Origin of the sequence: Pelagibacterium nitratireducens, from assembly GCF_037044555.1 — a bacterium.
In the GTDB taxonomy this organism is placed as follows: Bacteria; Pseudomonadota; Alphaproteobacteria; order Rhizobiales; family Devosiaceae; genus Pelagibacterium; species Pelagibacterium nitratireducens.
Map to the genome: position 1 here is coordinate 3,548,160 of NZ_CP146275.1, position 56,830 is coordinate 3,604,989.

The 56,830-nt window shown below is 60.7% G+C and carries 54 protein-coding genes (2 of these 54 only partly in view); 35 read left to right on the plus strand and 19 right to left on the minus strand.

The window, feature by feature from the left end; all coding sequences use genetic code 11:
- On the minus strand, window positions 1-868 hold the beginning of the coding sequence (lepA, locus tag V6617_RS17400) for a translation elongation factor 4 (RefSeq protein WP_338608179.1). 947 nt of this gene lie to the left of the window's left edge; the window shows 868 of its 1,815 coding nt (coding positions 1-868); it begins with the start codon at window positions 866-868; its stop codon lies off the left edge, out of view.
- 126 nt (window positions 869-994) lie between these two features.
- On the opposite strand from lepA, the gene V6617_RS17405 reads away from it, so the two are divergent.
- On the plus strand, window positions 995-1,759 hold the full coding sequence (locus V6617_RS17405) for an extensin family protein (protein WP_338608180.1): 765 nt from the start codon (window positions 995-997) through the stop codon (window positions 1,757-1,759).
- A 2-nt stretch (window positions 1,760-1,761) separates the two neighbouring features.
- Here the strand turns inward: V6617_RS17405 and V6617_RS17410 are convergent, their stop codons facing one another.
- Window positions 1,762-2,631 carry an ATP/GTP-binding protein gene (locus V6617_RS17410; RefSeq protein ID WP_338608181.1) on the minus strand — a complete coding sequence of 290 codons (870 nt, stop codon included), beginning with the start codon at window positions 2,629-2,631 and terminating at the stop codon, window positions 1,762-1,764.
- Between the two features lie 50 nt (window positions 2,632-2,681).
- Window positions 2,682-2,864: a hypothetical protein gene (locus V6617_RS17415; RefSeq protein WP_338608182.1), complete on the minus strand. Its 183-nt coding sequence runs from the start codon at window positions 2,862-2,864 to the stop codon at window positions 2,682-2,684.
- Window positions 2,865-2,957: 93 nt separating this feature from the next.
- Between V6617_RS17415 and V6617_RS17420 the strand changes: the two genes are divergently transcribed.
- The 3 genes from V6617_RS17420 (at window position 2,958) to V6617_RS17430 (ending at window position 5,848) form a co-directional block, all read left to right on the plus strand.
- Entirely contained in the window at window positions 2,958-3,881 is a 924-nt protein-coding gene (locus V6617_RS17420) for a LysR substrate-binding domain-containing protein (RefSeq protein ID WP_338608184.1), read from the plus strand.
- Window positions 3,882-3,920: 39 nt separating this feature from the next.
- Window positions 3,921-4,901, plus strand: a complete 981-nt coding sequence (gene mbfA, locus V6617_RS17425; RefSeq protein ID WP_338608185.1) for an iron exporter MbfA — start codon at window positions 3,921-3,923, stop codon at window positions 4,899-4,901.
- A gap of 89 nt (window positions 4,902-4,990) precedes the next feature.
- Window positions 4,991-5,848, plus strand: a complete 858-nt coding sequence (locus tag V6617_RS17430) for a LysR family transcriptional regulator (RefSeq protein ID WP_338608186.1) — start codon at window positions 4,991-4,993, stop codon at window positions 5,846-5,848.
- Here V6617_RS17430 and V6617_RS17435 read toward each other — a convergent pair.
- The gene (locus tag V6617_RS17435) at window positions 5,843-6,325 is read right to left on the minus strand and encodes a DUF2306 domain-containing protein (RefSeq protein ID WP_338608187.1); all 483 of its coding nucleotides are present in this window, start codon (window positions 6,323-6,325) and stop codon (window positions 5,843-5,845) included. The genes V6617_RS17430 and V6617_RS17435 overlap by 6 nt on opposite strands.
- A 104-nt stretch (window positions 6,326-6,429) precedes the next feature.
- Here V6617_RS17435 and V6617_RS17440 point away from each other — a divergent pair, with 104 nt between their 5' ends.
- Window positions 6,430-7,227 (plus strand): LytTR family DNA-binding domain-containing protein, encoded by a 798-nt coding sequence (locus V6617_RS17440; protein ID WP_338608188.1) that lies wholly within the window; start codon window positions 6,430-6,432, stop codon window positions 7,225-7,227.
- Between the two features lie 33 nt (window positions 7,228-7,260).
- Here the strand turns inward: V6617_RS17440 and infB are convergent, their stop codons facing one another.
- The 9 genes from infB to V6617_RS17485 all read right to left on the minus strand — a co-directional run bounded on the left by infB (window position 7,261) and on the right by V6617_RS17485 (window position 21,176).
- The gene (infB, locus tag V6617_RS17445; protein WP_338608189.1) at window positions 7,261-9,861 is read right to left on the minus strand and encodes a translation initiation factor IF-2; all 2,601 of its coding nucleotides are present in this window, start codon (window positions 9,859-9,861) and stop codon (window positions 7,261-7,263) included.
- A complete protein-coding gene (locus V6617_RS17450) occupies window positions 9,858-10,448 on the minus strand; it encodes an RNA-binding protein (protein ID WP_338608190.1) in 591 nt (196 codons plus the stop codon). The genes infB and V6617_RS17450 overlap by 4 nt, the downstream gene beginning before the upstream one ends.
- Window positions 10,449-10,530: 82 nt before the next feature.
- The gene (gene nusA / locus V6617_RS17455; RefSeq protein WP_338608191.1) at window positions 10,531-12,147 is read right to left on the minus strand and encodes a transcription termination factor NusA; all 1,617 of its coding nucleotides are present in this window, start codon (window positions 12,145-12,147) and stop codon (window positions 10,531-10,533) included.
- A gap of 4 nt (window positions 12,148-12,151) precedes the next feature.
- Window positions 12,152-12,781 carry a ribosome maturation factor RimP gene (gene rimP / locus V6617_RS17460; protein WP_338608192.1) on the minus strand — a complete coding sequence of 210 codons (630 nt, stop codon included), beginning with the start codon at window positions 12,779-12,781 and terminating at the stop codon, window positions 12,152-12,154.
- Between the two features lie 95 nt (window positions 12,782-12,876).
- A complete protein-coding gene (gene trmB, locus V6617_RS17465; protein ID WP_338608193.1) occupies window positions 12,877-13,578 on the minus strand; it encodes a tRNA (guanosine(46)-N7)-methyltransferase TrmB in 702 nt (233 codons plus the stop codon).
- Window positions 13,579-13,656: 78 nt separating this feature from the next.
- Window positions 13,657-14,826, minus strand: a complete 1,170-nt coding sequence (metK, locus tag V6617_RS17470) for a methionine adenosyltransferase (RefSeq protein WP_338608194.1) — start codon at window positions 14,824-14,826, stop codon at window positions 13,657-13,659.
- A 141-nt stretch (window positions 14,827-14,967) separates the two neighbouring features.
- Complete coding sequence (lnt, locus tag V6617_RS17475; protein WP_338608195.1) at window positions 14,968-16,587, minus strand: apolipoprotein N-acyltransferase; 1,620 nt, start codon at window positions 16,585-16,587, stop codon at window positions 14,968-14,970.
- A 301-nt stretch (window positions 16,588-16,888) separates the two neighbouring features.
- Window positions 16,889-17,818: a DNA-binding response regulator gene (locus V6617_RS17480; RefSeq protein ID WP_338608196.1), complete on the minus strand. Its 930-nt coding sequence runs from the start codon at window positions 17,816-17,818 to the stop codon at window positions 16,889-16,891.
- Entirely contained in the window at window positions 17,805-21,176 is a 3,372-nt protein-coding gene (locus tag V6617_RS17485) for a hybrid sensor histidine kinase/response regulator (protein WP_338608197.1), read from the minus strand. Before V6617_RS17485 ends, V6617_RS17480 begins: the two co-directional genes overlap by 14 nt.
- 235 nt (window positions 21,177-21,411) lie before the next feature.
- Here V6617_RS17485 and urtA point away from each other — a divergent pair, with 235 nt between their 5' ends.
- The 9 genes from urtA (at window position 21,412) to V6617_RS17530 (ending at window position 29,317) form a co-directional block, all read left to right on the plus strand.
- On the plus strand, window positions 21,412-22,716 hold the full coding sequence (urtA, locus tag V6617_RS17490) for an urea ABC transporter substrate-binding protein (RefSeq protein WP_422394793.1): 1,305 nt from the start codon (window positions 21,412-21,414) through the stop codon (window positions 22,714-22,716).
- Between the two features lie 109 nt (window positions 22,717-22,825).
- Window positions 22,826-24,439: an urea ABC transporter permease subunit UrtB gene (gene urtB, locus V6617_RS17495; RefSeq protein ID WP_338608198.1), complete on the plus strand. Its 1,614-nt coding sequence runs from the start codon at window positions 22,826-22,828 to the stop codon at window positions 24,437-24,439.
- A gap of 115 nt (window positions 24,440-24,554) precedes the next feature.
- On the plus strand, window positions 24,555-25,778 hold the full coding sequence (gene urtC / locus V6617_RS17500) for an urea ABC transporter permease subunit UrtC (protein ID WP_338608199.1): 1,224 nt from the start codon (window positions 24,555-24,557) through the stop codon (window positions 25,776-25,778).
- A gap of 4 nt (window positions 25,779-25,782) precedes the next feature.
- Window positions 25,783-26,538, plus strand: coding sequence for an urea ABC transporter ATP-binding protein UrtD (gene urtD / locus V6617_RS17505; protein WP_338608200.1), 756 nt, complete (start codon window positions 25,783-25,785; stop codon window positions 26,536-26,538).
- Window position 26,539: 1 nt separating this feature from the next.
- Window positions 26,540-27,241, plus strand: a complete 702-nt coding sequence (gene urtE / locus V6617_RS17510) for an urea ABC transporter ATP-binding subunit UrtE (RefSeq protein ID WP_338608201.1) — start codon at window positions 26,540-26,542, stop codon at window positions 27,239-27,241.
- Complete coding sequence (locus V6617_RS17515) at window positions 27,241-28,077, plus strand: urease accessory protein UreD (RefSeq protein ID WP_338608202.1); 837 nt, start codon at window positions 27,241-27,243, stop codon at window positions 28,075-28,077. Before urtE ends, V6617_RS17515 begins: the two co-directional genes overlap by 1 nt.
- A gap of 13 nt (window positions 28,078-28,090) precedes the next feature.
- On the plus strand, window positions 28,091-28,393 hold the full coding sequence (locus tag V6617_RS17520) for an urease subunit gamma (protein WP_338608203.1): 303 nt from the start codon (window positions 28,091-28,093) through the stop codon (window positions 28,391-28,393).
- Window positions 28,394-28,404: 11 nt separating this feature from the next.
- Entirely contained in the window at window positions 28,405-28,995 is a 591-nt protein-coding gene (locus tag V6617_RS17525; RefSeq protein WP_338608204.1) for a HupE/UreJ family protein, read from the plus strand.
- Window positions 28,996-29,005: 10 nt separating this feature from the next.
- On the plus strand, window positions 29,006-29,317 hold the full coding sequence (locus tag V6617_RS17530; RefSeq protein WP_338608205.1) for an urease subunit beta: 312 nt from the start codon (window positions 29,006-29,008) through the stop codon (window positions 29,315-29,317).
- A gap of 88 nt (window positions 29,318-29,405) precedes the next feature.
- On the opposite strand, the gene V6617_RS17535 is transcribed toward V6617_RS17530, so the two are convergent.
- Window positions 29,406-30,083 (minus strand): hypothetical protein, encoded by a 678-nt coding sequence (locus V6617_RS17535; RefSeq protein WP_338608206.1) that lies wholly within the window; start codon window positions 30,081-30,083, stop codon window positions 29,406-29,408.
- Between the two features lie 158 nt (window positions 30,084-30,241).
- Between V6617_RS17535 and ureC the strand changes: the two genes are divergently transcribed.
- From ureC to V6617_RS17575, 8 genes are all read left to right on the plus strand, one after another.
- On the plus strand, window positions 30,242-31,954 hold the full coding sequence (gene ureC, locus V6617_RS17540) for an urease subunit alpha (RefSeq protein ID WP_338608207.1): 1,713 nt from the start codon (window positions 30,242-30,244) through the stop codon (window positions 31,952-31,954).
- A gap of 49 nt (window positions 31,955-32,003) precedes the next feature.
- On the plus strand, window positions 32,004-32,729 hold the full coding sequence (locus V6617_RS17545; protein ID WP_338608208.1) for an AzlC family ABC transporter permease: 726 nt from the start codon (window positions 32,004-32,006) through the stop codon (window positions 32,727-32,729).
- Complete coding sequence (locus V6617_RS17550) at window positions 32,726-33,046, plus strand: AzlD domain-containing protein (protein WP_338608209.1); 321 nt, start codon at window positions 32,726-32,728, stop codon at window positions 33,044-33,046. The genes V6617_RS17545 and V6617_RS17550 overlap by 4 nt, the downstream gene beginning before the upstream one ends.
- A 71-nt stretch (window positions 33,047-33,117) precedes the next feature.
- Window positions 33,118-33,495, plus strand: a complete 378-nt coding sequence (locus V6617_RS17555) for an MliC family protein (protein ID WP_338608210.1) — start codon at window positions 33,118-33,120, stop codon at window positions 33,493-33,495.
- 60 nt (window positions 33,496-33,555) lie between these two features.
- Window positions 33,556-34,032 carry an urease accessory protein UreE gene (locus tag V6617_RS17560; RefSeq protein ID WP_338608211.1) on the plus strand — a complete coding sequence of 159 codons (477 nt, stop codon included), beginning with the start codon at window positions 33,556-33,558 and terminating at the stop codon, window positions 34,030-34,032.
- Window positions 33,998-34,705: an urease accessory protein UreF gene (locus V6617_RS17565; protein WP_338608212.1), complete on the plus strand. Its 708-nt coding sequence runs from the start codon at window positions 33,998-34,000 to the stop codon at window positions 34,703-34,705. The genes V6617_RS17560 and V6617_RS17565 overlap by 35 nt, the downstream gene beginning before the upstream one ends.
- The gene (gene ureG, locus V6617_RS17570; protein ID WP_338608213.1) at window positions 34,702-35,334 is read left to right on the plus strand and encodes an urease accessory protein UreG; all 633 of its coding nucleotides are present in this window, start codon (window positions 34,702-34,704) and stop codon (window positions 35,332-35,334) included. Before V6617_RS17565 ends, ureG begins: the two co-directional genes overlap by 4 nt.
- A gap of 426 nt (window positions 35,335-35,760) precedes the next feature.
- The gene (locus tag V6617_RS17575) at window positions 35,761-36,252 is read left to right on the plus strand and encodes an MmcB family DNA repair protein (RefSeq protein WP_338608214.1); all 492 of its coding nucleotides are present in this window, start codon (window positions 35,761-35,763) and stop codon (window positions 36,250-36,252) included.
- Here V6617_RS17575 and V6617_RS17580 read toward each other — a convergent pair.
- Together V6617_RS17580 and V6617_RS17585 are read right to left on the minus strand one after the other, a co-directional pair.
- Complete coding sequence (locus tag V6617_RS17580; RefSeq protein ID WP_338608215.1) at window positions 36,244-37,047, minus strand: YbaY family lipoprotein; 804 nt, start codon at window positions 37,045-37,047, stop codon at window positions 36,244-36,246. The genes V6617_RS17575 and V6617_RS17580 overlap by 9 nt on opposite strands.
- A 134-nt stretch (window positions 37,048-37,181) precedes the next feature.
- Window positions 37,182-37,760: a helix-turn-helix transcriptional regulator gene (locus V6617_RS17585; RefSeq protein WP_338608216.1), complete on the minus strand. Its 579-nt coding sequence runs from the start codon at window positions 37,758-37,760 to the stop codon at window positions 37,182-37,184.
- A gap of 219 nt (window positions 37,761-37,979) precedes the next feature.
- On the opposite strand from V6617_RS17585, the gene V6617_RS17590 reads away from it, so the two are divergent.
- The 8 genes from V6617_RS17590 (at window position 37,980) to V6617_RS17625 (ending at window position 46,284) form a co-directional block, all read left to right on the plus strand.
- Window positions 37,980-38,900 carry a ribokinase gene (locus V6617_RS17590; protein WP_338608217.1) on the plus strand — a complete coding sequence of 307 codons (921 nt, stop codon included), beginning with the start codon at window positions 37,980-37,982 and terminating at the stop codon, window positions 38,898-38,900.
- Window positions 38,897-40,099, plus strand: coding sequence for an RNA methyltransferase (locus V6617_RS17595; RefSeq protein WP_338608218.1), 1,203 nt, complete (start codon window positions 38,897-38,899; stop codon window positions 40,097-40,099). The genes V6617_RS17590 and V6617_RS17595 overlap by 4 nt, the downstream gene beginning before the upstream one ends.
- Window positions 40,100-40,319: 220 nt before the next feature.
- On the plus strand, window positions 40,320-41,648 hold the full coding sequence (gene ugpB, locus V6617_RS17600; RefSeq protein WP_338608219.1) for a sn-glycerol-3-phosphate ABC transporter substrate-binding protein UgpB: 1,329 nt from the start codon (window positions 40,320-40,322) through the stop codon (window positions 41,646-41,648).
- A 111-nt stretch (window positions 41,649-41,759) separates the two neighbouring features.
- Window positions 41,760-42,644, plus strand: a complete 885-nt coding sequence (ugpA, locus tag V6617_RS17605; RefSeq protein WP_338608220.1) for a sn-glycerol-3-phosphate ABC transporter permease UgpA — start codon at window positions 41,760-41,762, stop codon at window positions 42,642-42,644.
- Between the two features lie 13 nt (window positions 42,645-42,657).
- Window positions 42,658-43,506, plus strand: a complete 849-nt coding sequence (ugpE, locus tag V6617_RS17610) for a sn-glycerol-3-phosphate ABC transporter permease UgpE (RefSeq protein ID WP_338608221.1) — start codon at window positions 42,658-42,660, stop codon at window positions 43,504-43,506.
- A 5-nt stretch (window positions 43,507-43,511) separates the two neighbouring features.
- Window positions 43,512-44,564 carry a sn-glycerol-3-phosphate import ATP-binding protein UgpC gene (locus V6617_RS17615; protein ID WP_338608222.1) on the plus strand — a complete coding sequence of 351 codons (1,053 nt, stop codon included), beginning with the start codon at window positions 43,512-43,514 and terminating at the stop codon, window positions 44,562-44,564.
- A gap of 86 nt (window positions 44,565-44,650) precedes the next feature.
- Window positions 44,651-45,277 carry a DUF4893 domain-containing protein gene (locus V6617_RS17620; RefSeq protein ID WP_338608223.1) on the plus strand — a complete coding sequence of 209 codons (627 nt, stop codon included), beginning with the start codon at window positions 44,651-44,653 and terminating at the stop codon, window positions 45,275-45,277.
- Window positions 45,278-45,480: 203 nt separating this feature from the next.
- A complete protein-coding gene (locus tag V6617_RS17625; RefSeq protein ID WP_338608224.1) occupies window positions 45,481-46,284 on the plus strand; it encodes a hypothetical protein in 804 nt (267 codons plus the stop codon).
- Here V6617_RS17625 and V6617_RS17630 read toward each other — a convergent pair.
- Entirely contained in the window at window positions 46,281-46,712 is a 432-nt protein-coding gene (locus V6617_RS17630; RefSeq protein ID WP_338608225.1) for an Lrp/AsnC family transcriptional regulator, read from the minus strand. The genes V6617_RS17625 and V6617_RS17630 overlap by 4 nt on opposite strands.
- Before the next feature lie 171 nt (window positions 46,713-46,883).
- On the opposite strand from V6617_RS17630, the gene V6617_RS17635 reads away from it, so the two are divergent.
- A complete protein-coding gene (locus tag V6617_RS17635; protein ID WP_338608226.1) occupies window positions 46,884-47,984 on the plus strand; it encodes a saccharopine dehydrogenase family protein in 1,101 nt (366 codons plus the stop codon).
- A 2-nt stretch (window positions 47,985-47,986) separates the two neighbouring features.
- Here V6617_RS17635 and V6617_RS17640 read toward each other — a convergent pair whose 3' ends face one another.
- Window positions 47,987-48,664 carry a class I SAM-dependent methyltransferase gene (locus V6617_RS17640; RefSeq protein WP_338608227.1) on the minus strand — a complete coding sequence of 226 codons (678 nt, stop codon included), beginning with the start codon at window positions 48,662-48,664 and terminating at the stop codon, window positions 47,987-47,989.
- 394 nt (window positions 48,665-49,058) lie between these two features.
- On the opposite strand from V6617_RS17640, the gene V6617_RS17645 reads away from it, so the two are divergent.
- The 3 genes from V6617_RS17645 to V6617_RS17655 all read left to right on the plus strand — a co-directional run bounded on the left by V6617_RS17645 (window position 49,059) and on the right by V6617_RS17655 (window position 53,498).
- Entirely contained in the window at window positions 49,059-50,669 is a 1,611-nt protein-coding gene (locus V6617_RS17645) for a methyl-accepting chemotaxis protein (protein WP_338608228.1), read from the plus strand.
- A gap of 417 nt (window positions 50,670-51,086) precedes the next feature.
- Window positions 51,087-51,929, plus strand: a complete 843-nt coding sequence (locus V6617_RS17650; protein ID WP_338608229.1) for a GIY-YIG nuclease family protein — start codon at window positions 51,087-51,089, stop codon at window positions 51,927-51,929.
- A 309-nt stretch (window positions 51,930-52,238) separates the two neighbouring features.
- Window positions 52,239-53,498: an Hsp70 family protein gene (locus tag V6617_RS17655; protein WP_338608230.1), complete on the plus strand. Its 1,260-nt coding sequence runs from the start codon at window positions 52,239-52,241 to the stop codon at window positions 53,496-53,498.
- 16 nt (window positions 53,499-53,514) lie between these two features.
- Here V6617_RS17655 and V6617_RS17660 read toward each other — a convergent pair whose 3' ends face one another.
- Complete coding sequence (locus V6617_RS17660; protein WP_338608231.1) at window positions 53,515-54,321, minus strand: DUF72 domain-containing protein; 807 nt, start codon at window positions 54,319-54,321, stop codon at window positions 53,515-53,517.
- Between the two features lie 182 nt (window positions 54,322-54,503).
- On the opposite strand from V6617_RS17660, the gene V6617_RS17665 reads away from it, so the two are divergent.
- Window positions 54,504-56,830, plus strand: the 5' portion of a protein-coding gene (locus V6617_RS17665) for a mechanosensitive ion channel domain-containing protein (RefSeq protein WP_338608232.1). 22 nt of this gene lie beyond the right edge of the window; 2,327 of the gene's 2,349 nt are visible here — the first part of the coding sequence; its start codon is at window positions 54,504-54,506; the stop codon falls past the right edge of the window.

A 56,830-nucleotide genomic window follows, 5' to 3' on the forward strand; every position in this document is an offset into this window, starting at 1 on the left:
CCGTCGGCTTTCTGTCGTCGGTAATGGTGTCGCCGACATTGGTATCGGCCACTTCCTTGATCGAGGCGGTGAAGAACCCGATTTCGCCTGGCCCCAGTTCGCCCACTTCGACAAGCTTGGGGGTAAACACACCCACCCGGTCGAGTTCATAAGAGGCGCCCGCCTGCATCATGCGGATCTTCTGGCCCTTCCTGATACGTCCGTCGATCACCCGGATCAGTACCACCACGCCCAGATAGAGGTCGTACCAGCTGTCGACAAGCATGGCCTTGAGCGGAGCATTCTCATCGCCTTTCGGCGCTGGCAGACGCTCGACGATTGCGGCTAATACCTTGTCGATCCCCAGCCCGGTCTTGGCGGAAATTTCCACCGCCTCGGAGGCATCGATGCCGATCACGTCCTCGATCTGCTGCTTGACGCGCTCGGGTTCGGCGGCCGGCAGATCGATCTTGTTTAATACCGGCACGATCTCGTGGTTCACCTCGATGGCGTGATAGACATTGGCCAATGTCTGCGCCTCGACGCCCTGGGCGGCATCGACAACAAGGAGCGAGCCTTCGCACGCGGCAAGCGAGCGGTTGACCTCATATGCAAAATCGACATGGCCCGGGGTATCGATCAGGTTGAGCACGTAGTGCTCGCCATCGGTGTGCTCATATTCGAGCCGCACGGTCTGGGCCTTGATGGTGATGCCCCGCTCGCGCTCGATATCCATGGAATCGAGAACCTGCTCTTTCATCTCGCGCAGATCGAGCCCGCCAGTGAGCTGGATCAGGCGGTCGGCAAGCGTCGATTTCCCGTGGTCGATGTGGGCCACGATGGAAAAATTGCGGATCCGGGAAAGCGGGGTCTTCTGCGGTGTTTTCATGGGGCCGCTGATAGCAGCAAACCCGGCGTTTCGGGAAGATGGTTTGTGCGCGGTTAACGCGAGTTTTGGCAACATGTCGCGGCTTTGCGCGTTGGAGATGGGTCTGATCGCCTTTCGGAGCCGCAAATGACCCGCATCGCCGTGCTGTTTTCTCTGGTCCTGTTCACAGCAATGCCGACCATCGGCCAGGAAATCCAGGCCGAGCCCCCGCTGCCCCAACCGCGCCCCGAAGAGTTGGGCGGCGACAATGGGGTTGAGGAGGTGCCTCTCGCCGGGCCCGAGACCACGCAAGTGGATAAGCCCGAGCCGCAAACCGGCGAACTCGAACGCGTCTATCAGGCCGCCTGTCCGCCCCTGCTCACCGGATCGATTATCGGACAAATGGTGTCGCCTCTATCGGAAGGCAGTTGCGGGTTGCAAAGCCCGATCGCGGTGTCAGGTATTGTCGTCAATGGAAGGGAAATCCCGCTCTCGGGCGTGCCGGTCACCAATTGCACGATGGCCACCGCGTTGGCCGATTGGGCCGGCGAGGTCGATGCCTATGCCGTCGCGGTGCTCGATACAGAAATTGAAAGCCTCGTCACCGGGCCGGGCTACACCTGCCGCCTGCGCAATGGGGCCGATACGGGGTTCGTATCCGAACACGGCCTGGGCAACGCGATCGACATCACCGCCGTCGATTTGGTCGATGGGAGCACCATTTCGGTGCTTGACGATTGGCGTGCCCTGCCGGCCCAGCCGGAAGCCAAATTCTTAGGCTTTGCCCATTCGGCGGCGTGTGGGCGGTTCACAACGGTCCTCGGCCCCGAAGCCAATTCCGAACACGAGGACCATTTCCACTTCGATCTGGGCTGTCACGGCCAAAGCTGCACAGCCCAGATCTGTGAATAGACCTACTGGGTAAGGCTCATTGCGATCAGCGCACCCTGTTGCATCTGGGGCACCAGAACCATCGACTCGTGGGCAGAAATATCGGCAGCGCCGGCGCCCACAGTGGCGAGTTCGACAGTGTCCCCATCGCGCCAGCCATAGATGGTGCCGGTCGGGTTGTCATTAAAGACGATGATATCGCCGATGGCCGCCACCCCGTCGATAGCGCCGATTTCAGTGGCACCATCCAGCGGGGTTACACCGGTGGCGTTCCCGTCGACGCCATAGAGTCCTCCCGGTGTCCCGAAGGTGAAATTTTCGCCCATATCGGCACCCATCGAGCCGACGATGATCTGCCCGTCATGGGCAAAAAGCCCATTGGGGAAGGTCATCCCGTCATCGGGGCCGAACCAGATCGACGCCTCGCCATCGGCATAGCGCCAGATGGTCTGGCCGAACATGTCGGAAATGTAGACATTGCCATCATCATCGGCGGTGACATCATTGGGAAACGCTGCACCTTGCATGGTGACGGTTTCCACAAGCGTCCCGTCGTCCAACGAGACAATATGGAAGCCCATATTGTCGGCGACAAACAACTGGCCGTCGACGATGGCCATGCCGCGCGGGTCCTGCAGGCCGGTCACCCATTGCTCCTCGACCATCTCGCCATCGGGCGAAACGAGCGAGAGATAACCGTTTTCGCCGGCCTCGGCGCCCATGGCGACCATGTTGCCGATGATAATGCGCTCGTTGGCGGTGTCGTAAATCACCGATTCTGGCATCTGGAACCCTTCCAGGCGCCAGGATTCGGTCAGTTCCATGCCCAGGGCCGGCAGTGCAAGGGTCGATGCGGCACAAGCCGCCAGAAGGGCGAGCGTCAGATTTTTCATGGGTCTTCTCCTCATCTGGGCGCCATCCACCCGGCGCCCGAGGTCAAACTTTAGCAATCTGACTGCGGCCTGTCATGTGCGACCATGGGGCAATGGACTTCCTGGTGCGGGTGATAGGCTGGCAGGTCGGCCAGAGTGTGCAAATCGAGATGGTCCAGCGCTTCGAAATTGTGCGGGCGGGTTCCGATCTGGGGATCGGGCTCAGTGAGAAACCGGAAGAATGCTTTTAACATTTGTCGTGGCCTTGGATAAACTTTCCGTCAGTATCGACCAGCAGGACAGATGCGACCATCGACATCTTCTGCACCCGCGTTTAGAAAAACTATATGAATGAAGCGACCGCCATTCCCTTCAATGCCCTCCATGCTCTCGCTCTCGTGGCGCGGCACGGGGCGCTTGGCCCAGCCGCCGGGGCGCTCGGCGTGACGCCGGGCGCTGTCAGTCAGCAGATTCGCCGCGCGGAGGACCGGTGTGGGCTGGCTCTGTTTGAGCGCACGACCAAAGGGCTGGTGCCCACCCGTGCCCTCTTGGCGGTTCTGGCCGATCTCGAGGCCGGGTTTGCCGCCCTTGGCCGCGCGCAGGCAGGTCTCATGGCGCCCTCACAGGACCGTAACCTTCTGACCGTCACCGTGGGCAATGTTTTTGCTTCGCGCTGGCTCATCTGGCGGTTGGCCGATCTGGGTGCCGTCCATCCCGAGATCGAGCTGAAACTCCTGACCACCGGCGCACTTGTCGATCTCGGACGACCGGACGTCGATTGCGCCATCCGGTTCGGGGCCGGTGACTGGCCGGGCGTTATGGCAGAGCCCATCGGCACCCATGCGGTGTTTCCAGTCTGCGCGCCCGGACTGGCCGAGCGGCTCAAAACGCCGGCTGATCTGGCCAATGTTCCCGTCATCATGGATCAGGCGTCTATGCTTTCATGGCCCGACTGGCTGGCGGCCGTGGGCCAGACGGGTCTGAAACTTTCGGGCCCCGCGATTTCCGATCCTGCCCTGGCTTTCGACGCGGCCATTGCCGGCCAGGGCGTGCTGTTGGCGCTTGGCATCATGGCCGAATATGGACTGGAGCGCGGGCAGGTGGTCGCTCCGTTCCCCACCATTACGCATTCGAAATTCGGCTACTGGTTTGCGACTGCCAGGGGTCGTGAGTTGCCTGCCCGCACGCGGAAATTCCGCTCATGGCTGGTGAGCCAGATGGAAGCGTGCGAAACCGCGACGCAAAAGGTGGTTGCCAGCAACGCCCTATAGTTTAGAATAGTTCTAAACTATTTGATCGAGTGCCCTTCAATGCTGACCACCTTCCGCCCCGCCCGGCGCGATTTTTCATCCCTGTCCGAAAGGGAAATCCTTGCGCTGGCCATATCGTCCGAAGAAGAAGATGGGCGCATCTATGCGGCCTATGCCGAGCGGTTGCGCGAGGACTATCCATCGAGCGCCGCAATTTTCGATGGCATGGCCGCCGAAGAGGACCAGCACCGTCGCCTGCTGATCGACCGCTATGTATCGCGTTTCGGGTCCTCGATTGTGCCGATCCGGCGCGAGCATGTCCGCGGCTTTTATACCCGCAAGCCGGTTTGGCTGATGGCCGAGCTCGATCTGGACACGGTGCGCAACCAGGCCCGCGACATGGAGCAGGACGCGGCGCGGTTTTATGCTGAGGCGATCAAGCAGACCGAGGATGCCGAGACCCGCAAGCTTTTGGGCGATCTCGAACGCGCCGAACGCGGGCACGAACACAAGGCCGAAGCCCTCCATGACGCCCATCTCGATCCTGAAACCCGCGACAGCGAAAAAACCACGGCGCACCGCAATTTCGTTCTGACCTATATCCAGCCCGGACTTGCCGGGCTGATGGATGGTTCGGTCTCCACCCTGGCGCCGATCTTTGCTGCCGCCTTTGCCACGGGCGACACGTGGTCGACATTTCTGATCGGTCTTGCCGCATCGGTGGGCGCTGGCATTTCCATGGGCTTTACCGAAGCGGCCAGCGACGATGGGCGTTTGACCGGGCGGGGCTCGCCCATCAAGCGCGGCTTTGCCTCGGGCATCATGACGGCCGTGGGCGGCCTGGGCCACGCCCTGCCCTATCTCATCCCTCATTTCTGGACCGCTACCACCATCGCCATGGCCGTCGTCGTCGTTGAGCTCTGGACCATCGCCTGGATTCAGAAGCGGTTCATGGACACCCCTTTCTGGCGCGCCGTCATGCAGGTGGTGCTCGGCGGCTCACTGGTCTTTGCCGCAGGTATCATCATCGGCAATGCATAATTGAACCGTCTAACCCCAAAGACCGGGGGCAAAGGCACGCACCCTCCCTTGTTCGAGCGACACTATCGTTTCATAATTGAAACATGGATGTGTCCTGGGATGATCTTCGGCTGTTTCTCGACGTTGCCCGGCTTGGCGGGCTGTCGGCAGCGCGCGCCACGACAGGGTTGAGCGCGGCGACCTTGGGGCGACGGGTCACTGCGCTCGAACGCCAGATCGGCGAAACGCTTTTTGTGCGCGCTCAGAGCGGGTTTACCCTCACCAGCGTCGGCGAAGCGCTGCTCAAGCGCGCCGAGGATGTCGAAGCCGCAATGCGGGCGGTTACCCATTGGCGCGACGGGGCGATCGGCGCGCGGGTGGTGCGGGTGTCGGCAGGAGGTTGGACCACCGATTTTCTGTCCCGGCATATCGAAGAGCTCTGGTCACCCGATGACGGTTTCCGGGTCGAGTTTGTCACCGCCTATGACAAGGTCGATATCGGGCGCCGCGCCGCCGATATCGGAATCCGCAATTCGGCGCCGACCGAGCAGAGCCTTGCCGGCCGCAAGCTGACCCCGGTCGCCTATGCGCTCTATTGCGCGCCACGTCTGGATGCGGGCGTACGCGATGGATTGTTCGTCGGGGTCTCCGGCCCCGCGGCAGCGACGGGCTCGGCGCGCTGGTTGCAGGCCCATCACGGCGATCGCATCGTGGTCAGCGGCAATGATGCCCACTCGGTGCGTGAACTGGTGGCAGCGGGCACGGGTATCACCGTACTGCCCTGCTTTATCGGCGACGTCGATCCGCGCCTGTCGCGCATCAGAGGTCCCATTCCCGACCTTGCGTCGCATCAATGGTTGATACTGCATCATGAGGAGCGCCACAGTCCACCCGTCAGGACGCTCGCCAACCGGATCACGCGCCTGATGAAGGGTCATGTAAACCTGTTCGCTGGCGATATCTCATAGCTTGGCGCGCCGTCGCTGGTAGTAGAGCGCTCCCAGAATGGCCGCGATACCCAGCGCTGCAAGAAAAGCCGTGGTTCCGCCATCGGCAAACACCACAGCGTGCATGCGGCGTCCGGGCAGGAGCGTGAACGCTCCGGCAAGAATGAGCGAACCGGAATAAAGAGCTATCATATGGCTTCGATGGGCGCGGACATTGCCGCGCCGGATGGCGAGCACCGCCTGGACCAGACCCAGGAGTGTATAGAGCGAAAGGGCATGGATAAGGCTATAGGGCCCGAACATCCTGATCTCGGCGATCAGAAAGGATGAAAGCGCGACCACTATCATGAACCCGATCCAGATGCGGCCCATCGCCTTGTGAAGTCCTGTTCCCTTGCGCATCAGCAGAACGATGGTTCCCAGGGCAAGGGCCGCTATGGCGCTGACGGCATGAATCTGGATGGCGAGGGGCGACGCGATAAGGGCTGTTGCATCCATTGGACGGCTCCGGCATGTAGTTTGGGCGTGAGGCGGATGTGCACCGAGTGTCCAATGGGCGTCACAGCCGCAAGTCCGGATACGTGAACCAGGAATTTGTCTTCGTGAACGACAGCCCCATTCATTTCACGCTTCGCCAACTGCACGGCGTTTTTTCCAGTCCGCTGGCGTGGGGGATAATGGTGGGGGTGGGGGTAATCGCCGGGATTACCGGGCCCTTTTCAACATTTGCGCTTCTGGCGCCGACGCGGCGCATCGTCTATTGGCTGCTCATCGTTGTGGGCAGTTATGGAGCGGGCACAGTCGGGGCGGCGCTTGCCCGGGCGCTGATCCTGCCCCGTGGCGGCCCGCTTTTGGCGCGCATCGCCGTGCTAGGCATCGGGTCCTCGATTCCCGTTACGGCCGCTGTCGCGATGATCAGCTGGCTGTTCTTTCCCGACCTCAGCTACACCGGACTAAGTCTTTTCGAACTCTATATCTATTGCCTTTTAATCAGCCTGGCGCTGATGGGTGTTATGGAAGGGGTGGTTGAGCCCCAACTCGAAAGGCGCAGGGATCAAACGACACCGGAAGCGGCAAAGATACCGAAAATTCTCGACCGCCTGCCTAATCATATGCGCGGGCCGCTCAGCCACATGTCGATGGCCGATCACTACGTGGAAGTTCATACGGACAAGGGTAGGTCATTGCTCTTAATGCGCCTTTCCGACGCGATCGCCGAAACCGAAGGGATTGACGGCCTTCGGATTCATCGCAGCCATTGGGTCGCCAAGCAGGCAATTTCATCGGTCAGGCGCGTTGACAGCCGCGTGGTCGTCCAGCTTGCGACAGGGGAAATGCTCCCAGTATCGCGCAGCTATCTCGCCGCGATACGCGCCCATGAAAAAGGCGCCGCCCAATGAGCAGCGCCTTTTGAAATCGTTAGGCGGGCAGGCCTAAAGCGTGCGCTGAACCTTTTCGACCCGATAGCATTCGATAACATCGCCGGGGCGCATGTCTTCGTATTTTTCGAATGCCATGCCGCATTCCTGACCGGACTGGACTTCCTTGACCTCGTCCTTGAAACGCTTGAGCGTCGAGAGCTTGCCCTCGTGGATAACCACGTTGTCGCGAATGAGGCGCACGCCGGCACCACGCTCGACCATGCCATCGGTAACCCGGCAGCCGGCGACCTTGCCGACCTTGGAGATGTTGAACACCTCGAGGATCTCGGCATTGCCCAGGAACGTCTCGCGCACTTCAGGCGCCAGCATCCCGCTCATCACGCCCTTAACGTCGTCGATCAGGTCGTAGATGATGTTGTAGTAGCGGACTTCGATGCCTTCGCGCTGGGCCAGATCGGCTGCCTGCTTGTTGGCACGCACGTTGAAGCCGATGATCACCGCGCTGGACGCCGTTGCCAGCGTCACGTCGGACTCGGTGATCCCACCCACACCCGAATACAGGATCTGCGCCGACACTTCGTCGGTCGAGAGCTTGTTGAGCGCAGTAACGATCGCTTCGACCGAACCCTGCACGTCGCCCTTGATGAGCAACGGGAATTTGGCGATGCCCGAAGCCTTGAGCTGATTCATCATCTGCTCGAGCGAGGTCGCACCGCCACCGGCGGTCTTTTCACGAATGACGCGCTGGCGGTATTCGGTGATCTCACGAGCGCGAGCTTCGCTTTCGACCACCGCGAAACGGTCGCCCGCGTCGGGAACACCGGAGAAGCCAAGCACTTCGACCGGCGTCGAAGGACCGGCGGATTTCACCTGCTCGCCCTTGTCGTCGATCAGCGCACGAACCTTTGCCCATTCATTACCGGCCACGACGATGTCGCCAACGCTGAGCGTGCCGCGCTGCACCAGTACGGTGGCAACGGCACCACGGCCCTTGTCGAGCTTGGATTCGATGACCAGACCCTGAGCGGCGCCCTTTTCAGGCGATTTGAGCTCGAGCACCTCGGACTGTAGCAACACCGCTTCCAGCAGGCCGTCGAGATTGGTCTTCTTGAGCGCGGACACTTCCACGTCGAGCACTTCACCGCCCATCGATTCCACGAAAACTTCATGCTGAAGCAGTTCGGTGCGCACGCGGGTGGAATCGGCTCCCTGCTTGTCGATCTTGTTGATCGCCACGATGATCGGGACGCCCGCCGCCTTGGCGTGCTTGATCGATTCAATGGTCTGGGGCATCACGCCATCGTCGGCAGCCACCACCAGAATGGCGATATCTGTAGCCTGCGCACCGCGGGCGCGCATGGCGGTGAACGCCTCGTGGCCCGGCGTGTCCAGGAAGGTGATCTTCTGGCCGTTCTTTTCGACCTGATAGGCGCCGATGTGCTGAGTGATGCCACCGGCTTCGGTCGAGACAACATTGGCCTCACGGATCGCATCGAGCAGCGAGGTCTTGCCGTGGTCGACGTGGCCCATGATGGTCACGACCGGCGGCCGGTTGACCAGATCGCCGGCGTCATCACCACCAACGTCGTCAAACAGACCGCCTTCAACGTCGCTTTCAGCAACGCGCTTGACGCTATGACCCATTTCGGTGGCGACCAGTTCGGCAGTGTCGGCATCGATGATGTCGTTGATCTTGAGCATCTGGCCCTGGGCCATCAAGAGCTTGATGACGTCCACGGCACGCTCGGCCATGCGGTTGGCCAGTTCGGCCACGGTGATTGCCTCGGGGATCGTGACTTCACGGGCCAGCTTGGGCTGGGCAACCTTGGTGTTGCGACCCATCTTCTTGTTCTGGCGCCGGCGCATGGCAGCCAGAGACGGTCCGCGCCGATCGCTATCGTCGAGCGCCGAATTTACGTTCAGGCGCCCACGCGAGTTGGAATCGCGGCGAGCAGGGGTTGCGCTGGGACGCGGTGCGGCATTGCGCTTGGCGCGTTCAAGCTCGTCCTTGTCGACAAGCGCTTTTGGACCGGGCGCAGCGCGGCGGCGCACGCGGTCATCCTCGCCTTCACCCGGAGGCGGCGGGGGCGGCATATCGGGCTGAGCTGCGCGCGGACTGGGCTTGGCAACGGGTTTGGGCCGGGCCTGTCCGGCCTTGACCGGCACGATGCCGTCTAGCTCGTCATTAACGGCTTCCTGGGCCTTGGCGGCTTCAACCGCGGCCGCACGGCGCTCGGCCTCTTCGCGCTCGGCCTTGCGGCGGGCATCGATCTCGGCGTGGCGCTGGGCCTCTTCCTCGGCCTTGGCACGATCTTCCTCGGCACGAGCCGCCGCTTCTCGCAGGGCGCGCTCGCGGGCCTGGTTCTCGTTTTGGGTGAGGCTGGCCGAATTTGCATTCTGTCGCGGGCTCGCCGACTGCGGGCGGCCGCCCGGACGGGAAGGCTGAGGCCTGCCGCCACCTGATGCATTGCCACCCGACTGTTGAGGCGCGCCCGTACCGGGCCCACCCACGCGGCGGGTGCGCTTTTCAACCACGACGGTGCGTGAGGACCGCGACATGCCGGGCCGTGCGCCAAGATTGGGCGCGCCCTTGAGGGTCAGGGTCTTTTTCCCCGAGCCCGAATTGTCGCTGGTCTTATCCTTATCGGTCATATGTTGCCGTCTTCTTCTCTGTCTGTGGCGTTGAAAAGGGCAAGCCGATTTGCCCGTTCAATCACCGAATTTGCTGCCGCGCCGGGAGTCAGCGCAGCGTGTATCACATTTTCGAGCCCCAATGCCAAACCCAATTGGGTCGACGAGAGAGATTCAATATGGACCAACCTGTCAGCGACCTCGCCGCGCCGGGCCCATTGCAGCATCTTGCGGCGTCCGTCGGGGGCTGCATCGCTGGCGGTAATCAGCGCGCCCACCCGTCCCGATTGAAGAACCGAAGCGACTTTGGCGGCGCCCGTCACCAGGATGCCGGCCTTGCGCGCCAACCCCAGAGTGCCTGTCAGGCGTTGTTCTAACCGGGTCCGTACCAGTTCTGCAAGGTCGGGCGGCACGGACACATTTTCCTTGAGGCTCCGCGCAAAAACCTTTTTGCGCACCGCCTCATCCACTGCAGGGGCAGAAAGGGTGATCCAGACGCCGCGGCCAGGGGCCTTGGCATCGACATCGGGCGCCAGAACCCCGTCGGGGGAAACCGCGAAGCGGATGAGCGCGGATGCGGGCTTTTCGGCCCGCGTGAGCGCGCACATCCTCTCTACATCTTTTTCGCGGCCCAATTGCGGCGCCCTTTTGTCCTTGTTCTGCCAAACGCCCCGATGAGGAGCAATGTCGCTATTGTGCGACCTCGCCCTCGGCGGGGACTCCGTCTTCACCTTCAACGAGTTCTGCCTGAGGCAGGTCGTCCTCAGTGATCCAGCCAGCCTTGAGGCGCGCGGCCATGATCATGTCCTCGGCCTCTTCCCTGGACAACGGGAAGGCCGAAAGCGTGCCTTCGAAGCGCTTGGTTTCACCGTCTTTGCGCTCGGTCCAGCCGATCAGATCGTCGGCAATATTGCCGGCGAAATCTTCGACAGTCTTGATTTCATCCTTGCCCAAGGCAACCAGCATTGCTGCCGAAAGACCCGGAATATCGTAAAGTGCGTCCTCGACGCCGAGCTTTTTACGCTCCTCATCAAGCTCGCGTTCCTGCGCATCGAGGAATTCGGTGGCACGGTTCTGGATCTCTCCAGCCGTTTCCTCGTCAAAGCCGCCGATCGAGGCGATTTCCGCCAGATCGACATAGGCCAGTTCCTCGATCGAGGAGAAGCCTTCCGATGCGAGCAACTGGGCAACCATCTCGTCCACGTCGAGCGCGTTCATAAAGAGCGCCGTCCGCTCGGTGAATTCCTTCTGGCGGCGTTCGGATTCTTCCTGCTCGGTCAGGATGTCGATGTCCCAGCCGATCAACTGGCTGGCCAGTCGCACGTTCTGGCCACGGCGACCGATGGCAAGCGAAAGCTGTTCGTCGGGAACCACCACTTCGATGCGCTCTGCCTGTTCGTCGAGCACCACCTTGGCGACATCGGCAGGCTGGAGCGCGGATACGACTAGATCTGCTATATTGTTCGTCCAGGGGATAATATCAATCTTTTCACCCTGCAATTCTCCGACAACCGCCTGAACACGCGAACCGCGCATACCCACGCAGGCACCGACCGGATCGATCGAAGAATCCGAGGAGGTCACGGCGATCTTTGCGCGTGAGCCCGGGTCACGGGCGATCGAGCGGATGGTGATGATGCCGTCGTAGATTTCCGGCACTTCCTGGGCGAAGAGCTTGGCCATGAACTGGGGATGGGTGCGCGAGAGGAAAATCTGCGGCCCGCGCTGCTCACGGCGCACGTCATAAATGTAGGCACGGACGCGGTCTCCATAGCGGAACTGTTCACGCGGGATCAGCTCGTCGCGGCGGATAATGGCTTCACCGCGGCCGAGATCGACGATCACATTGCCATATTCGACGCGCTTGACCGAACCGTTGACGATTTCGCCGACACGGTCCGCATATTCTTCGTACATCCTGTCGCGTTCGGCATCACGCACCTTCTGGACGATGACCTGCTTTGCCGACTGGGCTGCGATACGGCCGAATTCGATCGGGGGGAGCGGCTCGGTCACGTAATCGCCGAGTTTGGCGGCGTCGTTTTTGGCAAGCGCTTCCTTGAGGGAAATCTGGCGGCCATATTCTTCGACACGCTCGACGATTTCGAGCAGGCGCCACAGGCGCAATTCGCCGGTGCGGGGATTGATCTCGGCCTTGACCTCGGTTTCGGCACCGTAGCGAGCCTTGGCGGCGCGCTGAATGGCCTCTTCCATAGCTTCGATGACGATCATGCGGTCGATGGACTTTTCGCGCGCCACGGCATCGGCGATCTGCAAAAGCTCCAACCTGTTCGCTGAAACGGCCATTGGATCAATTCTCCTGGGTTCGCTCGTCGGCGTCGCCGCCGTCGGTTTCTTCAATGATGGTCTCGACGTCCTCATCGGCTTCGTCGTAATCGGGATTTTCTGCCTGACGCTTGCGCGCCTCATCGAGCAGCTTGTCGGTCATCAGCAGCTTTGCTTCGGCCAAGAGTGCCAGCGGCAGCACATGAACGGGATCGGTTCCAACCGGTGCGTCGGGCAGGCGGATCGAAAACGTGTCATCGTCAGCGCCGACGATATCGCCGCGGAAGCGCTTGCGGCCCTCGATCATTTCGCCGAGCTCAACCTTGGCTTCGTGTCCGACCCAGGCCTGGAAATCGCGGGCCCGAACCAGCGGCCGATCGACGCCGGGTGAGGATATCTCGAGGTGATATTCGCGGTCGATGGGATCTTCGATATCCAGTACCGGGTTGAGATCGTGGTGGAGCTTTTCGCAATCGGTGATGGCGAAATGCCCATTTTCGTCCTCGCACATGATCTGCAGCGTGCAGCCATTGTCATTGCTGATGCGCACGCGAACCAGATCATAGCCCAGCGATTGGGCCACCGGCTCGACGATTGCCGCAACACGCGCCTCGAGTGCGGATTCGCGGATGTAGCGTTTTGTATTGGCAGTCATGCTTACCCTGATTGAGGTAATAAAAAAGAGCGGGGCCGGTCGGCACCCACTCTCTCATTTTCCGAGATTGTTAGGCATCATATAGCGCCGCATCGTCACGAACGCAAGAACTCGAAGTAAAAGCTCTTCATGCGTCCCTGCCGCCGGGCCTTCTGCTCGTACCGCGTGGACTGCCAGCCGGGATAGGGCAGATGCCAGGCGCCGGGTTCGGCGATGGGCCATGCAAATCTTTCGGTCTTTAAAATATGGGCCAAGGTCCAGTTGGCGTAGTCCTCGATGTCGGTGGCAAACCGAAATGTGCCGCCGGGTTTGAGCACGCGGGCGAACTCGGCAAGCATGTTGAACTGGATCAGGCGTCGCTTGTGATGGCGCGGCTTGGGCCATGGATCGGGATAGAGAACGTAGAGACAATCGATACAGGCGGCGGGCATCACGCCGAGAAGCTTGATGACGTCGTCAGGGAACAGCGCGATATTATCGATGCCTTCGATGTCGATTGTTTCGAGCAGCTTGCCGATGCCGCCGGTAAACACTTCGCAGCCGATAAAGCCGTCGTTGGGATTTTCGCGCGCCATGCGGGCGAGATGCTCGCCGCCGCCATAGCCGATTTCGAGATGAATGCGCCCTGCCTGCGGGAACAGCGTCCCGGGGTCGACAGGCGCGGAAATATCGACAGTCAGCTCGGGAAGCAGCGTTTCGAACAGCGCCTGCTGGCCCTTATGGAGTTTTTTGCCCGAACGGCGTCCGAAAAAGGCGCGCGGTCCTTTGGGGTCCTGCGGGATGGATTTGGACGTCATGGTTTCACTATCGAAAACAAAAGCGCGGCGTGTTGCGCCGCGCTTTACAATCAATGGATCGGACGAGCAAGGATCAGGTCAGGTCAGCTCGGCCCGGATCGCTTCGGCCAGATCGGTTCTCTCCCATGAGAACCCGCCATCGGCCTCCGGCTCACGCCCGAAATGGCCATAGGCGGCCGTGCGTTCATAGATTGGCTTATTGAGCCCCAGATGCTCGCGGATACCGCGCGGGGAAAGGTTCATGACTTTTTGCAGCACTGCGCCCAACCGGTCCTCATCGACGGTGCCGGTGCCGTAGGTATCGACAAAGATCGAGAGCGGTTTGGACACGCCGATGGCGTAGGAGAGCTGGATGACGCATTTTTCCGCCAGGCCCGCCGCCACAACATTTTTCGCCAGATAGCGGGCCGCGTATGCTGCCGAGCGGTCGACCTTGGTGGGATCCTTACCCGAGAACGCGCCGCCACCATGAGGCGCCGCGCCGCCATAGGTATCCACGATGATCTTGCGGCCTGTCAGCCCCGCGTCACCATCGGGCCCACCAATGACGAAAGCGCCAGTGGGATTGACGTAGAATTCGTCCTCAGGGGGCATCCAGCCCTTGGGCAGGACGTCTTCGACAAAGGGGCGCACGAGGTCCCGGACGCACTGTTGGGATACATTCTCGATATGCTGGGTCGAAACGACGACGGCGGAAACACCGACCGGCTTGCCGTTCTCGTATTTCAGGGTCACCTGACTCTTGGCATCGGGGCCGAACTCGGAAACGGCACCGGAATGGCGGGCCGCCGCCATGTTCTTTAGGATCTTGTGAGCGTAAGTGAGCGGGGCCGGCATCAGCTCGGGCGTCTCGTTGACGGCAAAGCCGAACATGATGCCCTGATCGCCGGCGCCTTCATCCTTGTTGCCCGAGGCATCGACGCCCTGGGCGATGTGGGCGGACTGCTCGTGCACATGGCACGACACATCAAGGGTCCGCCAATTGAACCCCTCCTGCTCGTAGCCGATCCGTTTGACAACGCCGCGCGCGATATCTTCCATACGACCGGCATCTATGGATGCAGGGCCGCGCACCTCACCCGCCAGAACGACGCGATTGGTGGTCGCCAAGGTTTCAAGGGCAACGCGCGAATAGGGATCTTGCGCGAAAAATGCGTCCACTATGGCGTCGGAGACCTGGTCGCAAATCTTGTCGGGATGACCCTCGGAAACCGATTCCGAGGTGAAGAGATAAGAAGAACTGGCCACGTTAAACCTCATTTCAACTGGCGAGGGCGCACGCGGAAGTGCGCGTGTCCAGGCTCAATCCCGGGCACTTTCGAACTTGCTTTTCGCAGGTTGGGACGCAGAAAGCAAGGGCCATATAAAGAAAGCTTTATATGGACAGGGTCAGTCGAGACGCCTGAGGCGGCGGCGCCGGCCCGGCAAGGACAACAGCACCCCCAAAATCAGCATGCCGACCAGTGGCCAATGGCGATATTGGGCAAAAAAAGTCGGAGACAGCGGTTGAGCGGGCGTGCCCTTGATGGCACCCACCATACCTTCTGCCATCATTGCGTCGATGCGCCCCATGGGGTCGACAATGGCCGAAATGCCGGAATTTGCCGCCCGAACCACCGACTTTCCCTCTTCGACCGCCCTGACCCGTGCATGGTGAAAATGCTGGGCCAACCCCATTGATCCATCGAACCATGCGTCATTGGTGAGGACAAGGATGAAGCCCGCTTCATCGACCGATGCACCAAGACTGCCGGGAAACACGATCTCGTAGCAAATGAGCGGCAGGATGGCGGGCGAGCCAGGCAGGTGAAACAATCTGCGCTCGGCGCCGGCGGCCCAACCCTGCGACCCTTCGGCCAGCTGGGTGATGCCGAACTGACGCAAAAAGTCGCCAAACGGCAAATATTCGCCGAACGGAACGAGATGGGTCTTGTCGTAGGAAGTGACGACCTCGCCCTCCCCGTTGAAGGCAAGCACCGAATTGAACGGCTTTGCGCCAGGCACGATCTCACCATTGGCCCCATAGGGCTGGCGGGGCGCGCCGGTCAGAAGCCAGATGTCGTCGGGCAGGGTGCGGGCGATTCGGGCGAGCAGCTCGGGCTCATCGGACAAAAAGAAGGGAATGGCGGCCTCGGGCCAGATTAGATGGGTGACGTCGCCAAGTGCCTGATCGTCAGGATTGGTCTGCATGGTGGACAAATCGAGCAGGCGGTTAACTGTCTCCTCGCGCGCAAAGGTCTGCCATTTGACGTCTTGGGGGATGACCGGCTGGACGATTCGAAGAACGACGTCCTCGAAGGGTTCGGTCTGCGTCTCATTGAGTCGAAAATTGCCCCAGGCGATCTGGCCGGCGAGCAACCCGAACGCGGCGAACAGGGGAAGGATGCGGGCAATCAGCGAACGCTCCGCGGCCGGCCACACCAGCGCCGGCGTTGCTGAAATAAGGACGGCCACAAATGTCAGCCCGTAAACACCGACAAGGCTGGTTGCCTGCATCATTTCGAGGTTGGCGGTCAGCGCGTAACCCAAGAGATCGAAAGGAAAGCCGGTGAAAAGATAGCCGCGCGCCAGTTCGGCCAGGGTCAGCGCCGTAGCAAGGGCAAATATCCGTCCCGGCCCGGCCGACCAGAAGAAATGCGCCAGGGCCGTGCCCAGCCCCCAGAACACCGCAAGCAGCAGAGCAAGCCCGGCCACGGCAAACGGCATGACGACAAGGAGCCACCCGCCGTCGACAAAGAAAGCTGCGCCGATCCAGTGCAGGGCGACGAGGAAATAGCCAAAGCCGAAGGCAAGCCCGATGCGAAATGCAGGCCCCACCACCATGGAACGGATCGAGCGCTTGCGTTCCGCACCATCAAGGGCCCAGACCAGCACCGGCATTGCGACAAACAGAGCAACAAGAAAAAAGATCGGAGGAGCCGACAGCCCTGCCAACGCACCTGCGAGGACCAGCATCAGGATGCGCCGCCACCCATGGGCGAGCATTGCAAACTCGGCAAGAGCGGTCATGGCGGTCCTTGCGCATCGAATCACTGGCCAGAACCGTGACCGTACCGCCCAAGGCGGTCAACTCTGTTGCCATTTATCTGGGTGCGCGCACGGTTTTGATAATGCCCCGTACGCCTCGCGAACGTACGGGGCGCTGAGATTGTGGTGCAAACAACCTCTGCCGGAGGATATCCGGCGCAATTGTCTTAGCGCACTATGACGGGTTTGTCATTTAACAAATGCCCGAAAAATGTGCATATCGCAGGAGCAACCATAATCGTTGCGGTCAGTTTTTAATCACCTACCGGCTGCGCAATCGCTGCTAGAATTCCGCAACAACCTGAAGCGCTTGCACGGCCTTGATCGCGGCCGAAGCCCGGTTCTCAACGCCGAGTTTGGTGTAAACCTGTTCGAGATGCTTGTTTACGGTCCGGGGGCTGAGCCCGAGAATATCGCCGATGTCCTTGTTTGACTTGCCGCGGGCAATCCAGAGCAGCACTTCGCTTTCGCGCTGAGTCAATCCAAAAGCCTGGCGTAGGGCATCCTCGGTGCCTTCCGTCCGGGCGCTCGACAGACGGAACAGATATTCTTTGCCGGCAACAAGACCCAGAAACGATAACTGCAAACCGGGCGATCCGGCAGCGGCGACATCAAAACCCCCGCCGGCATCGGGGGAACCACCGGCGCTCTTCAACCACTCCAGAAAGCGCTCCGACATGGGGCCCTCCTGTTCGGCATCAATGCCCGAGCGCGTCAAGAGGCGGCTGGCCTGCGGCGTCGACCAGAGCAGCGGCCCCTCGGCGGCAAAGGCCACAAGGTGGCGCCCGGCGGCATCAAGCGCAATGTGTGCGCTTTGCGCGCGTCGGGCATTGGCCAGATGGACGCGGATGCGAGCCCTCAATTCATCGACGTTTATGGGCTTTGAGAGATAATCGACCCCACCGCTATCGAGGGCATGGACGATATGCTCGGTCTCGGTCAAACCAGTCATGAAGATGATCGGGATGTGGCCGAGGGCAGGCACAGTTTTGAGCCGGCGACAGGTCTCAAAGCCGTCAAGGCCCGGCATGACCGCGTCCATGAGCACCACGTCCGGCGTCACCCGATCGGCAATACCGAGCGCCATTTCTCCGGACCGCGCAACGAGCACGGTCAGGCCGGCATCCTCGAGCGCCGCAGTCAGGAACCCCAGCGACTCCGGGGAGTCATCGACCAGAAGCACGATATCGTTTTCGCGCTCAATCGGGCTCATGGCTAATCCTCTCCAGAAGCTCGGCATAGCCATCAAAATCGAACACCTCCATATGCCGCCGCAGGGCTTGGACCAGCGGGAGATTGTCGGGGTCGCCGGCCAGTTCGCCAAGCTTGGCATCAATGCCCCGCACATGCCCGATCTGTCCCAGGCCGGCAAGGTCGCGCAGGTGCTCGCTGCCCGGGGAGCGCATTTTTTTGGGCCGGACCTCCGCTGCAGGGCCAGGGTTGGCGTACTCCCAATCGAGCTTGAGGTGGGTGCCGAGTTTGTCGAGCAGCTGATAGAGATCGACAGGCTTGGCCAATGTGTCGGTGTGGCCCGCATCCCCGCCCGTCGGGCCGGCGCCATCTCCGATATTGGCCGAAAGCAGAACGATTGGCGCACTGACGGCCCGCTGCCTCAGGGCCGCGGCCAGCGCCCAACCGCTCATGCGCGGCATGCGGATATCGAGGAAATAGAGGTCCGGGCGAACCGCGTCGAGACGAGAGAGGCAATCGGGGCCATCGACAGCGGTCAGGACCGTAAAGCCGAGCGGCGCCAGCAATTGGTCCATCACGTCACGATGCTCGGCATTGTCATCGACCACAATGATGGTGCGGCGTTCACCCCTATAGCCCGTCACCCGGCGCCGGTCCGCACCTGCCTTGGCGAGGCGCTCGACGCGGGCAAGCATCAGCCGTGCCTGAAACCGAGTGCCTGAACCGAGCGCGCTTGAGACGGTGATTTCGCCGCCGAGGGTTTCGGTCAAAAGCCTGGTGATGGTCAACCCCAGCCCGAGACCAGGGGCAAAGCGGGAGCGCTCGGCCTCGCCGCGCACGAAGGGCTCGAAAATATGCTGCAGATCGTCTTCGGAAATGCCGCTTCCCGTGTCCGCGACGGTAAAGGTCGCGACCTGGGAGCGGTATCCGATTTCGAATGTGATCGTGCCTTCGGACGTGAACTTGATGGCATTGGACAAGAGATTGACCAGTATCTGACGCAAGCGCTTTTCGTCGGTTCGCACATACTGGGGCAGCATGGGCGAGCGCACATGGTTGAACGCGAGTCCCTTGGCCTCCGCCTGCGGCCGGAACATCTCCACGAGCTGGTCGAGGAAGTCCTCGATATTGATCTCGTTGGAATAGACCTGGAGCCGCCCCGCCTCGATACGCGAGATGTCGAGCAACCCGTCGATTAATCCCGACAGATGCTCGGCGCTGCGGCGGATGGTTTCGACCGAGCCGCGTCGATTGACGGGAATCTCGCGATCACGCTCGAGGATTTGGGCATAGCCCATAACCGCGTTGAGCGGGGTGCGCAGCTCATGGCTCAATCCAACGACGTAACGGGACTTGGCGTTGTTTGCTGCTTCGGCCTTTTCCTTGGCGCGCTGCAGTTCGGCGTCGGTTTTCGAGTGCGCATCGATTTCCTTGAGCAACAAGGTGTTCTGGCGCGTGCTTTCCTCCTCGGCAACGAGGCGGCTGTCATGGGCAAGCACCAGGAACCAGGTCATGATCCCTGCTGTCACCGAGAAAACGAAAAAGACCACGAGCAGCGTTCCGCCCACGACATCGGCGGTTTCGGGCGCGTATTGGGCGGCCAGTCCATAGATAAGCGCCAGCGCGCCGCCGAGCATCGATACGGCAACCAGCGTCGCGATCGCGTATCGCCCCAGACGGGACTGGAGCTTTTCCACGACCCAGCCGGGCAATATTGTGGCAGCCACGGCCTGAGTCTGGGCACGGAAATGGGCGTGTGGCTTACACATGTCATGGCAGCGCGCATCGAGAGAGCAGCACAGCGAACAGATCGGAGCGGCGTAGGCCGGACACCAGGCCATGTCCTCGGGCTCGAAAGGGTGTTCGCAGATCGAGCAGGTGAGCGTTTTAAGCTTTTGCCATTGGCGGCGGGGCTTACGGGCCAGATAATATTTGCCCTTGGTGGCCCAGGCGAGAGTGGGGGATGCGACAAAGCACACAACCAGCGCGATGTAAGGAGACAACGCCGCTGCCATGGTGCCGAAGGCTCCGAAATGGGCGGCCAGTGCAATGGTGGCCGAGAGAAACATCGAGCCGACACCGACGGGATTGACGTCATAGAGGTGGGCGCGTTTGAACTCGATCCCTGGCGGGGCCAATCCCAGTGGTTTGTTGATGAACAGATCGGCGGAAATCGAGCACAGCCAGGCCATGGCAACAATCGAAAAGATGCCAAGCGTTTCTTCGAGAAGCCGGTAGATGCCCAACTCCATCAACAGCAGCGCGATGGACACGTTGAACATCAGCCAGACGACGCGACCCGGATGGGAATGGGTGAGCCGGGAAAAGAAATTGGACCAGGCGAGCGAGCCCGCATAGGCGTTCATTACGTTGATCTTGAGCTGGCTTATGACCACGAATACGGCCATGAGCATCAGTGCCAGAAACTCGTTGGGGATCATGTAGCCAAAGGCGATGGCAAACATGTAGCCCGGCTCGGAAGCGTGTTCGGGCGAAACGCCGGCCGAAAGTGCGAGAAAGGCAAGAAAAGAACCCGCCAAAAGCTTGGGTGCGCCGACCACCACCCAGCCCGCGCCGGCAAGAAAAACCCCAAGTTTGTGCCGCCATTTGGGCATTTTTTCCGCCGGCAGGAAGCGCAGAAAGTCCACCTGCTCACCGATCTGGGTCATCAGCGCCAGGATGACCGCAGATGCCGCACCGAATTTGGCGACTTCGAAGGGCGCGATTGAGCCCGGTTCGCCCGGCGGCTGGTCCAGTCCGGTAAAGGCGCGCCAGAGATCGAACTTTTCCCAATCCATGAAGGCTATGAAAAAGAACGGCAGTATGTTGAGGACGATCCAGACCGGCTGGGTCAGAATCTGGAAGCGCGAGATCATGGTGATCCCATGGGTGACCAGCGGGATCACAACGATCGCCGAAATGATATGGCCGAGCCAGAGCGGAATGCCGAAGGCCAGTTGCAGGGCGCTCGACATGATCGATGCTTCAATAGCAAAGAGAATGAAGGTGAAGCCCGCATAGATCAGCGAGGTGATGGTCGACCCGATGTAGCCAAAGCTGGCCCCGCGGGTCAAAAGATCCACATCGACGCCATGGCGCGCCGCATAGCGGGCAACGGGCACTCCCACAAACAGGATCGCTATGGAGGCGACCGCGATGGCGATCATCGCGTTGGTCGTGCCATAGCTCAGAGTGATGGCGCCACCGATGGCTTCGAGCGCCAGAAACGAAATTGCACCGATTGCAGTCTGGGAAATGCGGTCGTTGGAAAAGCGCCGCGCCGACTTGGCGGTGAAGCGCAGGGCGTAGTCTTCCAGCGTTTCGTTGGCCACCCAGCGGTTGTATTCGCGCCGGATGGGGATGATTCTTTGTCGCGCCATGAATCGTCTAGTTTTTAGCCATTTTATCGGGCTGCACAAAAATTTTCCAACCTCTCCATAGCATGGATTGCATTGGAATCACGCGGCTTTTCATGCCCCGGCGCAAGAGTTGGCTCCTGCAATGGCTTCCTGATTACGTCAATCGACGTATAGGGTCAGCTCAACGAAGTGTCCCAAAGTCCGGCAAGGGCGTCAGTCAATGACGCCTTGGGGAACCAAACTGAGGGACATCACCATGAAGAAATTCAGCGCATCGCGCGCTTTGCTTGCCACGGTTCTGGCCGGTGGCATGAGCCTGCCGATGGCGCCGGCCATTGCGCAGGACGAGGGGCCGATCAAGGTCGGGATTCTGCATTCGCTGTCGGGCACGATGGCGATTTCGGAAACCACGCTCAAAGACGTTATGCTGATGCTCATCGAGCAGCAGAATGAGGCCGGTGGCGTGATGGGCCGCCAGCTCGAACCCGTTGTCGTGGATATCGCTTCGGATTGGCCGCTCGCCGCGGAATTGGCGCGCCGGCTGATCGAAGTCGACGAAGTCGACGCGGTCTTTGGCTGCTGGACATCGGTGTGCCGCAAATCGGTGCTTCCGGTATTTGAAGAGCTGAACTCGCTGCTGTTCTATCCGGTCCAGTACGAAGGCGAAGAATCCCAGCGCAATGTTTTCTACACCGGCGCCTCGCCCAACCAGCAAGCGATTCCCGCTGTCGATTATCTGATGAACGAAGAAGGCGTCGAGCGCTGGGTGCTGGCCGGCACAGACTATGTCTATCCCCAGACCACCAACAAAATCCTCGAGCAGTATCTTCTCGATAGCGGTGTGGCTTCGGAAGACATCATGATCAACTATACCCCGTTCGGGCATTCGGACTGGCAGACGATCGTATCCGACATCGTGGCCTTCGGCTCGGAAGGCATGAAGACAGCAGTGGTCTCGACCATCAATGGCGATGCCAATGTGCCGTTCTACCGCGAGCTGGCCAATCAGGGCGTCGCAGCCGAAGACATTCCGGTCGTCGCGTTCTCGGTGGGCGAAGAAGAGCTTTCGGGATTCGACACCGCACCGCTTGTGGGCCACCTTGCCGCCTGGAACTACTTCATGAGCGTTGAAACGCCCGAGAACGAAGAATTCATTGCCTCATGGCAGGACTTCATCGGCTCGGAAGATCGTGTGACCAACGACCCGATGGAGGCCCATTACATCGGCTTCAATCTCTGGGTCGATGCCGTCGAGGCGGCAGGAACCACCGATGCCGACGCGGTGATCGAAGCGATTGTCGGGCTGGAAACGCCGAACCTGACCGGTGGCATGGCCGAGATGCTGCCCAACCACCACATCACCAAGCCGGTGCTGATCGGTGAAATTCAGGATGACGGCCAGTTCTTCGTGGTCTCTGAAACCGACGATCTGGTGCCGGGCGATGCCTGGTCCGACTATCTGCCCGAGTCCGCAATGCTCGAAGCCGATTGGACCGACCCGATCATGTGCGGCAACTACAACACCGAAACCGAAACCTGCGGCGGCGGCTCAGCCGAATAGGCCGAACATTTCGCGTTTGCCGGGGACGGGTCGTCCCGCCCCCGGCTCTGCTGTCAACATTGACCAGAAATCCTTCCGACCGGCTCGATTGTGAAAGGGGATCGCGATCATGCGCAGTCTCAATCGGCTCACCAGATATCTTTCTCTAATGGTTTTTCTCGCGCTCGCCGTTCTTGCGGCTGGTAGCGCACGGGCCCAAGGCGTTTCCGAAATCTTGCCCACGATGTATGACGCCAGCCTTGGCGAACTCGAAGATGCCGTTGCGGCGCTTGTCGCAAGCGGCGAGGACGCGGCGCTGCCGATCCTGCAAGCACTTGGCGAGGGCGAACTCTACCAATCCGACACCGGCGGCATCTTCATCGAAACAGGGCGCAATGCCTACGCCGACGCCCTGACCGGCGAGGCGGCCGATCTCGATGCGACGGGAGAAATGAGCGTCATCCGGATCAACAATTCCCTGCGCCGCGACATTGCGGCCGCCGTGGGGAGCCTGACCCTGATGAGCGACAATCCGGGCGCCCGGCTGGCCGCGGCGCGGGAATTGTTTTCCACAGCCGAACCCGACGCTATTCCGGTCCTGGACGAGGCAATCGCTCAGGAGACCGATGCCACAGTGCTTCGGGTCATGGAGCAGGCGCGCGCCGCGGCCATGCTCAAGACGGATGCCAGCGAAGACGAGATCGCCAGCGCCGTTGCGGTCATTTCGGCCCGCGGCGATCGGCAGGCCCTGGCCATTCTCAATTCCAGCCTCGCTGGCGCCAGCGATGACCAGCGGCCAGCCATCGAGGCGGGCATTGCCCAGATCAATCAGGCGTTGGCGCTGTGGGGCGTTGGCCAGAACGTGTGGTACGGCGTCTCGCTCGGCTCAGTGCTGCTTCTGGCCGCGATCGGACTTGCCATTACGTTCGGGGTGATGGGGGTCATCAATATGGCGCATGGCGAGATGGTCATGCTGGGGGCCTATGTCACCTTCGTCATCCAGGAAATCATTCGTACGACCAGCCCGGGCCTGTTCGACTATTCGCTCGCCATCGCCATACCGATGGCCTTCCTGGTCACGGCGATGATCGGCATCGCCATCGAGCGTGGTGTTATCCGCTGGCTCTATGGCCGACCGCTGGAAACGCTTCTGGCCACATGGGGGCTTTCACTGATCATCCAGCAGAGCGTGCGCACGATTTTCGGCGCTACAAACCGCGACGTGGGCAATCCCTCCTGGATGTCGGGGGCGTTCGAGCTGGGGGGGCTGGCAATCACCTGGAACCGCATGTGGATCGTGGTGTTTGCGATCGTTGTGTTTTCCTTGCTGCTCCTGGTCCTCAATCGGACCCCGCTGGGTCTGCAGATGCGGGCGGTGACCCAGAACCGTCGCATGGCATCGGCCATGGGCATTCGAACCCCATGGGTAGACGCCATGACATTCGGGCTCGGCTCGGGGGTTGCGGGGTTGGCCGGGGTCGCGTTGAGCCAGATCGACAACGTCTCGCCCAATCTCGGACAGGGCTACATCATCGACAGTTTCATGGTTGTTGTGTTCGGCGGGGTCGGCAATCTGTGGGGGACACTGGTCGGCGCTCTGACGCTGGGCATCGCCAACAAATTCCTTGAGCCCTATGCCGGAGCGGTGCTGGCCAAGATCCTGATCCTTGTTCTTATCATCCTGTTCATCCAGCGCCGCCCAAGGGGCCTGTTCGCGCTCAAGGGGAGGGCGGTTGAAGCATGAGACTGACCGTGGATACCGCTATTTTTCGCGCTCTTGGCACGATGGCGCGGCCCGTCACAGAACAAAAGGATGGTCGCGACGACACCGGCCGGCTTGCCCAGCGGAGGACCGCGCCATGATAACCGGCAAGATCTTTGAAAAGCTCGGAGCGAAGGCCGTCTGGGTGGTCGCCATACTGCTGGTCGTAGCCATCGCAGTTCCCCTTTCCAACCTGATGCTCCAGACCGGTCATCCCTTGCGGGTACCCAATTATCTCGTGCCCTTGATGGGCAAATACCTGACCTATGCAACGCTCGCGCTGGCGCTCGATCTGGTCTGGGGCTATTGCGGCATTCTTTCTCTCGGACACGGTGCATTCTTTGGGCTGGGCGGCTATGCCATGGGCATGTACCTGATGCGCCAGATCGGTGACCGGGGTGTCTATGGCAATCCTGTGCTGCCCGACTTCATGGTGTTTCTGAACTATTCCGAGTTGCCCTGGTACTGGCAGGGGTTCGATATGTTCTGGTTCGCCCTTGTCATGATGGCGTTCGTGCCGGGACTTTTGGGGTTCGTCTTTGGCTGGTTCGCGTTTCGCAGCCGGGTGACGGGGGTCTATCTTTCGATCATCACCCAGGCACTGACCTACGCGTTGATGCTGGCGTTTTTCCGCAACGACATGGGATTTGGCGGCAACAACGGGCTCACCGACTTCCGCGAAATACTGGGCGCGCCGATCTCGGCGGCCGGGACGCGCGCCAGCCTTTTCGCTGCCTCTGCGATCCTTCTGGCGCTGTGCTTTATCCTGTGCTCGCTGATTGTTCGCTCAAAGCTCGGCAAGGTCATGGTTGCGGTGCGCGATGCGGAAAGCCGGACGCGGTTCATCGGGTACCGGGTGGAAAACGTCAAACTCTTCGCCTTTACCGTCTCGGCGGTGATGGCCGGGCTTGCCGGGGCCCTCTATGTGCCGCAGGTGGGGATCATCAATCCTGGAGAATTTGCACCGGCCAACTCCATCGAAGTGGTGATCTGGACGGCTGTGGGCGGGCGCGGGACGCTTGTCGGACCGATCATCGGCGCAGTGATCGTCAATGCCGCAAAGTCCTACTTCACCGGCACGTTCGCCGATTTGTGGCTGTTTATCCTGGGCGGCATGTTCGTGTTCGTGACGCTGTTCATGCCAAAGGGGATCGTGGGGATCTTCACATCGGTCTGGACGGCACTCAAGCAGCGCCGTGCCTCCGATACTTTCGAAAAAGGCGCCGGGCCCGCACCGGGACCGGTATTGGACGATGCACCTGTCGAAAGCCATGAACACGACGAGACGCCCCACGGCGCAAGACCCTCTCCGGCGGAGTAAGCAAATGGTTGATACACTGCGCGAAGGATCGCTCCTTTATCTCGACGGCGTCACCGTTTCCTTTGACGGGTTCAAGGCGCTCAACTCGCTCTCGCTGCTCGTCAAGCGCGACGATTTGCAGGCCATTATCGGCCCCAATGGTGCGGGCAAGACGACGATGATGGACATAATTACCGGCAAGACGCGCCCCGATACCGGGGAAGTGTTTTTCGAGGGATCGGTTGACCTAACCAAAAAGGATGAAACCGAAATCGCCAATCTGGGGATCGGACGCAAATTTCAGAAGCCGACAGTGTTTGAGAGCCATACGGTCTGGGACAATATCGAACTGGCACTCAAAAAGCCGCGCGGGGTGTTTTCGTCCTGGCTCTACACTCGCGATGCGACGGACACGAACCATATAGCGGAGATACTGGACACTGTGCGGCTCACTCACCGGAAGGATGAGTACGCTGCCAACCTTTCTCACGGTCAAAAACAATGGCTTGAGATCGGCATGCTGCTCGCCCAGGATCCCAAGCTGCTGCTGGTCGATGAGCCGGTGGCCGGCATGACCGACTCGGAAACCGAGGAAACCTCGAAATTGCTGAAGTCGATTTCCAAACATCACTCTGTGGTGGTGGTGGAACACGACATGAGCTTTGTGCGCGATCTCGACTGCCGGGTGACGTGTCTTGCCGAAGGCTCCGTGCTTGCGCAGGGCTCGCTCGAACATGTCTCGTCCGATCCGCTGGTCATCGAACGCTACCTGGGACGCTGAAATGACGACACTGACCGTTACCGATGTCGATCTGCATTATGGCGCCGCGCAGGCGCTCAAGACAGTTTCGATCACTGCCCAGCCCAACAAGATCACCTCTGTCCTGGGGCGCAACGGGGTTGGAAAATCCTCGCTGTTGCGCGCGATCACGGGAACACATCAGATTTCGGGCGGCGCGATCCGGTTCGAAGAATTCGAACTCAAGAAAATTCCGCCCTATACGCGGGCCCGAATGGGCATCGGCTATGTGCCGCAGGGGCGCGAGATCTTTCCGCTGCTTACCGTCAAGGAAAACCTGCTTACAGGCTATGCGCCGCTCAAGCCCAAGGATCGTTCGATTCCCGATACGATCTTTGAGCTCTTTCCCGTGCTCAAAACCATGCTGAGCCGAAGGGGGGGCGACCTTTCGGGCGGGCAGCAGCAGCAATTGGCCATAGGGCGGGCGCTGGTGACCCGCCCCAGCCTTCTGGTCCTCGATGAGCCCACCGAAGGGATACAGCCCTCGATCATCAAGGATATCGGGCGGGCATTGCAGTTTTTGCGCGATGAGATGGGCATGACCATCCTTTTGGTCGAACAGTATCTCGATTTCTGCCGCGAATTGAGTGACCATATCTATGTCATGGATCGAGGAGAGATCATGCACGAGGGCCCCGCCTCCGATCTCGACGATCCCAACGTCAAACGGCATTTGATGGTCTGATGCTCGAAAGTCCGGTTTTCCAGGTTGGCACGCCACCGCTGCAACGCGCCGAAGGCGAGGGCCGCGTTACGATCAAGGCGCGCGACGGGCTGTCGGTGCTCGATACGCTTTATCAGTACGGCTGCGGCAAGATCCGTATACCCAAGGCCTACGGCAACTGGCTTGAAGCCGTGCTGATCAATACATCCGGGGGCTTGACCGGCGGCGACAGGATGGCCTGGTCGGCGACGGCTGCCGCAAACACCCATCTGGCCATCACCACGCAGGCGTGCGAGCGCATCTATCGTTCGACCGGTGGAGCGGCGCGCGTTGCCACCACGCTGTCTGTCGAGACGGGAGCCCGGCTCGACTGGCTGCCGCAGGAAACGATTGTGTTCGACGGCTCGGAGCTGGAGCGGACAATTGACGTCGATATGGCAAGAGATGCGATATTCCTCGGGCTTGAAGTGGTCATTCTCGGTCGCGAGGCACATGGGGAAGATGCCGTTTCGGCAATGATTTCGGATCGTTGGCGCGTGCGGCGCGATGGTGAACTCATCCACGCCGAGGCTGCCCGGCTCGATGCGCACGATATGCCGGCACGGGCCAACAGCGCTCTTCTGCACGGCGCACGGGCCTATGGAACGCTGTGCTATATCGCAAAGAATGCAGAGCGGCGGGTTGAACATCTCAAGGCCCTGATCGCCGATCACCCCACTGCCGGGGTATCGCGTATCGGGGAGAAAATCGTGCTGCGCGCGACGGGTCGGTCAGGCTATCATCTGCGCAAAATCATCATGCCGGCAATCGCGGCGCTTTCAGGAGCCGGGGCCGTTCCCAAGCTCTGGTCACTCTAAAAGGGGAGGCAACATGAACCTCACACCGCGGGAAAAAGACAAGCTGCTGGTCTCGATGGCCGCCATGGTGGCGCGGCGCAGGCTCGAGCGCGGCGTCAAGCTCAACCATCCCGAGGCGATCGCACTGATTACCGATTTCGTTGTCGAGGGCGCCCGCGACGGCCGTCCGGTCTCTGAACTGATGGAAGCGGGCGCGCATGTCATTTCGCGCGATCAGGTGATGGAGGGCATTGCCGAGATGATCAATGACATCCAGGTCGAAGCAACTTTTCCGGACGGGACCAAACTGGTCACCGTCCATTCTCCCATTCGCTAAGGAGCCACCTCATGCTCAGACGTCTTTTTACGGCCCTCGTGCTTATTGTTGCCGGCACGGCTCCCGCCTTTGCCCATCTCGATCCTCTTGAACACGGCTCGCTTGCAGCCGGGTTTACCCACCCCCTGTTTGGATTCGATCATATCCTGGCCATGGTCGCCGTGGGCCTATGGGCCGCCTCGGTTGGCGGTAAGGCGTTGTGGGCGGTACCGGCCGCCTTTGTTGGCACAATGGCGGTCGGGTTCGGCGCGGCACTGGTTGGCATGCCGCTTCCGTTCGTCGAGCCGGTCATTCTGGCTTCGGTAATTTTTATCGGCATCATGGTGGCCCTCGCCCTGCCGTTGCCGGCAATTGGCGTTGGCGCCGTTGTTGCCTTCTTTGCGCTGTTTCACGGCCACGCGCATGGTGGGGAAATGGGTGAGGCTGGCGCATTCGGTTATGCTGGTGGCTTTCTTGTCGCCACGGCGTTGCTTCACGCGATTGGCGTTGCGCTGGGCGCCGGTCTTGGCCGGGCTCTGGCGACGACGCGCGGTGCCATCGGTACACGGATCGCAGGCGGTTTGACGGCGCTTGGCGGGCTATGGCTGGTTATCGCAGGTTAAGGACAGCAACATGATCCCAGGCGAAATCATCCCCAAACCCGGCGATATCGAACTCAATGCGGGACGCGAGACCGTGACGCTCGAGGTTGCCAACACCGGAGACCGACCCATCCAGGTGGGTAGCCACTACCATTTTTTTGAAACCAACGCCGGGCTGGCCTTCGAAAGAGAGCGTACACGCGGCATGCGGCTCGATATTGCGGCCGGTACGGCCGTGCGGTTCGAGCCGGGTCAAACCCGTGAGGTGACCCTTGTTGCGCTGGACGGCGACCGCCGGATCTTCGGATTTCGCCAGATGGTCATGGGTTCGCTGGACAGATGATATGACAGCGGCCGGCATTTTCCATTGCGGGCAAAAAAAGAGGCGAGGTGCCTTGGCACCCCGCCCCCTAACATTTTCAAGTCGACGCTTATTGCGCCGCTTCACCTTCGACAGAGGCATCTGCTTCGGCCTCCCCTTCAACGCTCATGTCAGATTCCATGGCATCGTCGGCAAGTCCGGCGTCTTCAGCCGCTTCGGCTTCAGCCGAACTCTGGCTGTCGACAAAGACCGTCAGCGAACCATCGGCCTGGGTCCAGACGGCGACAACTTCGCTTTCGGTATAGCCTTCGGCTTCGAGAGCAGCCGTGATGTCGGCATTACCCGAGATATTGGACTGCAGAAGGTCGATATCGGCCTCGAAGTCGGCACGCGACTCCGCGAAAGCGTCGGCGGTAAATTCACCGTCCTCGCCGAGCGAGGAGATCTCAACGATTTCGATCTCGGTATCCGCAGTCACAGCCGAGAAGTCGGCAGTGCCGGCGCCATGGATCGCATCGTCGAGATCGGCGTAGGTGTAAGCACCAGCCGAAGCATCGGCATCCACGCCAACACTTGTTTCACCGGCGCCTTCAGCAGGCATGCCGGCGTCCACGCCAACATCAACGCCGGCATCGGCTCCAACATCGGCGTTAGCGTCTTCGCCACCCAGTTCGGTCTGGACGCCACCGTCAAGGGTGACACCAGCGTCAGCGTCCTGGGCCATGGCTGCAAGCGGCATCGACAGAGTCAGAGCCGTGCCAAGAGCAAGAGCAGAGAGCTTATTCATTTTCATTCTCCGTTTGAGTTCGGTTTTACCGCCCCTCTGGAGCCTACAAACGAGCAAACGGGCTGGCGGTTGCATTTTGTTTAGAGGCAATCGGACGCATTCAAATTGGACCACGCCTGACCAAGAGGCTGAACTTTACCTTTGACGAGGAGCAGATAATGGCTGCCAGAATTTCCCGCGCGCTCTACGCCGACATGTATGGCCCAACGACCGGCGACAAGGTGCGGCTGGCCGATACCGAGCTGTTCATCGAGGTGGAAAAGGACTTCACGCTCTATGGCGAGGAAATAAAGTTTGGCGGCGGCAAGGTGATCCGTGACGGCATGGGGCAATCACAGGTTACTCGTGCCGCAGGCGCCGTCGATACGGTGATCACCAACGCGCTGATCGTCGATCACACGGGAATCTACAAGGCCGATATCGGGCTCAAGGACTGTATGATCGCCGCGATCGGCAAGGCGGGCAATCCAGATACCCAACCGGGGGTCAACATCATCGTGGGGCCGGGCACCGAAGCCATTGCCGCAGAAGGCAAGATCGTAACCGCCGGCGGGTTCGACTCCCACATCCATTTTGTCTGTCCCCAGCAGATCGAGGAAGCGTTGACCTCGGGAGTGACAACCATGCTGGGTGGCGGCACCGGCCCTGCGCATGGAACCATGGCCACGACATGCACGCCCGGCGCCTGGCATCTGGGCCGGATGATCCAATCGTTCGATGCATTTCCCATGAACATCGCGCTGGCCGGAAAAGGCAATGCCTCAAAGCCCGAGGCACTGGTGGAAATGATCATGGGTGGCGCGGCCGCTCTCAAGCTGCATGAAGACTGGGGAACGACGCCTGCCGCCATCGACAACTGCCTATCGGTGGCCGATGCCTATGACGTGCAGGTGATGATCCACACCGACACGCTCAACGAATCGGGCTTTGTCGAAGACACGATAAACGCCTTCAAGGGACGCACCATCCACGCCTTCCACACCGAGGGCGCCGGCGGCGGGCACGCCCCCGACATCATCAAGGTGTGTGGGCTGGAAAACGTCATCCCTTCATCGACCAATCCGACGCGCCCCTATACGCGCAACACGCTGGCCGAGCACCTCGACATGCTCATGGTCTGCCACCATCTCGACCCTTCCATTGCCGAAGACGTGGCGTTTGCAGAAAGCCGCATCCGCAAGGAAACCATCGCCGCCGAGGACATCCTTCACGATATCGGCGCGTTTTCGATTATCGCCTCGGACAGCCAGGCCATGGGCCGGGTGGGCGAAGTGATCATCCGCACCTGGCAGACCGCCGACAAGATGAAGCGCCAGCGCGGCCCCCTGCCCGAGGAAACCGGGGATAACGATAATTTCCGGGTCAAGCGATACATTGCCAAATACACGATCAACCCGGCCATCGCTCACGGCATTTCGACCCATATCGGGTCTATCGAAGTGGGTAAACGCGCCGATCTGGTGGTTTGGAGCCCGGCTTTTTTCGGCGTTAAGCCCGAACTGGTGCTTATGGGCGGAATGATCGCCACCGCGCCGATGGGCGACCCCAACGCCTCGATTCCGACGCCGCAGCCCATGCACTACCGCCCAATGTTCGGCGCATACGGCAAAGCTATCGCAAACACGTCAGTGACTTTTGTTTCAAAGGCGGCGCTCGATAGCGGGCTGAAGGACGATCTGGGCGTCAACAAGTCCATGCTGGCGGTGGACAACACTCGCGGCGGTATCGGCAAATCGGCCATGATCCATAATAGCGCCACGCCTGACGTCACCGTCGATCCGGAAACCTACGAAGTGCGGGCCGATGGGGAATTGCTGACCTGCGAACCCGCCGATGTTTTGCCCATGGCACAAAGGTATTTCCTGTTCTAGTGCGCGTCGGAAGGCATCTGGCCTTCCAACAGGATCGGTCCTATAGAGGGTGGCACTGTCCATCCTCTATGACTTTCTGATGTCCTCTCCCCTTGCCAGCTTCCGCTCCGGCGCCCGCGCGTCAACGCCCATAGCCATCGGGTATGTGCCGGTCGGCATTGCGTTCGGCATAGCCGCGATCAAGGCTGGGTTTTCTGCGCTCGAGGCCATCATGCTCTCGGCGATCGTCTATGCGGGAGCGAGCCAGTTTCTGGTTCTGGCGCTTGTCGGTGCGGGCGCGCCGATCCTGATCACCGCACTTTCGATCATCGCCACCAATCTGCGGCATGTCTTTTACGGTCCGGCCATCCTTGAAGCGGCCCGGGACCGAGCAACCCGGCGTCATGCCTGGGCGTGGAGCTTTTTCCTTTCCGACGGCGCGTTCGGGTCGGCAATTATTGCGCTCAATCGAACAAAGGATCACTTTTCGCCGCGCTTCATGTTCGGCATCGCCGCGGGCCCCTATCTTTCCTGGGTGACCGGGACAGCGATCGGAGCCCTGCTGGGCACATCGCTTGCGGCCTGGCCAGCGGTCGATGCAGCCATGGGCTTTCTGATGCCGGCGCTGTTTCTGGCCATGGTGCTTTCGCTTCTCACCAAAGAGCACATCCCCGTGGTGATCGTTACCGCGTGCGTCACGCTTCCGCTGATTGTCCTGATTTCACCCACCGTCGGAATATTGGGTGGGATGATCTTTGGCGCCTTGTCGAGTCTTGTGATCCGGAGACGGACATGAACACCGAGTTTTTGATCATCACATTGCTGGTCGGGCTGGGGACCTGGATGCTGCGTTTTTTGCCGACGCGGTTCATGCGTGGCACGGGTGATCCCGATGCGCCACTGAGCCGGTTCTTGTCGGCAACCGGACCGGCGGCTATCGCTGCGCTTTATGTCGGCGCGATCCTACCCATGCTCTCGCCCGATCTGCACGCCATTGCACCGCTCGTTGGGGGCTCGGGGGCGGTGATTGCCATCTATTTCTGGTGTCGCGATGTTTCGCTGGCAACGCTTGGTGGAGCCATCGTCTATGGGCTGGTCTTTGCCATAGTGTGACCGGACCGGTCATGGTGCTGCCCGGAATCCGATGTTAGGTTTGATCCGCTGAATCTTAGAGGAGGCCGCCCATGAAGTCCTTTGTATTCGCCGCTTGTCTGGCTCTTGCCGCGTTGCCCGCCAGTGCCGTGGAAACCTCAATGCAGTTCGTTCTCGAATTCGAGGGCAACGCGCAACGCGATGTGATGACCTATCAGTGCGACGGGATCGATGAACCGATGAGTGTGCAATACATCAATGCCCATCCGACCTTTCTTGCCATTGTGCCGATCGAGGGCGAGGACATGATTTTCGTCAACGTCATCTCCGCCTCGGGTGCGCGTTATGTTTCAGGGCAATACGAATGGTGGTCGCGCGGCAATGAGGCAATGTTCACCGACATCATGGAGGGCACCGAGGAGGCCGAGGCCGAACCGGTCAGCTGTCACGCGGCTCAGGACATTCCGTGATCTCTGGCGTGTTTCTTGCATCGGATGCCATGACCGAAAAAGGCTTGCAAAGAGGATGGCATGCGCGCGACAGGCGTTGAAACGAAAGGCAAATGGCAAGGGGCTCTTGCCGGGCGCGTTGAGCTGGCGCACGACCAGCGTGCGCTGCGCCGTAAGCTGGTGACACTCGATAACGGGCTCGATGTTCTTGTCGACCTGCCCCAAACCGTGGCGCTGGAAACCGGCGATGCATTGAAGCTCGAGGACGGGCGTTTCGCCGAAATCGTCGCGGCCAAAGAACCGCTCTATGCGATCACCGGCAACAGCACGACCCACCTTTCCCAATTGTGCTGGCATATCGGCAACCGGCACCTGCCCTGCCAGATTGAAGCGAAATCCGGCGTACCCCAACGACTTCTGATCGGACGCGACCACGTCATCAAGGACATGCTGGAAGGGCTGGGGGCAAAAGTCGCGGAGATCAACGCGCCGTTTTCGCCGCTGCGCGGTGCCTATTGGGGCCATGAGAACGGGAACGCGCATCATCACCATGGATGAGCAGACCACGCTGATCCGGCTGTTTTCCTGGCTCTCACCGGCGTTTCCCATCGGCGGGTTTGCCTATAGCCAGGGCCTTGAAACGGCCGTTGCCGATGGGCGCGTCGGCGATGGCGGTCAACTTTCCGATTGGATCGGCGGTCAGTTGCATCGCGGCAGCCTGCGCACCGATGCCTATTTTCTCGCCATCGCTGCCCGCGCGGTGACCACATGCGACTGGACGGCGCTTGCCGAGGCCAATCAACTGTGTCTCGCCCTGCAAATATCGGCCGAGCGTGACAAGGAAACACGCGAACAGGCGCAATCTTTTCTCGACGCGGCTTCCGCATGGCCAACGTCCACACCAAAAGAGCTCAGCGCCGTTTTCGAGCGACCCATGGCCCTGCCGATTGCATTTGGCGCAACTGCTGGCCTGCACCGCGTTTCACCGGGAGCGGCAATCGCTGGCTTTGCCAACAGCGCGGTGGCGCAACAGATTTCGGTCGGTGTCCGGCTCATTCCACTGGGGCAAACGGCGGGCCTTGCCGTTCAGGCGGGCCTGGAAGCAAAAATCGCGCAGCTGAGCACAGAGGCGCTCTCGGCCCAATTGACCGACATTTCGGGCTTGTCCTATGGCACCGATATTGCAAGCCAGAAGCATGAAGACCTCAGGGTAAGGATTTTTCGATCATGAGTTCAAGAAACGGCCCGCTCCGTATCGGGATCGGGGGACCGGTGGGATCGGGCAAGACCACGCTCACCGAAAAACTCTGCAAGGCGCTGCGCGAGGATTATTCGGTGGGGGTGGTCACCAACGACATCTACACCAAGGAAGACGCCATGATGCTGGCGCGCCTGCAGGCGCTCCCCGAAGAGCGGATCCTGGGGATCGAAACCGGCGGCTGCCCGCATACGGCGATCCGCGAAGATGCCTCGATCAATCTGCGGGCCATCGCCGAGCTCAATGGGCGCATCCCCGACCTCGATATCGTCTTTATCGAATCGGGCGGCGACAATCTGGCAGCCACATTTTCTCCCGACCTCGCCGACATCACGCTCTATGTCATCTCGGTCTGCCAGGGAGAGGAAATCCCGCGCAAGGGCGGACCGGGCATTACGCGCTCGGACATGCTGGTCATCAACAAGGCCGATCTGGCCCCTTATGTCGAAGTGGATCTGGGCGTGATGGAGGCCGATGCCCACCGGATGCGCAACGGCCAGCCCCACGTGTTCACAGACCTCAAGCGGGGTAAGGGGGTCGATGAAATCGTTGCGTTTCTTGAGCGTCACGGCGGGCTGGCCCGCACACAAATTGCGCTTTAGGGGCAGCAGGGCTCCTGACGTCCGGTTGCGATTCTTCATCTTCCTCACGCAGCGCAAGCAGGCTGATGGGGCCATTTTCGTGCATGACCTTACGGCTGATGCGCCGCAGATCCGCGTCGGCTAGCCCGAGATCGCGCCTCAGATGGGAATCGAGCCGTCTCAGCGCGCCATAGGTCTGGTGGAAAGCGACCCAATCGCGCAGCATCAAGGAGAAAGATTGGAACATGGAGCAGCCTTTCAGGCGCGCGCCGCGCGCCTTTTCCTTCATTTGAAAGATGGATGGCGGAGGGCGAAAGGAATTCGCCGAGTAGGTCGACTATGCGCCCAGATGCCCCGCGGGCGCTACGGATGTGTTCGCAATGTTCATTTCATTTATGAAACACCGAGTGTCTGGCCACTCCCGCTCAGAAAGAATAAAATGGGAACATGAGCCAAACCGAATCCGGTACCGAACCGCAAATTGTCGACGGGCGTCAGTCACCCACCGCGCTGCGCGTGCAGCGGGGTGTGATGCGCTTTCTACGCTCGGTTCATGACATGACGTGCTTTGCCGAGGTGCCGCTTTCCAACGGACGGCGCGCCGACGTGATCGCTCTTGGTGGAAAGGGCGAAATCTGGATCGTGGAAATCAAATCGAGCCTTATGGACTATAAGGTCGATACCAAATGGCCAAACTACAAGGATTTCTGCGACCGGTTCTTTTTCTGCAAGCCGCCGGAGCTCGATGCGGAAATCTTTCCCGCAGAAGAAGGGCTGATGGTGGCTGATGGCCATTGGGGGGATATCCTGCGCCACGCACAGCACGATCCTCTCCCCGGGGCGCGACGCAAGGCCATGCTTTTAAAGCTCGCCAGGTTGGGGGCCGACAGGGTCCACGCACTGATGGACCCCGAGACCCGCAAGGAAGGCCTATTCTGAGGCGTGCGGCGCAAGCGTTGCGACAGTATTTCCCTCTCCATCGAGGAGCGTGAGCGTCTCGTCGTCGATGCTGTAGTTCGATGTCGCGCCCAAAGCGTCAAAGAAGGCGTGTTCCTGACCCATTTCGGGTTCTTCGCAAGCCATCATCGTTGAAAAGATATCTGAAATCGAGAGGTTCCCATCGTCTTGGACGGTGACGGACCCGCCGTAAGTATTGCAGCCACCAATGCCGCCCAAAGACGGATCGGTTTCTCCGAAAACGAGCGTCGTTTCTACGCCCTCGGCCGAGGGAGAGGCACCGAGCATGGTCAACACCCAGCCTGTACCGGCCAGATCGGCGGGGAGGTCCGCGCCGGCTTTTTTCCCATCACCGGTTTGAGGCGCAGGCTCGGTGCCACGCGCATTGACCAGCGGCACTGACACCAGCTCGGTCCGGGTCAGCGGCTCGACCGAAATGGTGGTATCATTGATGAACCAGAGTTCGCCATCGACTTCTATCCGCGCCGCGATAGCGTAGGAATGGCCCTCGGCGATAGCATCGGGGTCAAAATCGATGACAAAGCCGATCGGGACCTGGCCGGCGGGGTCAATGACGTCTTCGGCTATTGTTGTGGATGGCGCATCGGCCAGTGACACGTCGATGAGCGACACCGTGGCTACCGCATTTAAAGGCAGCGCCATGCGTTCACGATACGCGATGTCGCCGGTGATGGTCAGCGTATCGGCAAAGGCCGAGCCGGCCATCGTGATCGCTGCGAGCGCCGAAAGGCCGATGGGTTTTGCGACGGATCTCATGGCTAAAGTCTTTCTGATCTTTCGAGCAATAAATGAATGGCCAACCTTGTGGGTTCCGTGCGCTGAACAGAGGCTGAACGGATGCGCGCAGGTGGATTGTTGGGCCAGTCCCCTTGGCAGCGAGCTCTTTCCAGCTAACGCGCCGGACCTGGCGCAGCTCGCAGGGAAACCTGACGCACCGTCTGTCTTTCATCCGGCGTGAAGACCATTTCAGCGATGGCGGTGATATCGGAACCGATACGACTGACAGTCAACCGACCGTAGCAGGCCCAGGGCAGAGCCTCATGGGAAAACGGGACTTCGAGCACAAGAACCTTCCCCGATTTCGACATGGCAATAAAGCGTTTTTGCAATGTATCCAGTGCGGGGTTGATATCCGGATCGAACAGCCAGCCAAACCGCGCAAGCGGAGCGCCCATGCCGGTCAGGGTCGGGCTGGCGGCGACGATGGCCAGCCGGGCGTCGAAGAGCGCCAATGGCGCACGGGCACCCCGGACGTAATGGATCAATCCTGCGAGCAGGGGATCGGCCCGACCATGGATCAAAGCATCAATGACATCGCGATTGCGGGCCCCTGGCCTCTCCCGCCCGCTTTCCCAACGCGAGAGCTGACCCTGGCTTACGCCTAGAGCGCGAGCCAAGGCGTCCTGTTTGATGGAAAACCGGGCGCGATAGCCGCGCAAAGTCGCGCCAACATCGGCGCCTTGACCCATGGTGCACCCCCAGCCAATTCGAATGAACCGCCTTTGTTCGGTGTCATAGGACCATCTTGCGCATGAAGTTTTCTTGAGGTGGCCGGTAGGGGAACCTGCTTAGATCCGGTGCCCGGCCATCGGCCGACGGCAATCTCTGCCGTGCCGCAAGGAAAATCATTTGAGTTGAATGCTTTTCCTCTGGCACAAGAAGAAAAACATATCGGGAGGACAAATGCCGTGATCGTTGTGTTCGGCTCCATCAATATCGATCTGATTGGTCACGCACCCACCCTGATGCGGCCAGGCGAAACCGTGCTGGGCACCAGCCTCGAATTTTCGCCCGGCGGGAAAGGTGGCAATCAGGCACTTGCCGCGAGCCGGGCTGGCGCGGAGGTCAAAATGGTCGGGTGCGTCGGAGGTGATGATTTTGCGACACGCGCCCTTGCCCTTCTGAGCGAGGCCGAGATCGATCTGTCAGGAGTGCGTCGGATGGACCGGCACACGGGGACTGCCCTTATCATCGTCGATGACGCGGGGGAGAACATGATTACCGTGTTGCCCGGCGCCAATTCGCGACTGACGGCAGCGGCGCTCGAGCACGCCGGCATTGTGGATGGAGACTATCTCCTGCTGCAGTTGGAAACACCGATGGAGGGGGTGCTGGGCGCCGCAGCGCTGGCTCGCGAAAATGGCGCCAAAGTCGTTCTCAATCTTGCGCCGTTCATGGACTTTGATCTGGCACTTCTGGACAATGTCGACGTCCTCGTAGTCAATGAGACCGAATTGGCCGGGGTGCTCAAAATGCTGGACGCTCCCAAGCTTGACGAGACCGAAGCCGTTGTCTGGCTCTCGGAAAAATTTGGTAATACTGTCGTGGCAACGCTCGGTTCGCGCGGCGCCGTTGCGGTGGCTGAAGGGGCGGTCACCACTGTTCCATCGCTCAAGATCAAACCGGTCGATACCGTCGGTGCCGGTGATACGTTCGTAGGCTATCTGGCCGCCGGCTTGGCGGAAGGAACCGAGCTGTCCCCGGCAATGAAGCGGGCTTCGGTTGCGGCCGGTCTGGCGTGCCTGACGCCAGGCGCCCAGCCATCCATTCCCGAACGCCTGGCTGTGGAAAACCGTATCGCAGCGGATGTCGAAGCCGGGGCACGATGACCCGTATCGAAACCCTGGCCATCGACCGTCTCGGCCATCGGGGCGAGGGCGTTGCCTCGCTCGATGGTAAACCGGTCTTTGTCGCCCTGACGCTGGAAGGGGAAACTGTCACTGCCCAGATTGACGGCAATCGCGGCCGCCTTGTCGATATCATCGACCCCAGTCCCGCGCGGGGAGAACCCTTCTGCCCCCATTTTGGTGCATGCGGGGGGTGCCAGCTACAGCATCTCGAAGCGGGGGCCTATCGGCAGTTCAAGCGTGGCCTCGTCGTCGATGCCCTGTCACGCGTCGCGGTTCAAGCCGATGTGGCAGACCCGATCGTCGCTCATGGTGCGGGCCGTCGCCGGGCCACGTTACATGCCACGAAATCGGAGGCCGGGTTCATGGCGCTGCGCAGCCATGCGATCCACGATCTCGATACCTGCCCCATTCTCGTGCCCGCCCTGGTCCGCGCGCCGGAAATCGCGCGCGCCATTGCCGCGGTGGCGGGGCCATGTGACATCAGCTTTACCGCCAGCGACATGGGACTCGATGTCTCCATCCGCGCCAAGAGTGCCAAGCCCAGCGCAAGGCTGTCGGCGATCGCTCAAAAGTTCGACCTTGCCCGTCTCTCCCTCAACGGTGAACCTTTGATCCTTTTGCGTGCGCCCACGATGGCGATGGGCCAATCGAGTGTGGCCCTGCCCGTATCGAGTTTTTTGCAAGCAACGGCGGATGCCGAAGATGTTCTCGCGTCGCTGGTTATCGAGGCGGTCGAGGGCGCCAAGCAGGTCGCAGATCTTTTTTGCGGCATCGGTCCCTTTACCCTGCGGCTCGCGGCAATAGCCCCGGTGTTTGCCGCCGATTCCGATGCCGCAGCGATCGGCGCGCTCGATACAGCAAAGCGCAAGACCAAAGGCCTCAAACCCATAACTGCAGAACGCCGCGACCTGTTTCGCGAACCGCTCGGCGTTTTCGAACTCAACCGCTTCGACGCTGTCGTACTCGATCCGCCCCGCGCCGGGGCGCAGGCCCAGGTGAAAGAACTAACGCAATCGAAAGTGAAAACCATAGCCTATGTCAGTTGCGACCCTCAGAGCTTTGCCCGGGATGCTGCAATTCTGATCGCTGGTGGTTATCGCATCGGCAAGGTAACGCCGGTCGACCAGTTCGCTTTTTCAACACACACCGAAGTGTTCGCCGCGTTCACTCGAACCTGACGGCGGCAGGCGGCTGCAAGCGATGTCGCATTGTCGCTGTTCCGGCGGCCCAGCAGCGTGGGGCAATCTGGCGGAGCCGTCCGTTCCGTTGGGTTCTCCACAGTCACAAAACCGTCGTCGATCCGTCATGCCAGTTTTATCGCTTGGGCCTAGGTCTGCGCTGGCAACGGCATCGCATTTGGCTTGGTGCCGACAGATCAATCAGGGTTTGGACCTAATCATGCTCAAGACATTGCTCGTCAGCTCCACGGCTGGCATAGCGCTTCTGGCCGGCGCCTCCTCGGCGTTTGCCCAGACCGAAATTTCTTTCTGGCACTCGATGGGTGGCGAACTGGGCGAGCGCGTCGCAGCCATCGCCGAGGATTTCAACGCCTCTCAGGAAGACTACGTCGTAAACGCCTCGTATCGCGGCGAATATGAAGAGACCATGGTCAACGCGATCGCCGCTTTCCGCGCCGGTGAGCAGCCCACCATCGTCCAGATCTACGAAGTCGGCACCGGCACCATGATGGCTGCCGAAGGCGCCGTCTATCCGGTTTACGAGCTGATGGAAGAACACGGCAACGACTTCGACCCGTCCGTGTATCTCCCGGTCGTTACCGGCTATTACACCGACACCAACGGCAACATGCTCTCGATGCCGTTCAACTCTTCGACCCCCATCCTTTACTACAACAAGGACGTGTTCGAAGCAGCCGGTCTTGATCCCGAAGTTGCGCCCTCCACCTGGGCGCAGGCCGAAGAATTCTCGCGCCAGATCATTGAATCGGGCGCTGCAAGCTGCGGCATGGCGATCACTTACACCGCCACGTGGATCGGTTCGGAAAATTTCTCCGCGCTCCACAACCTGCCTTACGGCTCGCTCGAAAACGGCTTTGGTGGCCTTGATACCGAATACACCTTCAACAGCCCCGAACTCGCCCGCTTCTGGGACGATCTGGCCCGTTGGCAGGATGAAGGCATCTTTGTTTATGGCGGCCCGGCCGGTGGTTCGGACAATGCTCCGGCCTTCTATTCGAGCGAGTGCGCCATCTATATGGGTTCGTCCGCCTCGCGCGCCGGCGTTATCGCCAATGCCGATTTCGAAGTTGGCTATGGCATGCTGCCGATCTATGACGACATCGAAGGCGCTCCGCAGAACTCGATCATCGGTGGCGCGACCCTGTGGGTTCTTTCGGGCCATGACGAAGCCGAGTACCAGGCGACAGCCGCCTTCCTCGACTACCTGTCCTCGGCCGAGGTTCAGGCCGAATGGCACCAGGGCACCGGCTATCTGCCGATCACCCAGGCTGCTTTCGAGCTGAGCCAGGAACAGGGCTATTACGACGAAAACCCCGGTGCCGATATCGCCATCGAGCAGATCAACCTCAACGCCCCGACCGAAAACTCCAAGGGCCTGCGCTTTGGCAACATGCCGCAGTTCCGCATGGTCATGGACGAGGAGCTGCAGTCGGTTCTGGCTGGCGAAAAGACCGGCCAGGAAGCTCTGGACTCTGCCGTGGAACGCGGCAACCAGATCCTGCGTGATTTCCAGGCCGCCAACTCCTAAGCGGATCCGAGAAACATCAATGGGACCCCGGCTTATTGGGCCGGGGTCTCGTCCATCAAACCGGTCCGACACAAGAAGACCGGTGGATGAGACGCTACCCAGGGGCGCTCAATGCAGACCAAACGGTCGATCTTCACCAATCGCTGGCTTCCCTACGCGCTTTTGGCGCCGCAGCTGGTGATCACTGCAATCTTTTTTCTTTGGCCAGCCAGCCAGGCCGTCAAATCGAGCTTCGAGCGCGAAGATCCGTTCGGCTTTAGGACCACATTCGTCTGGTTCGAAAATTACACCCGCATCCTTTCTGATCCGAGCTATCTCAATGCGCTTGGCCGAACTGCGGTGTTTGCCGTTTCGGTCACTGTGCTTTCGATGGGGTTTGCGCTGCTCCTGGCCGTCTGCGTCGACAGGATCCTGCGCACCGCGAAAGTCTATACCACCCTTCTGGTCTGGCCCTATGCGGTAGCGCCGGTTGTGGCAGGCGTGCTCTGGTGGTTCCTGTTCAACCCCACGATCGGGCTTTTGCCCTATGTGCTCGAGTGGTTTGGCATCGACTGGAACCATCGCGTCGACGGCACGCAAGCGATGACGCTGATCACCATCGCCGCCGCGTGGAAGCAGATTTCCTATAATTTCCTGTTTTTTGTCGCCGGACTGCAATCAATCCCCGCCTCGCTGTCCGAAGCCGCTTCAATCGATGGCGCCGGACCGTTCAAACGGTTCTGGACCATCGTTTTTCCGCTGCTCTCTCCGACGACGTTTTTCCTTCTGATCATCAACATCAATTACGTGATGTTCGAGACCTTCGGGGTGATCGACGCCACGACCGGAGGTGGACCGGGCCAGTCAACGATGACGCTGGTCTACAAGGTCTATACTGACGGCGTGGCAGGGCTCAACATCGGCTCTTCATCGGCCCAATCGGTTCTTTTGATGGGCATTGTGATCATCCTCACCTTCATCCAGTTCCGCTACGTGGAACGTCGGGTCAATTACTAGGAAGGCCTCAGACATGGTTGAAAACAGGCCCTGGCTCGATTTCCTCACCCATCTGATCCTGATCGTCGGCGTTCTGATCGTCGCCTTTCCGGTCTATGTCGCGTTCATCGCTTCCACCCACGAACCTTCGGCTTTCGTGCGCGGCGTGATGCCGCTTCTGCCGGGCGACAACATGGGCGCCACCTATTCGCAGATGCTGGGTTCGGGTCTCGAGGTTGCGGGTACGCCGCCAGTGTGGCTGATGCTGGGCAATTCGTTCTGGATGGCCATGATCATTGCCGTGGGCAAGATCGCCATTTCGATCACCTCGGCGTTCGCCATCGTCTATTTCCGCTTCCCCTTCCGGATGCTGGCGTTCTGGATGATCTTTGTTACGCTGATGCTGCCCGTCGAGGTGCGCATCATTCCGACCTTTGCCGTCGTCGCCAATCTTGGAATGCTCAATTCCTATGCCGGGCTCACCCTTCCGCTGATCGCCTCGGCGACCGCCACGTTCCTGTTCCGGCAGTTCTTCATGACAGTGCCCGAAGAGCTGATGGAAGCTGCACGCGTCGATGGGGCGGGTCCCATGAAGTTCTTCAAGGACATCCTGATCCCCGTTTCGATCACCAACATCGCCGCGCTGTTCGTGATCATGTTCATCTATGGCTGGGTGCAATATCTCTGGCCGCTGCTCATCACGACCCAGGAGCAGTTCTATACAATCGTGATGGGTATCAAGCGGCTGATGGCCAATACCGATCGGGAGCCGGCCTGGAACCTTGTCATGGCGACCGTGATGCTGGCCATGGTGCCGCCCGTGCTCGTCGTCCTCCTCTTGCAGCGCCTGTTTATCAAGGGCCTGGTTGAAACCGAGAAATAACACCAATGGCTACAATCGAAATCTCCGACGTCCGCAAGATCTATCCCGGCAATGTCGAGGCGATCAAAGGCATCGACCTGTCGATCGAGGATGGCGACCTGGTCGTTCTCGTCGGCCCCTCGGGCTGCGGAAAATCGACCCTTTTGCGCATGCTGGCCGGGCTGGAAACCATCACGTCAGGCGAGGTTCGGATCGGCGAAAAACTCGTCAACAAGCTCGAACCGGCCGAACGCGACATCGCCATGGTGTTCCAGAACTATGCGCTTTATCCACATATGAGCGTGCGCGGCAATCTCGAATACGGGCTGAAAAACCGCAAGACGCCGAAGGCCGAGATCGAAGAGCGCGTCAATGAAGCGGCGCGCATTCTCGAAATCGAGGCCTTTCTCGACCGAAAGCCGCGTCAGCTTTCGGGCGGTCAGCGCCAGCGCGTGGCCATGGGCCGGGCCATCGTGCGCAAGCCCAAGGCGTTCTTGTTCGACGAGCCGCTCTCCAATCTCGATGCCAAGCTGCGTGGGCAAATGCGGGTGGAAATTCGCAGGCTGCAGCGCACCTTGGGCACAACGTCGGTCTATGTGACCCACGATCAGCTCGAAGCCATGACGCTGGCCGACAAGCTGGTGGTGATGAATGGCGGGAAAATCGAACAGGTCGGCAAGCCGCTCGACATCTACACCAATCCCGAATCCGTGTTTGTCGCCGGCTTCATGGGGTCACCGGGCATGAACCTACTCGATACCCAGGCGCTCGCACGGGTGGCGGGCGGTCTGCCCGACTTCGTTTCATCCCAGTGTGGAACCATCGGCATCCGGCCCGAAGACATAACGCTGATGCCGCCGGCCGAGCCCCATCTCAAGCTCGATGTGATAGTGGACGCCGTCGAGCTGGTTGGATCGGAAAGTCTGGTCTATGCCCATGCGGAGGGGATCGCCAAGGAACTGGTGCTGCGTACACAGGGCATTCACCCCGGTGAGCATGACGACAGGCTGCCGCTCTTTGTCCAATACGCGCATCTGCACTGCTTTGACGCGGGCACCGGGCGGAAAATCGTGCGCTAAAAAGGGCTTTGCCAGAATCGTGCCGCAGAGCGCGTTCACTGTTCCAGATGCGACCCAATCTGCCAGGGGCTTATCGGAGGACGACAGTGACGCGCCTTGTGACCATTCTGATTGCAGCGATGCTCGGCGTTCCCGCGCTTGGTCAAGCTCCGGATACCAGCGACTACGCAAAAACACTGTTCGGCCAGCTCTATCCTGCGGACCAATCGCTGGCCCAAGGCTGGGCGGCCGGGCTCGAGGGGTTGCTCGACCAGCTCAAAGACAGCTCCGAGGATCAGGAAACTCTTGATTCCATTCCGGACTTTCAACGTCTGGTCGAGGCGGAGCATCTGCCATTCTCGATTGGCGAACTTGAAGGGGCCTGGCGGATGCGTTCGCTGCAGGCGACCGATTACGGGGCCTTCATCTATCAGTATTTTCCCGCCCGGATTTATCCTGAGGGTCAGGCCATGGTCCTTGATAAGGACTCGGGCAGTCAGCGGCATCGGGGCCTGATGGCTCAGCTTGACGCCGAAAGCGTGTTCTTTGTCGGCGCCCTCTATTACGGCTATGAGGGTCCGAGGATTTATTCAGCGATGACCCCGGGCGAGGCCACCGATGAGCAACGCGAGTTCGATGCCGTGGCCGAAATCTACAAAATCGGCGAAAATCACTTCCTGATGGCATTCGCGCCAAACGCAAACCGCTTCCGGCTTTATGAGATCCGCAAATAGCCGATCACGAAGATGGGTGTAACACGCTACACGAAGGCGGGGATAATGTTCCCGTTTCCACCCATTGGCCGGATCGCGCGCGAAAAAGACGCGATATTTCTTCGTCCGCCGGTTGCTGCCGTCCCGATGCAGGACTAGCCATCAACGTCCATCCCTGTGTGACCTCTCAGTGCACAGGCGTGTGGATTATGGAGGAAAATCAAATGACTATTGCTACCCGCTCCCTTGTTGGAGCCATGGTTCTGCTCGCCTCGACTTCAGCATTCGGCCAGGATATGGCCGCTCAGCCGGGCGCTTCCGATGTCGGGTTGGATGCCCCCAGGCAAATCCTGTTCGTTGGCAATTCGTATTTCTATTACAATGATAGTCTGCACAATCACACCAGCCGCATGGTTGGCGAAGGCGAGGGGATCGAAGATCTGGCCTATCGCTCGATCACCATTTCGGGCGGTTCGCTCGACATGCACCCCTTCGCGCACTACCTCACGCCCGATGCGATCGGGTATGAGGAACCTTTCGACGTGGTGATTCTGCAAGGCCACAGCGCGGCGGCCAATTCGGAATCGCGCAGTGCACGCTTCCGGGACGCGGTGGTTGCCGCCGATGCGCTGATCGATGAAAGCGGTGCACAAACAGTGCTTTACATGAGCCACGCCTATGCCGAAGGGCATAACAGCCACGACCCGGAAATGACGGCAAATCTGGCCGCGCTTTATACCGATGTCGGGGCAGAAGTGGATGCGCTGGTGATCCCTGTAGGGCTGGCGTTTGCCAGGGCCTATGAGGAGCGGCCGGACCTCGAACTGCATATGGAGTTCGACCATAGCCACCCCAGTCTGGCCGGCACCTATCTGGCGGCGGCGACGACGTATGCGACGCTTTATGACGCTTCGCCGGTGGGGCTGGAGTATGATTATTTCGGCCGGCTGGATGGTGAAACCGCCGCATTTCTGCAGCAGATTGCCGCGGATACCGTTGCGGAATTCCAAGGCAAATCAGGCTCTTAACGGTCGATCCGCGTTGAGAGAATGATTGATGACATGGTGCGCTCGACTCCGTCGAGCGCACCGATTTTGTCGATGACGGAGTCGAGTTCGGCGACGGAGGGGGCTTCGACGATGACGATCATGTCGAAACTGCCCGAGACCGAGTGGACGGCGCGGACTTCTATCAAATCATCCAAGAATCTGAAGACCTTAGGCGCGAGCTTGGGGGAGACCGTGACCATCAGATGGGCCCGGATCTGGCCGGCGAGATAGTCGTAGGAGAGCTTTACGACATAGCCGGCAATGGTGCCATTGCGCTCGAGCCTTTCGAGGCGCGACTGGGCCGTACTCCTTGAAATTCCTAGCTTTCTTGCAATCTCGGCGACCGGCATGCGGGCGTTTTCGCGCAGCAGGGCGATCAGTTGGCGGTCGGCGTTAATTTTCGTCATTGTGGCGTAAATTTTCGTCTATTTGCGCTTATGGCGCCGTTATTCTGTCTGATTGCGGGCTGCAAATCAACGAAACTGTGTGTCATCATCAAAAACATTGGTGCCAAAAGCTATGGAGTTGAGCGTTCGGTGCCACAACATTTGTGATCTTTGACCAAGAGGGGTTTTGGGATGAAAGAGATCGTTGTGATCGGCGCCGGACGGATCGGTGCGACCATCGCGGACATGGCAAGCCAGAGCGGCGATTTCGCGGTGACGGTGGTGGACCGATCACCCGAAGCGCTGGCCGCGCTCGATATCGACGCGAAGGTGAAAACCGCGCGCTGCGAAGTGGCCGAGCCGGGAGAACTGGAAAAAATCCTTTCTGGGAAATTTGCCGTTTTGTCGGCGGCGCCCTATTCGCTGACCACGCGGATCGCCGAAGCGGCGGCGGCGGCGAAGGTCCATTATCTCGATCTGACCGAGGACGTGAAATCGACGCGGCGGGTGAAAGAGATCGCCGCGAAGGCCGAGACCGCCTTTATCCCCCAATGCGGGCTGGCGCCGGGGTTCATCGCCATTGCCGCGATGAGTCTGGCCAAACAGTTCGCTACGCTGGACAGCGTGGCGATGAAGGTGGGGGCGCTGCCGCAGTTTCCCACCAATGTGCTCAATTACGCGCTAACCTGGTCGCCCGAGGGGGTGATCAATGAATATTGCGAGCCGTGCGAGGCGATCGTTAATGGGAAGATGGCGGAAATCGCGCCGCTCGAGGATATCGAGGACCTGACCATCGATGGGGTGGCCTATGAAGCGTTCAACACGTCGGGCGGGCTGGGCTCGACCCCCGAAAAGCTTTTGGGCAAGGTCAAGAGCCTCAACTATCGCACCATCCGCTATCCCGGCCATGCGCGGATCATGAAGCTGCTGCTCAACGATCTGAACCTTAAGGACCGGCGCGACCTGGCGCTGGACATTTTCCGGCATGCGCTGACCACGACCCGGCAGGACATGGTGGTGATCCGGGTCGACGTGACGGGCACCAAAGACGGCAAGACCGCGCATGAGATTTTCGAGCGCACCGTGCTTTCGGGCCATGTGGGCACCAGGGAACGCTCGGCCATCCAGATCACCACGGCGGCGGGCATCCTGACGGTGCTCGACATGCTGGCGGCGGGCGATCTGGCGCAAAAGGGGTTCGTGGCGCAGGAAGAGATCGAGCTTACAGCGTTTCTGGGCAACCGGTTCGGGCGGGCGTTTGGTGCGGATCAGGCGGCGCGCAAGGTGGCGTGAGATCAGGCGTAGCAGACCCAGCCGCGGAAGCTCAGGCCGGCGTAGAACAGGGTGATATCGGTAAATCCGGCCGCTTTGAGCATCGCTTCTTCCTCCTCGGGGGCGAGGATGGTGAGGTTTGTGGCGATGGCGGAGCGGGCGGCCTGGTTTTGCGGATCGCCGCCGCCGAAGGCGATGTGGCGGGCGATCGATTGGCTGCGTTCGGGCTCGGTCTGGGCAAAGCTGATATGGGCGAGGACAAAGGGCGCGCCGGGGGCAAGGCGGCGGCGGATCTGGCGGAGCGTTTCGAGCCGGTGTTCGCGGGGGATAAAATGGAAGGTCAAAAGGCACACGGCGCCATCGAAGGGGCCATCGGGGGCGTCCGCGATATATCCGTGATGGAGGCGGATGCGGGCGGCGTGGGGGCCGATGGTGTCTTTGGCAGCCGCGAGCATATCGGCTGAGGGATCGACGCCGTCAAAAGTCCAGCCGGGATGGTTCTCGGCCAGCGCTTTGAGCTCGAGCCCGCCACCGGCCCCGAGCACCAGAATTTTCCCATCCTCTTTCACGCCCTCGGCCAGAAGCTGGGACGTCATGGCGTGCAGGCCATCGAAGCCGGGCACCTTGCGCGGCGTGCCCGCGGCATAAGTGCTGGCGTGGCCGGCGCCGAAAGCGGGGGGTGTGGGGTTGCGGGGTTTCATGTAACTTTATGTGTGGCGGATTGGTGGGGGTGTCAAGGTGGGAAGGCGCGGGCAATTCGACGTGGTTAGCGGCTCGGGGTCAGCTTGCGACCCCATTTCGGTCATACCGAGCGTATCCGTCGCAGGACGAAACCTGCCGTTCACCTTTCGCCGAATGGCAGAGCTAAACGCAGGCCGACCCTAAGCTATTCTGGAGCGCAGGGCCGAGCCGTCGACCTGAAAAAACACCGAAGCGCTGCCTGCTCCAACCTGGCGGAAAACTGATTATCCCCACACGCGATAACCGATACTTTACCACGATTGGCTATGTTCTCCGGGACTATGATCCAGATCAAGATTTGGGAATCTCGATCGGCATAGAACGTCACAGACGCCAATCTGGAAGCCTCTCACCATGACCTCCGATACCGCCGATCTTCTCCAGTCCCGTCTCGACTTTATCGGTCTTGATGACGCTGCGCGAGGCAGCATCGCCCGCGCCCAGCCGCTGATCGAGGCTCATCTCGAGCCAGCCCTGACCCGGTTTTACGCCAAGATCGCCGAGGTGCCAGCCGTGGCCCGCTTCTTTGATGGCAAGCCACAGATGGATCGGGCCAAGTCCAAGCAGCTAGGACATTGGTCGGCCATTGCGACCGGGCAGTTGGATCAAGCCTATATGGAGGCAAGCAGCAAGGTGGGGCTCCGCCATGCCAAGATCGGGCTGGAGCCGCGCTGGCATATCGGCGGCTATGGCCTGATCATGGAAACACTGGTGCGCGGATTGGTGCACGACACCATGGCGGCAGCGCTCGAGCCGGAAAAAGGCCGCTTCGGCCGTTCCGTGCCGCGCACGGCCGAGGCCGTGCTGGCTGATGCCGATGCCATGGCCGACATGCTGGTGGCCGTGCTCAAATCCATGCTGCTTGATGTCGACATTGGCGTCTCCGCTTATTTCGACAAACTGACGGCCGATGCCCGAGAGGCCGATGACGCCGCGCGCGCAAAAATCGACAAGGCCGTCGCCGCGACCGGGGCGGTACTCCGTGATGTGGCCCAGGGCAATCTCACCAGCCGGGTGACCGAGGCCCTCGACCCCGAATTCGACCAGATCAAGCAGGACACCAATGCGGTAGCGGAACGGCTTACCGAGATCGTCGGGCAATTGCAGCAGACCTCCCGCTCACTCAAGACGGCGACCGGAGAAATTCTGGCCGGCGCCAATGATCTGGCCGACCGCACCACGCGGCAGGCGGCGACAATTGAGCAGACCTCTGCATCGGTTGAACAGCTTTCCACGGCGGTGGTGGAAAATGCCAGGCGGGCAGCAACCGCCAGCGACACGGCTCGCCAATTGTCGCGCAGCGCGACCGAAGGCGGCGCGGTGATGGGCGAAGCCAATCAGGCCATGAGCGCCATCGAAACCTCCTCGGCCAAGATCTCCAATATCATCGGCATGATCGACGACATCGCCTTCCAGACCAATCTGCTGGCGCTCAATGCTTCGGTGGAAGCGGCGCGCGCCGGCGAAGCCGGCAAGGGCTTTGCCGTGGTGGCAGTGGAAGTGCGACGCCTGGCGCAGAACGCGGCCCAGGCCTCCAGCGAGGTCAAGCAGTTGATCGACGCCAGCGCGGGCGAGGTGCGCAACGGCACCCAGTTGGTTGCGCGCGCCGCCGAGACCTTGCTCGATATCCAGACCCGCGCCGAGGAAAGCGCGGGGCTGATCGATGCCATTGCCAAGGCCAATGGCGAGCAGTCGCAGGCGCTTGAAGAGGTGAACGTCGCGGTGCGGACCATGGACGAGATGACCCAGCACAATGCAGCGCTGGTGGAAGAAACCAATGCCGCCATTGAGCAGAACGAAGCCCAGGCGATTGAACTCGATCAGATTGTGGCGGTGTTCCGACTGAACGGTCCCGATCAGTCGGTACCGCAGTCGCAGAAGTTGGCCAAACCCGCACAGGCTGTTCGACCCGTATCGCAGATATCAGGTAATACCGCGCTCGCTGCTGATTGGGAGCAATTCTAGTCTACCCTATAGACACCATTTTACTCAGCCGTCGGGCAGAAATTGCCCCAAATCGCCATCGCCTCCACTTGCCCCGACCGCCTGCATTCAGGGAATCCAAGAGGCGTTGTTAATGACCTAAAAGAGGGCGCGCTGCTGTCGAAGCTCAGCGACCACCTGAATGGCCGCTTTCCTAAGCCCGCCACCCGGAAGCGGACGAGCAGGAACCCACCCCAATTCGCCCGTCAGCAGTCGACCCCATTTCGGTCACTCGATGGCGCTTTGTGGATTGCCGAAAGCAGCCTTTCGTGCTGTGGCTAAATCGGGGCTAAGAGACTGTCAGGTTCTGGCGCACGGAGTAGTAGCCCGGGTCTTGCATTGTTGACACCGGGACTGTCTTGCCCAGAAATGACCTTGGGCATGGGGAGGCATCCACACATGGCGCATCCGGAATTGAATGCCGAAGTGCTCTTGAATCTCGGTTTCGTCGATGTCGGCCGATGGGAGCCTTCAGGCGACTTTATTACCTACGAGTTCGATGGAGAGGACGCGGATGCGAACCAAGTTCTGTTTGACGCGTCAAACGCTCTGTATGCTTTCGTGCGTGGTGAGCGGGTTCTCTACATTGGCAAAACAGCCCGTTCGATCAGGAAACGCTATATCGGCTACTGCCGACCGGGAAAGCGACAGGCAACCAATCTGCGCTGCCACCACAACATCAGGACGGCCATCGCCGAAGGCCATGAAATCCGCATCTTTGCTTTCGCACCGATAACGCACCTCCAGTACGCTGATTTCGAGATCAACCTGGCCGCAGGCCTCGAGGATAGTCTGATCCGAGCATTCGATCCTCCATGGAATGGCCGCGAAAAAGGTCAGTCGATCTCGGAAGAAGCCGAACGCGAGGAGGCGGAGGAAACCGAGCGCCAGGGTACCAGCCCTGAAAACGATGTCCTGTCCAGACCTGCGGCATCCGGCACGGCCCTGGCATCCTTCTCGATCGTGCTGGGATCGACCTATTACTACAAGGGCTTCTTGAATCCCGGTGTCGAAGCGAGCCGTTCTCTCGGCAAGGACGGCGATCCCATCCGTATCGTCTTCAGCGACGGCAGCCAGACCGTCGTTTCCAAGATCAACAGGACGGCAAACCGTACTGGTGCTGTCCGGGTCGTGGGTGGAAACCAGCGGATTGCTGAGTGGTTTCAGGAGCACTTCAGGGAAGGCGATACCGTACAGGGTAGAGTGATAGATCCGCATACGATAACACTGGCCGCACCATAGCCCTCACCGTCAGAATCTATTGGATGAATGGCCGCTTCCCAACTCGCGGCCAAATCCCGTAAGCCCCCTCCCCACCCCATTGTTGCCGTCGAGCAAAAGCATCAGCGCTGCCGCGTACTGGATCCCGGCTCAGGGCCGGGATGACGGTGGAGGGGGGACTGATCGCTAAGGCCGGGATGACGGTGGGGGAGGGTTGATCGTCGGGGGCCGGTTGCCACGGCTGGGCAGATAGGCTAGATCGGCGCCCCTTTTTGTTTTTGCCTCGGCGGCGCGGGTTTGCGGGCGGGGGTGGTTTGGGTCGGGTTTTCCATGGCATCGCTTTATTGTGGGGTCGATTTCGGCACCACCAATTCCACGATCGGGGTCGTCGGGGCCGATGGCGCGCCGGTGTTGATCCCGGTGGAAGGGGACGCGGTGACGTTGCCTTCGGCGCTGTTTTTCAGTTTCGAGGATCAGAGCACCCATTTCGGGCGGTCGGCGGTGCATGAATATATGGACGGGGCCGAGGGGCGGTTCATGCGGGCGCTCAAATCGGTGCTGGGGACGGCGTTGATGGCGGAGACCACCCAGATCGGGCGCGAGCGGATCGGGTTTGAGGGGTTGATCGGGCGGTTTTTGAGCCATTTGCGCGACAGGCTGACCGTACACACCGGGGCGATGCCCGAGCAGGTGGTTCTGGGGCGGCCGGTTTATTTCGTCGACGGGGATTCAGGCGCGGACCGGGCGGCGCAAAACCAGCTCGAAGCGGCGGCGCGCAGCGTTGGGTTTTCCCATGTCGAATTTCAGTTCGAGCCGGTGGCGGCGGCGCTGCATTTCGAGCGCACGCTGGAGGCCGAAGCGCTGGCGCTGGTTGTCGATATCGGGGGCGGCACATCGGATTTTTCGGTGCTGAAACTTTCGCCGCAACGCCGGGCCAGCACCGACCGGCGCGAAGACATCTTGAGCACGACGGGCGTGCATGTGGGCGGAACCGATTTCGACCGGCAGCTCAACATTTTCAAGGTGATGCCCGAAATGGGGTTGGGCACCTTAACGCGCGACGGCAAGCGGGAGATGCCGCGCTGGTATTTTCACGACATGGCGACCTGGCACAGGATCAACCAGCTCTATCGTCCCGAAATCTTGCGCGACATGCGCGAATTGCAGCGCGAGGCGGCGGAGCCGGACACGCTCGAGCGGTTTCGGCACCTTCTCGCCCACCGCTCGGGGCACCGGCTGGCCGGGCAGGTGGAGGCGGCAAAGATCGCTTTGACCGATACGCCGATGGTCGACATCACGCTCGCCGAGCCGGGGCTGTCGCTGGCCATTGCCACAACGCGGGCGGAATTTGAAGCGGCGAGCGCGGGGCTGACCGGCAAGATCGGGGCGGCGCTCGACGATGCGCTGGCTGCAGCGGGGGTGAGCGCTTCGGCGATCGAAACGGTGATCCTGACCGGGGGCGGGGCGCAGGTGCGGCAGGTGCGGGCGCTGGTCGATGCGCGTTTTGCCCATGCGCGGATCGCCCAATCGGACCGGTTCGGGGCCGTGGGGCTGGGGCTGGCGGTGGACGCGGCGCGGCGGTTTGCGTGAGCGGTGCTGAGCGGGGTCAGCTCGCCAGCTTTTTGACCCTTTCGATCAGCGCCATGGCGGCGGCGGGGTTTTTTTCCTTAAAACCGGAAATGACGAAGGCGAAGACGTCGCGGGGGGTTTCGGCGGGGGCGGCGGCAAAGCTGGGAAGATCGGTGGGGACGCCACCTTTGGCATAGGTCACGATGCGGTCGGCCCAGGCGTCGAGGTCTTTTTCCGAATAGCCTTTTTCGTTGTCCTCGGAGGTGCCCTGGAGGCGCAGATAGACGAAATCGGCGGTGGGGTCGGCGATGACGGAATATTGGGCGTCGGCGCCGGTGATCAGCGCCACGCCGTTCTCGCGGGCCAGGGCGACGGCTTCGGCGTTGGCAAAGCTTTCATGGCGGGCTTCGAGGGCGTGGCGGAGGGTTTTGTTGTCCTGGGTGGCGGGCAGGAGTTTGAGGAAGGCGCCGAAATCGGCGGGGTCGAATTTCTTGGTGGCGGCGAGCTGCCAGTTGATGGGGCCGAGCTTGTCTTTGAGCTCGACGATGCCCGATGCGGTGAAGCGGAGAACCGATTCGGAGGCGTCGGCCAGCACCTTCTTATTGGTGGCGTAGCGGGTGCCCTTCAAGGTGAACATGAAATCGGCCGGCACTTCGTCGTGCCATTTTCTAAAGCTTTCGGGCTTTTGCGACCCGTAGAAGGTGCCGTTGACCTCGACCCCGGTCATGGTTGCGCCCATGTGTTCGAGCTCGCGCTTTTGCGTGAGTTTTTGCGGGTAATAGGTGCCGCGCCAGGGCTCGAAGGTCCAGCCGCCCACGCCGATGAAAATCCTGCCCGTTGCCATTATCGCCTCCATCCGGTGTTGGCGGCGACATTATCATCGCGCCGGTTCGGCGACAGCCCGGATTTGCCCGCAGGAGGAAAAAATCTGCGCTCGGGGGCAACCGAATGGGCGGCGGGGGGTTCAATCGGAGCGCCAAGGCGGATAGCCTGCGGCGCATATTTCATCAGCCCATCTGCAGGTCCATGCCGCTTTCCATTCTCTCCCGCCTTTTTCAGCTTTTCGCCATGCTCGTTGTTTGCGCCGGGCTCGCCATGCCGGCCCTTGCGCAATCGGAAAGCGGCGAGAGTGCGACCCAGGACCCGCAGCAGGCGCTGAGCCAGCTGATCGAGGTGCTGCGCGACGATGCGGCGCGCGATGCGCTGATCGCCGAGCTTGAAGCGGGACTTGAGGGCAGCGCGCAGACCGAGGGCACGGCCGAGGAACCGGCGGCAAGCGGCGAGGGCGATGAGTTGCGCTCGATCGGCGCGCAGATTTCGGAGGTGACGCGGTCGGCGGTGGACAGCACAATGGCCTCGCTGGGCCAGCTGGGGCGGCAACTGGCCGCCACGCCGGAAATCTTTTCGGCGCTCTCGATCTCCGAGCTTAATGCGCTGGGCGCCATTCTGGCCAATGTCGCCATTCTGGTGGTTGTGACCTATGGCGGGCTGTTTTTGATGCGGCGCATCGTGCGCGTTCCGCGCGAGCGGTTGCGGGCGGTGTTCGATTCAGGGGGCTGGGTCGCCAAGCCGGTGGCGCTGGTGCTCGAATTCATTCTCGACGTGCTGGCCGCGGCCATTCCCTATGCGGTGGGCTATGGCATCGCGGCGGCCCTTCTGGGCGAGGCCGGGGTGATCCAGCTCGAGCATGCGCTCTATCTCAACGCGTTCGTGATGGTCGAGATCGTCATGGCGATCATCTTGAGTATCGTGTCGCCAAACCTGCCCGAGCAGCGGCTTGTGCATTTGTCCGACAGCGAAGCGAAATCGGTGATGGGGTGGTCGCGGTTCATCATCTCGCTGTTTGTCTTCGGGCAGATGATGGTGCTGCCGCTGATCACCGCAAGCGTTTCGTTTGCGGCGGGGCGGGCCATCTCGGTCGTTCTCCTGCTGTTGACGCTGATTGCCATGGCGGTGGCCGTGCTGGTGGCGCGCCAGCCGGTCAAGCAAAAGCTGATGGCGATGATCGAGACCAGGGAGGCGCAGCGCGGGCTGGGCCTGCCGATCCGCAACTGGCACGTCTTTGCGCTGATCTACCTCGCCGTTCTGGCGGTGATCGCTCTCACGCGCACCAGCGTCCAGTTTCAGGCCTATGTGTGGGACAATGTGCAGGTGGTGATCGCCATCATGATCGGGGTGGTGATCCTCAATCTCATCAAGCGCAGCGCCCGCAACGGGTTCAACCTGCCCGAACGCCTGCGCCAGCGCTCGCCCGAGTTGCAGCGGCAGCTGCACAAGATCGTGCCCGCCGTGCTCAAGGTGGTGCGGTTCATCGTGATTGGCGCCATACTGGTGTTCTGCCTACACAAACTGGGGTTCTTCAACTTCGTCGATTTCGTCGAAAGCGAGTTCGGGGCGCGGGTGGCCGGATCGGCGGTGACGATCCTTGTCATCCTGGCCGTTGCGATCCTTGCCTGGGTGGGGCTCAACACCTGGATGGACAGCCAGGTCAATCCGGACCTCGCTCCGGGGGCCACGGCGCGCAAGCGAACGCTGTTCGCGCTGTTGCGCAATGCGCTCACCATCGCGCTGATCGTCATCACGCTGATGTTCGTGCTGTCTGAAATCGGCATCAATATCGCCCCGCTGCTGGCCTCGGCCGGGGTTCTGGGCCTGGCCATCGGGTTCGGGGCGCAAAAACTTGTCCAAGACATCATCACCGGCATCTTCATCCAGCTCGAAGGGGCGATCGATGTGGGGGACGTGGTGTCGTTGGCCGGGATTTCGGGGGTGGTCGAGCGGCTGACCATCCGCTCGGTCTCGCTGCGCGACCTCGAGGGCTCCTTTCACATCATCCCGTTTTCCTCGGTCGATACCGTCACCAATTTCATGCGCGGCTTTTCCTATGCCGTCATCGACATGGGGGTGGGCTATCGCGAAAATGTCGAGGAGGCCCGGCAGGCCATGCTCGAGGCGTTCGAGCAATTGCGGGCCGATCCCGAACACCAGAGCGCGATCATCGACGATTTCGAATGGATGGGCGTCAATGCGTTCGGGGCGAGCGAAGTGGTGCTGCGGGCCCGCATCAAGACGCTGCCCGGCAAGCAATGGGGCATCAAGCGGGCCTACAATGCCATCGTCAAACGCATTTTCGACGAGCGCGACATCGAAATCCCCTTCCCCCACCAGACGCTCTATTTCGGGGTGGGCAAGGACGGCAAGGCCCCGCCCATGCATATGGTGCGCGAGGACGACGCTGCGGGCGGGGAGGCCCCGGACGCGTCGACCCGAACGCTGGAGGCCAAGCCCAGGCGCCGGCGGCAACGCAAGGGCGAAACCGAAATCGCGGGCAAGGACATGCCCGATGTGGACGA

Excerpts from the sequence above, each read along its gene's own strand:
- V6617_RS17405 (WP_338608180.1), top strand. The coding sequence starts at position 995 with ATGACCCGCATCGCCGTGCTGTTTTCTCTGGTCCTGTTCACAGCAATG.
- V6617_RS17410 (WP_338608181.1), bottom strand. The coding sequence starts at position 2,631 with ATGAAAAATCTGACGCTCGCCCTTCTGGCGGCTTGTGCCGCATCGACC.
- V6617_RS17415 (WP_338608182.1), bottom strand. The coding sequence starts at position 2,864 with ATGTTAAAAGCATTCTTCCGGTTTCTCACTGAGCCCGATCCCCAGATC.
- V6617_RS17420 (WP_338608184.1), top strand. The coding sequence starts at position 2,958 with ATGAATGAAGCGACCGCCATTCCCTTCAATGCCCTCCATGCTCTCGCT.
- mbfA (WP_338608185.1), top strand. The coding sequence starts at position 3,921 with ATGCTGACCACCTTCCGCCCCGCCCGGCGCGATTTTTCATCCCTGTCC.
- V6617_RS17435 (WP_338608187.1), bottom strand. The coding sequence starts at position 6,325 with ATGGATGCAACAGCCCTTATCGCGTCGCCCCTCGCCATCCAGATTCAT.
- infB (WP_338608189.1), bottom strand. The coding sequence starts at position 9,861 with ATGACCGATAAGGATAAGACCAGCGACAATTCGGGCTCGGGGAAAAAG.
- V6617_RS17450 (WP_338608190.1), bottom strand. The coding sequence starts at position 10,448 with ATGTGCGCGCTCACGCGGGCCGAAAAGCCCGCATCCGCGCTCATCCGC.
- nusA (WP_338608191.1), bottom strand. The coding sequence starts at position 12,147 with ATGGCCGTTTCAGCGAACAGGTTGGAGCTTTTGCAGATCGCCGATGCC.
- rimP (WP_338608192.1), bottom strand. The coding sequence starts at position 12,781 with ATGACTGCCAATACAAAACGCTACATCCGCGAATCCGCACTCGAGGCG.
- trmB (WP_338608193.1), bottom strand. The coding sequence starts at position 13,578 with ATGACGTCCAAATCCATCCCGCAGGACCCCAAAGGACCGCGCGCCTTT.
- lnt (WP_338608195.1), bottom strand. The coding sequence starts at position 16,587 with ATGACCGCTCTTGCCGAGTTTGCAATGCTCGCCCATGGGTGGCGGCGC.
- V6617_RS17480 (WP_338608196.1), bottom strand. The coding sequence starts at position 17,818 with ATGAGCCCGATTGAGCGCGAAAACGATATCGTGCTTCTGGTCGATGAC.
- V6617_RS17485 (WP_338608197.1), bottom strand. The coding sequence starts at position 21,176 with ATGGCGCGACAAAGAATCATCCCCATCCGGCGCGAATACAACCGCTGG.
- urtA (WP_422394793.1), top strand. The coding sequence starts at position 21,412 with ATGAAGAAATTCAGCGCATCGCGCGCTTTGCTTGCCACGGTTCTGGCC.
- urtB (WP_338608198.1), top strand. The coding sequence starts at position 22,826 with ATGCGCAGTCTCAATCGGCTCACCAGATATCTTTCTCTAATGGTTTTT.
- urtC (WP_338608199.1), top strand. The coding sequence starts at position 24,555 with ATGATAACCGGCAAGATCTTTGAAAAGCTCGGAGCGAAGGCCGTCTGG.
- urtD (WP_338608200.1), top strand. The coding sequence starts at position 25,783 with ATGGTTGATACACTGCGCGAAGGATCGCTCCTTTATCTCGACGGCGTC.
- urtE (WP_338608201.1), top strand. The coding sequence starts at position 26,540 with ATGACGACACTGACCGTTACCGATGTCGATCTGCATTATGGCGCCGCG.
- V6617_RS17515 (WP_338608202.1), top strand. The coding sequence starts at position 27,241 with ATGCTCGAAAGTCCGGTTTTCCAGGTTGGCACGCCACCGCTGCAACGC.
- V6617_RS17520 (WP_338608203.1), top strand. The coding sequence starts at position 28,091 with ATGAACCTCACACCGCGGGAAAAAGACAAGCTGCTGGTCTCGATGGCC.
- V6617_RS17525 (WP_338608204.1), top strand. The coding sequence starts at position 28,405 with ATGCTCAGACGTCTTTTTACGGCCCTCGTGCTTATTGTTGCCGGCACG.
- V6617_RS17530 (WP_338608205.1), top strand. The coding sequence starts at position 29,006 with ATGATCCCAGGCGAAATCATCCCCAAACCCGGCGATATCGAACTCAAT.
- V6617_RS17535 (WP_338608206.1), bottom strand. The coding sequence starts at position 30,083 with ATGAATAAGCTCTCTGCTCTTGCTCTTGGCACGGCTCTGACTCTGTCG.
- ureC (WP_338608207.1), top strand. The coding sequence starts at position 30,242 with ATGGCTGCCAGAATTTCCCGCGCGCTCTACGCCGACATGTATGGCCCA.
- V6617_RS17550 (WP_338608209.1), top strand. The coding sequence starts at position 32,726 with ATGAACACCGAGTTTTTGATCATCACATTGCTGGTCGGGCTGGGGACC.
- V6617_RS17555 (WP_338608210.1), top strand. The coding sequence starts at position 33,118 with ATGAAGTCCTTTGTATTCGCCGCTTGTCTGGCTCTTGCCGCGTTGCCC.
- V6617_RS17560 (WP_338608211.1), top strand. The coding sequence starts at position 33,556 with ATGCGCGCGACAGGCGTTGAAACGAAAGGCAAATGGCAAGGGGCTCTT.
- V6617_RS17565 (WP_338608212.1), top strand. The coding sequence starts at position 33,998 with ATGAGAACGGGAACGCGCATCATCACCATGGATGAGCAGACCACGCTG.
- ureG (WP_338608213.1), top strand. The coding sequence starts at position 34,702 with ATGAGTTCAAGAAACGGCCCGCTCCGTATCGGGATCGGGGGACCGGTG.
- V6617_RS17575 (WP_338608214.1), top strand. The coding sequence starts at position 35,761 with ATGAGCCAAACCGAATCCGGTACCGAACCGCAAATTGTCGACGGGCGT.
- V6617_RS17580 (WP_338608215.1), bottom strand. The coding sequence starts at position 37,047 with ATGAGATCCGTCGCAAAACCCATCGGCCTTTCGGCGCTCGCAGCGATC.
- V6617_RS17585 (WP_338608216.1), bottom strand. The coding sequence starts at position 37,760 with ATGGGTCAAGGCGCCGATGTTGGCGCGACTTTGCGCGGCTATCGCGCC.
- V6617_RS17595 (WP_338608218.1), top strand. The coding sequence starts at position 38,897 with ATGACCCGTATCGAAACCCTGGCCATCGACCGTCTCGGCCATCGGGGC.
- ugpB (WP_338608219.1), top strand. The coding sequence starts at position 40,320 with ATGCTCAAGACATTGCTCGTCAGCTCCACGGCTGGCATAGCGCTTCTG.
- ugpA (WP_338608220.1), top strand. The coding sequence starts at position 41,760 with ATGCAGACCAAACGGTCGATCTTCACCAATCGCTGGCTTCCCTACGCG.
- ugpE (WP_338608221.1), top strand. The coding sequence starts at position 42,658 with ATGGTTGAAAACAGGCCCTGGCTCGATTTCCTCACCCATCTGATCCTG.
- V6617_RS17615 (WP_338608222.1), top strand. The coding sequence starts at position 43,512 with ATGGCTACAATCGAAATCTCCGACGTCCGCAAGATCTATCCCGGCAAT.
- V6617_RS17625 (WP_338608224.1), top strand. The coding sequence starts at position 45,481 with ATGACTATTGCTACCCGCTCCCTTGTTGGAGCCATGGTTCTGCTCGCC.
- V6617_RS17630 (WP_338608225.1), bottom strand. The coding sequence starts at position 46,712 with ATGACGAAAATTAACGCCGACCGCCAACTGATCGCCCTGCTGCGCGAA.
- V6617_RS17635 (WP_338608226.1), top strand. The coding sequence starts at position 46,884 with ATGAAAGAGATCGTTGTGATCGGCGCCGGACGGATCGGTGCGACCATC.
- V6617_RS17640 (WP_338608227.1), bottom strand. The coding sequence starts at position 48,664 with ATGAAACCCCGCAACCCCACACCCCCCGCTTTCGGCGCCGGCCACGCC.
- V6617_RS17645 (WP_338608228.1), top strand. The coding sequence starts at position 49,059 with ATGACCTCCGATACCGCCGATCTTCTCCAGTCCCGTCTCGACTTTATC.
- V6617_RS17650 (WP_338608229.1), top strand. The coding sequence starts at position 51,087 with ATGGCGCATCCGGAATTGAATGCCGAAGTGCTCTTGAATCTCGGTTTC.
- V6617_RS17655 (WP_338608230.1), top strand. The coding sequence starts at position 52,239 with ATGGCATCGCTTTATTGTGGGGTCGATTTCGGCACCACCAATTCCACG.
- V6617_RS17660 (WP_338608231.1), bottom strand. The coding sequence starts at position 54,321 with ATGGCAACGGGCAGGATTTTCATCGGCGTGGGCGGCTGGACCTTCGAG.